The organism is Rhizobium sp. BR 315 (assembly GCF_050577975.1).
GTDB lineage: Bacteria > Pseudomonadota > Alphaproteobacteria > Rhizobiales > Rhizobiaceae > Rhizobium > Rhizobium miluonense.
In genome coordinates this window covers 1-56,326 of record NZ_JARWKZ010000014.1, presented here as the reverse complement: position 1 = coordinate 56,326, position 56,326 = coordinate 1, and the positions used below count along the sequence as shown (strand labels likewise).

Genomic DNA, 56,326 nt, shown 5'->3' with positions numbered 1-56,326 from the left:
CCTGATCGTTGCCGACTTCATCAAATGGGCCAAGCGGCATGATATCCCGGTCGGCCCGGGTCGTGGTTCAGGTGCGGGCTCGCTGGTCGCCTATGCGCTGACCATCACCGACGTCGATCCGCTGCGCTTCTCGCTGCTGTTCGAGCGCTTCCTCAATCCGGAACGCGTCTCGATGCCGGACTTCGATATCGACTTCTGCCAGGATCGGCGCGAAGAGGTGATCCGCTATGTGCAGGCCAAGTATGGCCGCGAGCAGGTGGCGCAGATCATCACCTTCGGTTCGCTGCAGGCGCGCGCCGCCCTGCGCGACGTCGGTCGCGTGCTGGAAATGCCCTATGGCCAGGTCGACAAGATCTGCAAGCTGGTGCCGAACAATCCCGCCAATCCGACTCCGCTCAGCAAGGCAATCGAGGAGGAGCCGCGTCTGCAGGAGGAGGCGGACAAGGAGCCGGTGGTCGCCCGCCTGCTCGATATCGCCCAGAAGATCGAGGGCCTTTATCGCCATGCCTCGACGCATGCCGCCGGTATCGTCATCGGCGACCGGCCGCTTTCGAAGCTGGTGCCGATGTATCGCGATCCGCGCTCCGACATGCCGGTCACCCAGTTCAACATGAAATGGGTGGAGCAGGCCGGCCTCGTGAAGTTCGACTTCCTTGGCCTGAAGACCCTTACGGTTCTGAAGACGGCGGTCGATTTTGTCGCCAAGCGCGGCATCAGCATCGATCTCGCCAGCATCCCGCTCGACGACAAGAAGACCTATGACATGCTCTCGCGCGGCGAGACGGTTGGCGTGTTCCAGGTGGAAAGTGCGGGCATGCGCAAGGCTCTCATCGGCATGCGCCCGGACTGCATTGAGGACATCATCGCGCTTGTGGCGCTCTATCGGCCGGGTCCAATGGAGAACATCCCGGTCTATAACGCCCGCAAGCACGGCGAAGAAGAGATCGAGTCGATCCACCCGAAGATCGACTATCTCCTGAAGGAAACGCAGGGCGTTATCGTCTACCAGGAGCAGGTGATGCAGGTCGCCCAGGTGCTCTCGGGTTATTCGCTCGGTGAAGCCGATCTTCTGCGCCGCGCCATGGGTAAGAAGATCAAGGCGGAGATGGACCAGCAGCGCGAGCGCTTCGTCGATGGTGCCATCAAGAACGAGGTCTCGAAAGGGCAGGCAGACGTCATCTTCGATCTGCTCGCGAAATTCGCCAACTACGGCTTCAACAAGTCGCACGCCGCCGCCTACGCCATCGTCTCCTACCAGACCGCCTATATGAAGGCGCATTACCCGGTGGAGTTCCTGGCAGCGTCGATGACGCTCGATATGTCCAATACCGAAAAGGTCAACGACTTCCGTCAGGATGCCAAGCGCCTGGGCATCGAGGTCATTGCGCCTTCGGTACAGACCTCTTTCCGCCATTTCGAGACCGGCGACAACCGCATCTACTACGCGCTGGCCGCGATCAAGGGCGTCGGCGAATCCGCCGTCGACCATATCGTCGAAGTGCGCGGCGATCAGCCATTTGCCGGCATCGAGGACTTCTGCCTGCGCATCGATCCCAAGCAGATCAACCGCCGCGTTCTGGAAAGCCTGATCTGCGCCGGCGCCTTCGACTGCTTCGAAATCGACCGTGCGCAGCTGATCGCCGGCCTTGATCGCATCATGGGCTATGCCCAGGTGGCGCAGGAAAACAAGCGCAGCGGCCAGCATGACATGTTCGGGAGTGCGGCGTCAGGTCCGGAAAAGATCGTGTTCCCGCCCTATACGCCTTGGCTTGCCTCGGAGCGGCTGCTGCGCGAGTTCCAGGTGCTCGGCTTCTATCTGACGGCGCATCCGCTCGACACTTACAAGAGCGTGCTCGACAAGATGCGCGTGCAGCCCTTCGCCGATTTCTCCGCCGCGGTGAAGCAGGGCGCCAGCAACGGCCGCCTGGCTGGCACGGTGATCTCGAAGCAGGAGCGCAAGACCCGCACCGGTAATAAGATGGGCATCTTCGTCTTCTCCGATGCCTCGGGACAGTTCGAAGCCGTGCTCTTCTCCGAAACGCTCAACCAGTATCGCGACGTTCTCGAAGTCGGCAAATCCTTCGTCATCACCGCCCAGGCGGACGAGCGCCCGGAAGGCATCAGTTTGCGCCTGCAGACGGCGCAGTCGCTGGAGGAGAAATCGCTGCAGATGCAGAAGGCTCTGCGCGTCTATGTCCGCGATTCCGGGCCGCTGAAAGCCGTTGCCGCGCATCTGAATGCCAAGGGCGACGGCCTCGTCTCCTTCATCGTCATCAAGGAGGAAGGCTTGCGCGAGGTCGAGGTAGCACTGCCGGAGAAATATCGGATCACGCCGGAAATCGCAGCCGCGCTGCGTACGGCGCCGGGCGTGATCGACGTGGAGCTGGTCTAGAGCAATTCCAGGAAAAGTGCATGGCGGTTTTCCGTCCGGAATTGCGTAAAAGCGAAAAGGCTTTAGCCCTTCTTCCCGAGCGCGCCGTTATTGGTGATGGTGATGAAATCGGTTTCGTTCCCGGTTTCAGGTCCAACGCCGGTGTCGGAAATCGTCAGCGATGAGCCGGCCGTCAACAGATCCTCGATGCGATGGCGCACCTCGTCGGGAACGCTGATGCGGCTCAGCGCCTGTTCGGCCGCATCAAGCGATTGCGATTGCTCCTCGCTGGAAATGCCGTACCGCTTCTTTGCTTGCTTGCTCAGATCTTCTTCCAGGGTCATGCCGAACCAATCTGCCTTGCCGTTGATGCGGTCGATCGTGTTGGCGGTGAAGAAGTGCACGCCGAGTGCCTCCTGTGGCTCGGCGATGATGGCAGGCCCTTCAAAGAGTGGCTTGAAATTCTGACGGACCATGATTGCGCCGTTCGGTGGTTCGCCCTTGCCGGCGGCGGCATAGACCACCTTCATCAGGGCCGGGCTGACAAGATCGCCCATAGCTTTGATGTCATGTGCCTTCCTGAAGTCTTCGATCGCCTGCACCGTCGAAGGTCCGAGCATGCCGTCGGGCGTTCCGGTGATGAACCCCATTCCGTTCAGGAGGCCCTGGAGGTCGCGCACATTTTCGCGCAGGCCACGCCGGGTGATCAGGATGCTGAGCGGCGCGAGATCGGCAGGCGGCGCAACGATTTCCTGGGCCTTTGGTATCTTGATCGAGGTAACATCGTTCGTCGCAACCTGCAGGGATTGTCCCTGCTGCAGAAAGCTTGCAGTCATGGGGCGAAGTTCAATGCCAGAGAACAATGCCGGCGGTGGCGCGGCTTGCGGCTGGAACAGCATCGCGTTTTCGAAGGGCTGGGGCACCAGCGGCTGATCGGCGATGACGACATGCACGCCGCGCTCGGTCATCTGGTAGAGCATCTTGGCAAAGGCCTTCGGCATGCGCACGCAGCCGTGGGATGCAGGGTAATTCGGAACCGAGTTGGATTCGTGCAGTGCGATGCCCGACCACGTCAGCCTCTGCATGAAGGGCATGGGCGATGCCGAGTAGAGATTGGACTCGTGATAAACCTTCTTTTCCAGAATGGAGAAGATGCCGCTCGGCGTCGTATGGCCGCGCTTGCCGGTCGAGACCTTTGACGTCGCCACCACCTGGTCGCCGTCATAGACCGCAAGCGATTGCCTGTCCTTCGATACAACGATCTGCAGGGTGCGGGCATCCGACGCGGCAAAAGCAGGCTGGGAAAGGGCGGTGGCTGACAAAAGACCAAGCCCAAGCAACAAAAACGGCTTCATAGACACAAACCAAAACGCAATACTCGTAGCGCCCAACGTTAGACTTCGAAGTTTAAGGAAGACTTGCCGAAAAGCAGTGCCCTGTTGCTCCGGTGAAAGCGTCTGGCTGTTTGGTTATAGCCAAATGCGACATCGCCGAAGCGGAGCGGTCAAACTCTGCTTCGGCGATGACTGAAACGTTGATCTCCCGGGATCAGTGAGCGCTGGAGGCCACCCAGTTGTGCCAGTCCTGCTCGCTGCCATGGAAGGCGTTGAGGTCGATCTTGCCGTCGACGCCGTGGGAGACGCCCGAGCCGGAATACTGCCAGAACAGCCATTTGCGGCCGGGATAGACCTTGGACGGATGCGCGGCAACCGCGCGCAGCCAGAAGGGATAGCTGAGCAGCTCGCCGCTCAGATTGTCACGATAGAAATCCGGAGCGGTATAGACGATCGGGCGCTGGCCGTAGTGCCTTTCCAGCTTGTCCAGGAAGACCTGCATCTTGGCAAGCACCTGTTCGCGCGAGGGGCGTCGCTTGCAGCTCGACTCGCCGTTCCATTCCACGTCGATAACAGGCGGCAGCGCCCCGGCTTCCCTCGGAACATTGCGGATGAACCAATCGGCCTGTTCGCCGGCAGTCCGGCACCAATAGAAGAAATGGTAAGCGCCATGTTTCAGACCGGCTTGCTGGGCAGCCCGCCAGTTCTTCTTGAACATCGGATCGAGATGGTCGCCGCCATCCGTGGCCTTGATGTAAACGAAGTTCGCGCCCTGCGTGCGCAGCGTATCCCAGTCGATTTCGCCCTGCCAGCGCGAGACGTCGACGCCATGGACAGCAAGCTTGCGAGGCGACGTCGAGGAGCCGAAGTTGATCGGCTTGGCATCGCGGAAGCGATGGCCATAGATCTGCATCGGCTGCTGCCGCAGAGCGCGGGGGATCGGGTTCGACGGCGCGAGCATGGCGAGCGGCCGTTGCAACGGCACCGGAGCGTCGCCGCCGCCCTGGCTGGACGGCACGAATGCTTCCGGCCGGATGTCGGTCGGCATCGCGACTGCCAGAGCTTGTTGCCGCTCGACGCGTGAAACCGTTTCGCCGATTTCGACCGACGGCACCGCTCGGCCGGTCTTTGTGATCGAGCTGGTCATTTCTTTCGAAGGCAGGCTGGCTTGCGCGGCTTCGCGCTCACCCCGTGCGGTGCAGCCTGAGATCGTCAGACAGGCGAGAAAAATGGTCGATACAGCCGATAGACGCATAGGAACCCGTACGCAAAACACAATCGACGACGAATCCACGCCGCCCGCAAGTTACAGACTCTGAGTCCTAATGGAAATTTACCAAGAAAGTTTGAATCCGAGCTTTTCTCGCGCAAGGAATCGCGCACGTAAGCGGATTATTTCCTGGGCAGCCAAGTGTCACTTGATGGTGATCTACCGATAAGATGTTGTTATTTATGGCGTTTATCGCCGAATGTGTAACCGGTCTCGACCGTCTTGTTGCCGAATTTTTCTCGCAGCTTGTCCATTGCAGCCTCCGCAGCTGCTCGGCGCGTCGCCTGTTCGTCGATAAGATCGGGCGGATCCGCGCGCCCGGCATCGCCAAGATCGGTGACGCCGATGCCAATGAGGCGGAACCTCGTCCCGTCGGTCTCGGCTTCAAGCAGACGCAGACCGGTGCGGAAAATCCGGTCCGCCAGCTGGGTCGGATCCTCCAGGCGGCGATTGCGTGTCCTGCTCTTGAAATCTGAAGTCTTCAGTTTGAGGACGACGGTCTGGCCGGCGATGCCGCTGCGCTTCAGGCGCCGCGAAACCTTTTCGGAGAGATCGCGCAGGATCGGTACGAGATCGTCATGGCGGGAAATATCTTCGAAGAAGGTGGTTTCGGAAGACACGCTCTTTGCTGCTTCGTTCGGATGCACCGTCCGGTCGTCGATGCCGCGCGAGAGGCGGAAAAGCCGCTGCCCGATGATGCCATAGCGGCGCATGAGGTCGCCTTCCTCCATGCCCTGCAATTGGCCGATGGTGCGAATGCCATCGCTCTCGAGCGTTGCGGCAAAGGCTTTGCCGACGCCCCATATGATCGTGACCGGCCGCGGCTCCAGGAAGGAGAGCGCCTCTTCCCGTCCAATGACGGAAAAGCCGCGCGGCTTCTGCAGATCGGAGGCCACCTTGGCGAGGAATTTGCAATAGGAGAGGCCGACGGAGATGGTGATGCCGATTTCCTGTTCCACGCGCCGGGCGAATTTGGCGAGGATGCGGGCCGGCGGATCGTGATGGAGCCGCTGCGTGCCGTCGAGTTCCAGAAAGGCTTCGTCGATCGAAAGCGGCTGCACCAGGGGCGTCAGATCCTGCATCATGCCACGGACTTCCCGGCCGATGCGGACATATTTCTCCATGTTCGGGCGGATGACGACGGCTTGGGGGCAGGCTTCCAGCGCCTTGAACATCGGCATGGCCGATCGGACGCCGTGGATGCGGGCGATATAGCAGGCCGTTGAGACAACGCCGCGCTTGCCGCCGCCGATAATGACGGGCTTGTCGGCCAGCTCCGGATTGTCTCGTTTTTCTATCGACGCGTAGAAGGCGTCGCAGTCGATATGCGCCAACGTCAGGGCATAAAGTTCCCGATGGTAGAGGAGGCGAGGGCTGCCGCATGCCCGGCATCGCGTTCGCGCCGCCGATTGCTCGCTCAAGCAATCGCGACAGAAGCCGGGAGTTTTGTCGGGCGCATTGGTCATCGAATGAGAACAAAAATTGAACATCGCCACTTTATGTTCTAACTTTGCGAGTCTCAAGCTGGAAAGCAACAGGGAGGTAGGCGTGGAGAATTTGAACGTGCAATCGTTGACGCCGGATCGCTGGGACGATTTTGAGGCGCTCTTCGGGCCGAGTGGCGCCTGTTATGGCTGCTGGTGCACCCATTTCAGGGTTCCGACGTCACAGCGCAGGACAATGGATGGAGACGCAAAGAAGCGCTTCATGCAGGAGCGCATCGCCGCCGGACCGCCGCCCGGCCTTCTCGGCTATATCGGCGAGCGCCCGGTCGCATGGGTGCAGGTCGGTCCCCGTTCGGAGCTGCCGCAGTGGAACTCGCAGAAAACGGTATCGCGCCCGCTGGATCCAGCCGATGCAGAGGATAGCTCTGTCTGGGCCGTGAGCTGCTTCTTCATGAATGCGCATGATCGCGGCAGGGGATATAGTCATCGCATGCTCTCTGAAGCCGTGAATTTCGCCAGGGCTTCCGGCGCGCGCCTGCTCGAGGGCTGCCCGATCGAACGCACGAAGCAGTCGAAATCGGTCGGTCTCTATGTCGGTTCGCTGCGCATATTCGAGGCGGCCGGATTTTCCGAGATCGCCAAGCGCAAGGACGGGCGGCCATTGATGCGCCTCGTCCTCTGAAATGGGCGGCTGGTTTCAGCGGATGATATGGGCCCGAAGCAAGGGGGCCGCCTGGCTCCATTCGTTGGCTTCGCTGATACCCGCCGGTGCGGAGGGCGCCATGCGATGAACGATGGAATCCGGCTTCAGATTGATCAGGAGGCAATCCGGAACATGTTCGCTGACCGAATGCAGATTGTGGGCCATGTCGTCGACGAAGGCGACCGGCAAAGCGCGTTCTGCATGCAACGATCGTACGATCGGCCCTTTCGGCTGCAACGACGCGAGCAGGGGATAGGCGAGCCCCAGCCGATCCAGAAGGCGCCGCCGCTGAGCCCAGAATTGCGGCGGCATGGCCGTGAGGAAAACGATATCGGCATCCCTGGAGAAATCGCCAAGCGTATCGACAACCCGATCGAATGGCGTCTGCCACCGCTCTTGTGCTTCGAAGAAAGCGTCGATCAGCCGATGGACGTCTTTCTCCTCCAGCGCCGTTCCATTGAGCTTGGAAACGATGTTGCCGGTCAGCCGGAAGGATCGCGGCAGGAATTCATGACCCTCGCCATCAAGGAAAGTCAGGAAAGGCGCAAAGAAATGCAATACGACGTCATCGACATCGCAGACGATCAGAGGCCGATCCTGGAGGCGGATATGCGATGTATCGAATTCGAGCGCAGCATCCATCGTCAATATTCTCCGGAAGCGAGGCCAGGCGGCGAAAAATGCGCCGACGCGGCAGCAACAGCTTCGGGCGGAATGCCGCTTGCTTCGCAGAAGGCCAGCAATGTCGGCTCGTGGTGCATCAGGAAGTCCAGCATGCCCGCAAGAAAGGCGGGCTCGTTGATCGCGTTGCGCACCTGTGCCGGCTCGACGCCGGTAAGCGCCAGAAAGCGGCTGAACATATCCGGTTCATTGGCCAGCCAGCCGAGTACGGCAATGGCTGTCTCTTGCGGCTCAGCCGCATTCTTCTTCGGGTTCTTGAAGTTACTTTGCATTTTGAAGGGTGAGTTACCTATTTTTCAACCAAATCCCGGTAGTATGCGATTCAAGTATTTGTGGAATCGGTTCCTCGCGACCCTATATTTCGAGAGAATGGATGCAATACCGGATGCAGGGACATTTCTCCATGCCTAAACAGGTAATGATTGTAGAAGACAATGAGCTCAATATGAAGCTCTTTCGCGATCTGATCGAGGCGTCCGGCTATACGACGATCCAGACCCGGAACGGCATGGAAGCGCTTGATCTCGCGCGCAAGCATCGCCCGGACCTGATCCTCATGGATATCCAGCTTCCGGAGGTTTCCGGCCTGGAAGTCACTAAATGGCTCAAGGAAGACGACGATCTGCACGTCATCCCGGTGATCGCGGTCACCGCTTTCGCGATGAAGGGCGACGAGGAACGCATTCGCCAGGGCGGATGTGAAGCCTATGTCTCGAAGCCGATTTCCGTGCCGAAATTTATCGAGACGATCAAGACCTATCTTGGCGACGCCTGAAGATGGGAAGGGAATGATGACAGCGCGCATCCTGGTAGTCGACGATATCCCCGCCAACGTAAAGCTTCTGGAAGCACGGCTGCTGGCCGAATATTTCGAAGTGCTGACGGCCGAAGACGGTCTGAAGGCGCTCGACATCTGTGCGAGCACGCAGGTCGATTTGATCCTTCTGGATATCATGATGCCAGGCATGGATGGCTTTGAGGTGTGCGAGCGCCTGAAATCCGATCCCCGCACCGCCCACATACCCGTGGTCATGGTGACTGCGCTCGATCAGCCCGCCGACCGTGTGCGTGGCCTGAAGGCCGGTGCCGACGATTTCCTGACCAAGCCGGTCAACGACCTGCAGCTCATCTCACGCGTCAAGAGCTTGTTGCGCCTGAAGACGCTGAGCGATGAACTGCATATGCGCAACGAGACCGCGCGCAACTTCGGCATCGACGATCTGCTGCGCGCCGGCGATGGCCGCGCGGAAGAGGTCGGGCAGGTGCTTCTGGTCGACGGCCGCGCCAATTCGCAGGAACGAATCATTCGCACGCTCAAGCCGATTGCCCATGTCGTCGCCATGTCCGACCCGCAGGCGGCCTTGTTCGAAGCGGCGGAGCGGCCATTCGAGCTCGTGATCGTGAATTCGAATTTCGACGACCACGATCCGCTGCGGCTCTGCTCCCAGCTTCGCTCGCTGGAGCGTACGCGCTTTCTCCCCGTTCTGCTGGTGACCGAGCAGGGTGCGGATGAGATGATCATTCGCGCTCTCGATCTGGGCGTCAACGATTACATCGTTCGGCCGCTCGATCCGAACGAGCTGGTGGCTCGCTGCCTGACGCAGATACGCCGCAAACGCTATAATGACCGTTTGCGCGCCAGCGTGCAGCACACCATCGAGCTTGCCGTCACCGATGCGCTCACCGGTCTGAACAACAGGCGGTATCTGGATAACCATCTGAAGATCCTTTTCGATCGGTCGCTGGCGCGGGCACGGCCGCTCTCCGTCCTCATCGCCGATATCGATCGCTTCAAGCTGGTCAACGACACCTATGGCCATGATGCCGGTGACGAAGTGCTCAAGGAGTTCGCCACCCGCATCCGCTCCACCGTACGCGGCGCCGATCTCGCTTGTCGCTACGGCGGCGAAGAGTTCGTCGTTGTCATGCCGGACACACCCGCCGATATTGCTGCCGGCGTCGCCGAACGGCTGCGCGCTGCGGTAGAAAATATGCCGGTGCGGCTGAGGGATAGCGGCGTGGCGCTTAACATTACCGCCTCGTTCGGAATCTCGTGTCGTTTGGAGACAGTGGAGTCGCCGGAGCAGTTGATGAAGCAGGCCGATCGCGCGCTCTATGAGGCGAAAAGAGCAGGGCGCAACCGAGTTGTCGCGTCAGCTGCCTGACCGGAAATGGGCCATTATAGGTAAGTTTCCCAGTGAATATTTGGGGGGATTCCTGAAGTTTTGAACGGGGCCCAAATGTTTTTGAACTTCATATTCTGGCCATAGCAGTTTCGGTCTCGTGAAAAATAACTCTCTTAGTTTTACTTATTGTTAGAGTGACAGTTGGTTGTTGTGGAGGTTGTTTTAACATATGTCGTATAAGTTGTTATAAAAGTCAGATTTATTTTCATTACTTTGATGGTCTTCGTGAAGATTGGCTGATTAATAGTCAAAATTTGCTTGTATGTGCGAATATTCTTAAGTATATGTATTTATAATTTGCCATTTATACGATGGTTTCATTTTTATTATTTGTATATTTTCAAATTTAATTTGTTAATTCTATAGAAAATTCTGCCGCCGAAGATGTGAATTTTAACCATCCGCGCAGACAGGTATTTTTCATCATTAAGAATTTGTTGATTTTCTTCCGATTTCGCGCGAATTTAGTCTCGTACAGAGACAGCCCCTAAGGGTTTCGAGATACCCCATGATGCTCAGGTCCGCCGCATCTCCTGGGTCGTGGGGTCGGTCGGCTGGCAGGCAAGAGATAACGGTTCCTCGTGCCGTTTTGCATGCTAGCCGGCCCCCAACTCAAAACGCCGCTCTTCGTTTTTCGAAGGCGGCGTTTTTCTTTGAGGCAACCAGGCAATCTCTTTTGTAGTGCGTCTCGAATGGAAACGCTCGGCTGAGCTTGGAGCCGGAAAATGGCTGCAAAACAAAAAAGGCGCTAGCCAGCAGGCAGCGCCTTTTCAAAACCCTAGGTTTAGGAAACTTACTTGATCTTCGTTTCCTTGAACTCGACGTGCTTCTTAGCAACCGGGTCGTACTTCGTCTTCGTCATCTTGTCCGTCATCGTACGGCTGTTCTTCGTCGTGACGTAGAAGAAACCGGTGTCGGCCGTCGACAGCAGCTTGATCTTGATGGTGGTAGCCTTGGCCATGGTCGTCCTGCCTTTAATAAAAATGAACGCCGTGGACGGCCAGTGCGGAGGTCCACGGCGAATTCTGGCGCGAAACTACAAATCGCGCCCGAAAAGTCAACCCCTGTTGCCCATGAAAAGCAGCCGTATCCCCGAAAGCAGGACATAAAGGCCAAAGAAAAAGGCAACAGCCCAGGCAAAGCCGCTAGGATTAGCCAAATCCATGGCCGTGCCGATCGTCGGCGGGCCGAGAACCATGCCGATGGCATAGCAGAAGACGAAGGCTGCATTGGCCGCCACAAGGTCTGCGCCAGTCAGCCGCGTGCCCAGATGGCTGAGTCCGACCGTGTACATGCCGGAGACACAGCCACCCCAGAAGAGCAGAATGACGGCGAGAATGATCCAGTTCGAGGAGAGAGACGGCAGCAGCAGCGCGCCCACAAGGCCGATAATGGCCATGATCGACAACAAGGGCCGCTTGTCGCGCATACGGTCTGCAAGCAGCCCAAGCGGGATCTGAAAGACGAAATTGCCGACGCCCATGACGGTCAGCAGCAGCGCTGCTTGTGATTCGTTGAAGCCCAACCGCGTCGCGTAGCTGGTGAACAGGGAGCCGCCACCGACGGTGACGGCGCCGAACACGAAAACCGCAGCCGTCGCCGTCGGGACCAGGAAGATATAGCGTACGAAATGCAGTTCGGGCTTCTCGTCGATGAGCGGGCTTTCATTGCGGGCGATGAAGATCGGAATGGCGGCCGCCAGGATGATGCAGGCGCCGATGACAAAGGGCATGAGCCCTTCGCTGCCGACAAGCGAGAAGAGCAGGGGGCCGGCCGCAAAGCCGAGGGAGAAGACCGTGGAATACAGACCGAGCACGAAGCCGCGCTTGGAAGGCGGCGAGGCGGCATTGATCCAGAATTCCGACAGGATGAACAGCGTCGTCGTCGATCCGTGGAAGACGATGCGCAGCGGGAACCACAGGAGCAGGTTTTCCGCGTAGTAGAAGCCCAGCGAGCTCAGCGCGGAGAGTATGACGGCCCAGATCATCGTCTGTACGACGCCGAAACGATGCGCGAGTTTTGTCGTAATGATCGCGGCAAGCATGGCAGCTACGCCCATCATTGCCGTGTTCAGCCCGATCAGGCTCGAGGGTACGCCGCGTTTTTCCAGAATGATGCTGAGAAGCGGCAGGCCCAGGCCGATGGCAATGCCCACGGCGGACACCGACGCGATGGCTGCGACGAGCGAAGGCCAGTGAATCTCTTCGACATGGCCGGCCTTGTCGTTCGTCGGTTCAAGCATAAACGGATCCTTGGAGCGCATGGCAGGCGAATCGATCGGGACGTGGGAAACAGAAAGGCACGGCTCGGCCAAATTCAGGTGACGGGTCGGCTTTCATAAGATCGGTCATATTCCCGCAATGATCCTTTCGACGCCCGGCATGTTCAGACAAGAAATGGCGCTGATGTCAAGCCGTTGCCGGCAAAGCAATTCTTGCGAATCGCGAATATGCGACGAATCGATACCGGTTCTCGATAGAAAGCTGCGGCAATACGAAATGGCCGCGGCCAGTTGGGCGACCGTTGACACAGGCTGGCCAATATGGTCACGACCGGTTGTTTCCTTGGTCCCGTTCGTCCGGGCTGTCGTCATGGCCGCCGAAGCCATGCATGCGCAACGCCCATTGCAGGCCGATAACGCCGCCCTTGATGGGTTGTATGATGGCAAGTGCCGCGATGACGGTAATGGGAGCCCAGACGGCGAGATGCGCCCACATTGGCAGGCTGAAGGCCATATCCGTCATCATGTAGCCGCCAACGATGAGATGACCGAGAACGAAGATCACGAGGTAGGGCGGCAGGTCGTCTGCACGCTGATGAAAGATCTCTTCGTTGCACACGGCACAATGATCGACCGGCTTCAGGAAGGCGCCGAAGAGCTTACCCGTACCGCAGCGCGGACAGCGATTGAGCATGCCCCGGGAAATCGATCGGCCGAGCGGGCGTTCGTTTTCATCGGAGCCGCCATAGCGGATGGGGGAATCGGATGGACTGCCCGTCATGAATGCTCTTCCTTCTGGCCGGCAGCCGCCCCTTATCTGCGGCCGCGCGGCGGTCTCGTCCCCGGCGCTTTGCGTGCGGGGGTCTTGTTGCGGCGAGTTGCCTTGTGGAAGGAACGCACCGCCGTCGGCATCGGCCGCCCGTCGCTCAGCATTTCGAAGCGCAGCGCCCCGGCAAGCGGCACGGCTTCTGCCAGTTTTACGGTCACATCGTCGCCGAGACGGTAACCGAGCCCGGTCTTCTCGCCGGTCAGCGCCTGATGCGCCTCGTCGTAGATGAAGTAATCGGTGCCGAGCGTAGATATAGGGATGAAACCATCGGCGCCATAGTCGGGCAGGGTGACAAAAAGTCCCGACTTGGTGACGCCGCCAACGCGTGCCTCGAATTCCGCGCCGACACGGCCGGCAAGGTGATGGGCGATCAGCCGGTCCACGGTCTCGCGTTCGGCCGCCATGGCGCGGCGCTCGAAGGTGGAGATTTCAGCCGCGATATCGTCGAGCGATGCCTCTTCGTCCGGGGTGATGCCGCCTTCGCCGAGGCCGAGCGAGCCGACGAGCGCGCGATGCACGATCAGATCCGCATAACGGCGGATCGGCGAAGTGAAGTGCGCGTATTTCATCAGGTTGAGGCCGAAATGCCCGATGTTGTCGGGGCTGTAGATCGCCTGGCTCTGCGAGCGCAGCACCATCTCGTTGACCATGGTCTGATGCGGCGTGCCCTCCGCTTTCGCGAGGATGCCGTTGAAGCTGTTGGCGCGGACGTTGCCGCCCTTGGCGAGCGACATGCCGAGCGTCGCCAGGAATTCGCGCAGCACCTCCTGCTTGGCGAGCGTCGGCCCGTCATGGATGCGGTAGACGAGCACTTGTTTCCGCTTCTCAAGAGTCTCGGCTGCGGCGACGTTCGCCTGGATCATCATCTCTTCGATGAGCTTGTGCGCGTCGAGGCGCGGCGGCACGAAGACGCGATCGACCGTGCCGTCAGGCTTGAGCAGGATCTTGCGCTCGGGCATGTCGAGCTCGAGCGGCTGGCGCCGGTCGCGGCCCTTCTTCAGAATGTTGTAGGCGTGCCAGAGCGGCTTGAGGATCGGCTCCAGCATCGGCCCCGTCTTGTCATCGGGCTGGCCGTCGATCGCCGCCTGTGCCTGCTGGTAGGAAAGCTTGGCGGCGCTCTTCATCATGATGCGATGGAAGGTGTGCCCCGCCTTGCGCCCTTCCTTGGAGAAGACCATCCGCACCGCGAGGGCAGGGCGGTCGACGCCTTCCTTCAGCGAGCAGAGATCGTTGGAGATGCGCTCGGGCAGCATCGGCACGACGCGGTCCGGGAAATAGACCGAATTGCCCCGTTTCAGCGCCTCGCGATCGAGCGGCGAGTTCGGGCGCACATACCAGGAGACATCGGCGATGGCGACGGTGATGATCACGCCGTCCGGATTGTCGGGCGAGGGATCCATTTCGGCATAGACGGCATCGTCATGGTCCTTGGCGTCGGCCGGATCGATTGTTATCAGCGGCAGGCTGCGCCAATCCTCGCGATGGGACATCGTTGCGGGCTTGGCCGCATCGGCCTCCGCAATAACTGCAGCGGGAAAGACATGCGGGATGCCGTGGGCATGAATGGCGATCATCGAGATCGCCTTTTCAGAGGCGACCGAACCGACGACAGACAGTACTTTGGCGCGTTGCAGGCCGAAACGGCCAAGGCGTGCCACTTCGACTTCGACCAGATCGCCGTCCTTGGCGCCCCCGGTATAATCCGGATCGATCACCATTTCCTCGCCGCGCCGTTCGATCGGCATCAGTCGGCCGCCACCGCCGGGCGTCTCGCGGAAGACGCCCATGGAGGCGCCTTGCCGCTTGTCGATGACCTTGATGATGCGGGCCGTATAGGCAGGGCCGCCGCGATCCACCGACGGGAAGATCTTCGCGAGAACGCGGTCGCCCATGCCGGCGACCGGCGCCTTGCCCTTGCCGTTACGGCCGGCAGGCGAGGAGGATTGCTTGATCATCACGGCCGGTGCGACACCGTTTTCGTCAGCCCATTCGGCCGGGCGGCCGATCAAACTGCCATCCTTCTCGCGAGTGGTGATATCGAGAACGGCAATCGGCGGCAGCGCGCCGGGGCGGATGAGCGACTTGCGGCTCTTCTGCACCATGCCTTCTTCTTCGAGTTCGCGCAGCAGTTCCTTCAGCGCGACGCGGCTTTCGCCCTTCAAGCCGAAGGCCTTGGCCAGTTCGCGTTTGGAGGCCTGCTGCGGATGATCGGCGATGAAGCGCAGAATGACCTCGCGCGGCGGCAGGACACCGTGGACGATAGCCATCATGGGCTCGGCATCGCCACCTGCCTTACCGGCGCGGCCGGGTTTGCCGGAACGCCGTTCCGACGATGGAATCCTGCCGCGCGGTTCTCTGCTCACTCTGCACTCTTCTTTTTCGCTGCCGTCTTGGCCGGGGGCTTCTTTGCAGCAGCCTTCGGCTTGGCGGTCGTTTTCGTCGCTTTTGCGCCAGCTGCCGCAGTCTTTGCTTTGGCGGGCGCCTTCTTGGTGGTGCTGCCGCTCTTGCCGGCCTTCGCAGCAATCAGAGCCAAGGCCTCCTCGACCGTGATCGCCTGCGGATCCGTACCCTTCGGCAAGGTGGCGTTGACCTTGCCCCAGTTGACATAGGGGCCATACTTGCCGTCGCGGACCGTGATCGAGCCACCGCCGTCCGGATGCTCGCCGAGATCCTTCAGCGCTGCAGGAGTGCCGCCGCGTGCCCTGCCGCCAGCCGCCTTGTTCTGCCTTTCGGCAATCAGCGTCACGGCACGGTTCAGGCCGACGGTGAAGACGTCTTCCACGCTTTCGAGGTTGGCGTAGCTGCCGTCATGCAGAAGGAAAGGTCCATAGCGGCCGATGCCGGAAGAGATCATCTTGCCGCTTTCCGGGTGCTTGCCAATGTCGCGCGGCAGCGAGATCAAAGCCATCGCCTTTTCGTAGTCGATATCCTCGGGCTTCCAGCCTTTCGGCAGCGAGGCGCGCTTGGCATCCTTGCCATCACCTCGCTGGATATAGGGTCCGAAGCGGCCCGAACGCAGCGTCAGCTCTTCACCGGTGACCGGATCGGCACCGAGCGCCTTCGGCTCGTTCAACCCATTGGATTCGGCTTCAGCGCCGCCTTCGGAAGAAAGCTGGCGAGTGTAGTTGCATTCCGGATAGTTCGAGCAGCCGACGAAGGCGCCGTATTTACCGAGCTTCAGCGACAGGTTGCCCGTGCCGCAGACCTGGCAGATGCGCGGATCGCTGCCGTCTTCGCGCTTGGGGAAGACGAGCGGCGCCAGCGCCTCGTTCAGCGCGTCGAGCACGTTGGTGACGCGCAGTTCCTTGGTGTCTTCGATCTGGGCGAAGAAATCGCGCCAGAAGTCGCGGAGCACGTCCTTCCAGTTCAGTTCGCCGGCCGAGATGCGGTCCAGCTTCTCTTCAAGATCGGCGGTGAAGTCGTATTCGACGTATTTGGTGAAGAAGCTTTCGAGAAAGGCGGTGACAAGCCGGCCCTTGGCCTGCGGCAGCAGCTTGCGCTTGTCGATCGTCACGTAGTCGCGGTCACGCAGTGTCGCGAGCGTTGCGGCATAGGTCGATGGACGGCCGATGCCGAGTTCTTCCATCTTCTTGATCAGCGACGCTTCCGAATAGCGCGGCGGCGGCTCGGTGAAGTGCTGCGTCGAGTTGATCTTCTGCTTGGCGAGGTTTTCGCGAGCATTGATTTCGGGCAGGCGACCATCTTCGTCGTCGGCATCGTCACTCTGTTCGCCGTCTTCCTTCTGGTCGGTATAGGCGGCGATGAAGCCGTCGAAGCGGATGACGGAGCCGACGGCGCGCAGGCCTGCCTTCTTGCCGGCATTGTCGGCAAGGATTTCGACGGTGGTGCGCTCGATCTCGGCCGATGCCATCTGGCTGGCGATGCCGCGCTTCCAGATCAGGTCGTAGAGTCTGAGCTGGTCGGCATCGAGGAACTTGCGGACGCGGTCCGGCGTGCGATCGAAATCGGTCGGACGAATGGCTTCGTGCGCTTCCTGGGCATTCTTCGCCTTGGTCGAGTAGAAGCGTGCCTTCTCCGGTAGGTATCGGTTGCCGAATTGATCGGCAATGGCGTGTCGCGCCGCATCGATCGCTTCCGGCGCCATCTGCACGCCGTCCGTACGCATATAGGTGATGAGACCGACCGTCTCGCCGCCGATATCGACACCTTCATAGAGCTTCTGCGCGACCTGCATGGTGCGCGAGGCCGAGAAGCCGAGCTTGGAGGAGGCAGCCTGCTGCAGCGTGGACGTAGTGAAAGGCGGTGCCGGATTGCGCTTGACCGGCTTTGCCTCGACGCTGTCGACGACATAGGCGGCGCCTTCGAGCAATGCCTTCAGCTTGCCGGCCTCTTCGCCATTGCCGATTGCGCGCGGCTGCAGGCGCTTGCCGTCGGCGGCGACCAGGCGCGCCTCGAATTCATCGCCGCGCGGCGTCTTCAGGATTGCCGAAAGGTTCCAGTATTCTTCGGAAATGAAGCGCTCGATCTCGGATTCTCGGTCGCAGACGAGACGAAGTGCGACTGACTGCACGCGGCCGGCCGAGCGGGCGCCAGGCAGCTTGCGCCACAGGACCGGCGACAGGTTGAAGCCGACGAGATAGTCGAGGGCGCGGCGGGCGAGATAGGCATCGACCAGCGGCACGTCGATATCGCGCGGGTCGGCCATCGCGTCGAGCACGGCCTTCTTGGTGATGGCGTTGAAGACGACGCGCTTCACCGGCTTGCCGTTGATGACGCGCTTCTTGTTGAGCAGGTCGAGCACATGCCAGGAAATAGCTTCACCCTCGCGATCCGGGTCGGTCGCGAGGAACAGGCCGTCGGAGGATTTCATCGCGTCGGCGATGTCCTTCATGCGCTTTTGCGAAGCGCCGTCGACTTCCCACAGCATTTCGAAATCTTGATCCGGCAGCACCGAACCGTCTTTGGCGGGCAGGTCGCGCACATGGCCGAAGGAAGCAAGAACCTTATATCCGGGTCCCAGATATTTGTTGATTGTCTTGGCCTTGGCAGGCGATTCCACCACTACTACATTCATCATTAAGTCTCTGAATATGAGGTCGCGCCGGTATAAGGCGCGGGAGATACCGGTTTTTTCCGTCTTCCCGGCCTTCCGACATGGACAGGGAAATCGTCGCGGTCAAGAGGCGAAGGCGATTTTTGCGCTTGGCGTGACGATGCGATGCTTAGAATTGGTACGCGTGTCACAGTTTTCAATCCAGCATGGAGATCGACACCAGCCCGCCGGGATGGCGATGCAGCCGGCCGGCCATGTCCAATTCGAGAAGGACGGAATGAACAGCCGATATCGGTAGGCCGGTATGGCGGGCGATGTCGTCGATTTCGACCGGCGTCGGCCCGAGCGCCTCGACGATGTGGTCGCGCTCCGCATCATCGGGCGGTGTCGAGAGCGGCTTATGCCTTTCGACGGGCGCTTCGGGAGGGCGCGGATGGAAGAGATCGGGCTCGGCGAGCGGCCGCAGCGCCTCGACGACATCGTTCGGCGTCGTCACGATCATCGCGCCGTCCTTGAGCAGGCCGTTCGTGCCTTCGCAGCGAGGATCGAGCGGCGAGCCGGGAACGGCAAAGACGAGCCTGCCGAATTCGCCGGCAAGCCGCGCCGTAATCAGAGAGCCGGAGCGCGTTGCCGCCTCGACGACCACGACGCCGAGTGAGATGCCGGCGATCAGGCGGTTGCGTCGCGGGAAGTCGCGAGCCCTCGGCTCCCAGCCGAAGGGCATTTCGCTGACGGCAAGTCCGTTGCCGTCCCAGATTTCGTTCAGCAGGCTGATATTCTCGGGCGGGTAGGGCTGGTCGAGCCCGCCCGCCATGGCGGCGATCGTGCCGGTCGCGAGGCTGGCGCGGTGGGCAGCCGTATCGATGCCGCGCGCGAGGCCCGAGACCACGGCATAGCCGGCCTCGCCGCAGAGGCGGGCGATCATGGCGGTGAATTTTGCGCCGCTGATCGAAGAGTTTCGCGAGCCGACCATGCCGATGGCCGGTCTTGTCGCTGTGGGCATGTTACCTTTGACCGCAAGAAGCGGCGGCGCGCCGTCGATCTCCCGAAGAGCAGGAGGATAGTCCGGTTCGCCGATGCCGACGAAGCGTGCGCCAAAGCGATGCGCTGCTTCCAGCTCCCGCAAGGCGTCCCGTTCATCGGCGATGCGGATGGCCCGTGTCGAGCCGCCGCTCTGCGAAAGCTCCTGCAGCATGGCAAGTGCTGCTTCGGCCGAACCGTAGTGATTGATGAGATCGCGAAAGGTGGACGGTCCGACATTGTCGGAGCGGATGAGCCTGAGCCAGGCGATCCTTTGTCTTTCGGTCAGCGCAACTCCGGTCCGTCTTGCGCTGCCTGTGTCCATTACCCCTTCGCTCCGATCTTGCTTTCCGTCCCGGTGGTGAGCCGGGCGATGTTGGCCCTGTGCTTGTACCAGGAGATGATGGTCATCAGCGCCATGGCGGCGGCGATTTTATCGACGCCCAATATCCACAATACAACCGGGATGACAAGAGTTGCAACCAGCGCGGAAAGCGAGGAGTAACGGGTGGTGAAGGCGATGACCAGCCAGATGATGGCGAAAATCAAGGCCATCAGCGGCGCCAGACCAAGCAAGATACCCAGATAGGTCGCGACGCCCTTGCCACCCTTGAAGCCGATCCAGACCGGGAAGATATGACCGATGAAGGCCGCGAAACCAGCGAGCACCGCCGCGTCATTGCCGAAGAAATGCGCGACGATCAACACGGCGACGGTGGCCTTGAAGGCGTCGAGCAGCAGGGTGGCGGCCGCAAGCCCCTTGTTGCCGGTACGCAGCACATTGGTCGCGCCGATATTGCCCGAGCCGATGTTGCGCACGTCTCCTAACCCGGCCATGCGGGTCAGCAAGAGGCCGAAGGGAATGGAGCCGAGCAGGTAGCCGATGACGAGGGCGGCCAGCGCGGTCTGTAGGGAAAGCTGCCAAGTCCAGAAGTCCGCCATCACGTCCTATTCTCCGTAAATTCCGGGCCTGTGCTAGAGGCTGTGAACCAGCTTGCCGGCAACATAGGTTGCAACAGCCCTGCCGCTCATTCTCGCATCTTCGAAGGGTGTATTCTTCGAGCGCGACAGAAGCATGTCTTTTGCGACAAGCCAAGGCTCGTCGAGATCGACAAGCGCAATATCGGCCTTGGCGCCGGGCTTCAGCGTGCCCGCAGCGAGCCCGAAGATCTGTGCCGGCCGTGTCGAGAGCGCATCGACGAGCCGCATCAGGCTGACCTGGCCGCTGTGATAGAGCCGGAGCGCGGCGGGTAGCAGCGTCTCGAGTCCGACGGCACCGTCTTCCGCCTCTCCGAACGGCAGGCGCTTCGTATCCACATCCTGCGGGTCATGCGAGGAGACGATGATGTCGATCGTGCCGTCCGCCAGAGCTTCGATCATGCCCGTGCGGTCGTCCTCGGAGCGCAGCGGCGGATAGAGCTTGAAGAAGGTCCGATATTCGCCGATGTCGTTCTCGTTGAGCGCGAGATTGTTGATCGAGATACCGCAGGTAACCTTGGCCCCGCGCGAGCGGGCGAGGCGAATGGCCTCCGCCGATTCCGGCACCGAAATCATCGCTGCATGATAATGACTGCGCGTCAGCGTCGCGATGCGCAGGTCGCGTTCCAGCGGGATCAGCTCGGCTTCCTTCGGAATGCCTGAGAGCCCGAGCCAGCTTGCGAGCAAGCCTTCGTGCATGACGCCGTTTGCGCCGAGATATTTGTCGCGCGTCTCGCAGGAGATCACCGCGCCGAATTCCCGCGCATAGGTCATCAAACGGCGCAGGACCTGGCTATCGTGGACGCTGGAATGCGCGTCGGTGAAAACCACGGCGCCGGCTTCCCGCAGCAGGCCGATCTCGGTCATTTCCTCGCCGGCGAGCCCTTTGGTGAGGGCTGCGGCCGGGTAAACGTTGACGACGGCCGTATCGCGCGCCGTCTTCCTGACGAACTCAACGAGGGCGATATCGTCGATGACGGGATCCGTGTCCGGCATCATGATGAAGGAGGTGACGCCACCGGCCGCTGCCGCGCGGCTCGCGGAGGCGATGGTTTCGCGATGTTCGCCGCCGGGCTCCCCGACATGCACGCGCGCGTCCACCAGGCCAGGGATGGCAACGAGACCGTTGCAATCGCGAACGGTGGCGCCTTTAGGAACCCCATGGTTCTTCGCATCCTTGCCGGATGCAACGATCACGCCGTTTTCGACAACGATCGTGCCGACCTCGTCGAGATTGCGGGAGGGATCGATGACGCGGACGTTCTGGAGGACGATCGAGTTGCTCATGCGCCGGCTCCCTCGCTGCGAGGTCCTTGGTTCTGTGAAACGAGCAGGGTTTCCATCACGGCCATGCGGACAGCGACGCCCATTTCCACCTGTTCGGCGATGACGCTTTGCGGGCCGTCGGCCACTTCGGAAGCGATTTCCACCCCGCGGTTCATCGGGCCGGGATGCATGACGAGCGCATCCTCCTTGGCGGCCTTGAGGGTTTCCGCGTCAAGCCCGTAGAAGTGATAGTATTCGCGCACCGAGGGCACGAAGGCACCGGACATGCGCTCGCGCTGCAGCCGCAGCATCATCACGACGTCGGCGTCCTTTAGTCCTTCCTTCATCGAATGGAAGACTTCGACGCCCATGTCGGCGATGCCGGCCGGCAGCAGGGTGGCGGGCGCCACGACACGGACGCGCGCGCCCATGGCGTTCAGGAGTAGAATGTTGGAACGGGCCACGCGCGAATGCAGGACGTCGCCGCAGATCGCGACGATGATGCGCGAGAGCTTGCCCTTGGCGCGGCGGATCGTCAGCGCGTCGAGCAGGGCCTGCGTCGGATGCTCATGCTGACCGTCGCCGGCATTGACCACGGAGCAGGAGACCTTCTGCGCCAGCAGCGCCGCGGCACCGGCGCTCGAATGGCGGATGACAAGCACGTCTGGCCGCATTGCGTTCAGCGTCATCGCCGTATCGATCAGCGTCTCGCCCTTTTTGACCGAGGAGTTGCCGACCGACATGTTCATCACATCGGCGCCGAGCCGTTTGCCGGCCAGCTCGAAAGAGGCTTGAGTGCGTGTCGACGCTTCGAAGAAGAGATTGATTTGCGTGAGGCCGCGAAGCGTCGACGTCTTCTTCTCGCGCTGGCGGCTGATCTTGACCGCTTCGTCCGCCTTGTCGAGAAGATAGGTGATATCCTGCTCGGTGAGGCCTTTGATGCCGATGAGGTGGCGGTGGGGAAAGAAGACCATGGACCTGCCCTCTGAATGTCGTCACGGGGTCTATAGAGAGGGAGCGCGAAAGGGGCAAGCGCGTGCATGCGAAGACCCTGCTTGTTCCCCATGCAATTTCGTCCGAATCCCGCTACAGCAGCTATGCTGTTGGGAGACGTAACTTCCAGTTTCCTTTTGCAACCCTCTTGCTCTACAAGCGATTCATGACCCAACCGACCAGGACTGACGACCCATTTACCGACCTGAACCAGCCGAGCCTCTGGACCGGCATCAATGCCTATCGTTCCGATCCGCTGATCGTCGATCTGACCTCTGCATTGCCGCGTTCGATACGGGAAGAGCTGGAGCAGCATGGTCGTTTCGTCACCTCGCACGAGGCGCAGGAACTGGCGCGCATGGCAAACCAGGGCGTGCCGCAACTGCGCACCCATGGTCCGCGCGGCGAACGTCTCGATGTCGTCGAATTCCATCCGGCCTGGCATGCGCTGATGCGCCGCTCCATGGCGACGGGCCTGCATTCTTCGATCTGGGATGCGCAGGCCGATCCGGAGGCCAAGGGCCAGTCCCACAAGGTGCGTGCTGCCCGCTTCTATCTGACGGCGCAGCTCGAATGCGGCCATCTTTGCCCGCTGACGATGACCAGCGCCTCGGTGGCTGCGATGATGGCGTCGCCGGCCGTGCAGAAGGACTGGGCGCCGAGGATTCTCTCGCGCAAGTATGATTCGTCCAACAAGCCTGCCATGCAGAAGTCGGCCGTCACCATCGGCATGGGCATGACGGAGAAGCAGGGCGGCACCGATGTGCGCGCCAACAGGACGACCGCCGACAAGGTGAGCGAGGGCATCTACCGGCTTTCCGGCCATAAATGGTTCATGTCGGCGCCGATGAGCGATGCCTTCATCATGCTCGCCCAGACCAAGGACGGCATGGGCTGCTTCCTTGTGCCGCGGCTGCTGGAGGACGGCTCGGCCAACGGCCTGCATTTCCAGAGGCTCAAGGACAAGCTCGGCAACCGCTCGAATGCTTCCTCGGAAGTCGAGTTTACTGACACGTTCGGCTTTCTGCTCGGGGCGCCGGATGGCGGCATCCGCACGATCCTCGATATGGTGACGCTGACGCGGCTCGACTGCGCGCTGGCCTCCGCCGGCATCATGCGGGCTTCATTGGCCGAAGCCGTGCATCATGCGCGCGGCCGCAGCGTCTTCGGCAAGATGCTCGTCAACCAGCCGATCATGACGCGCGTGCTCGCCGACATGGCGCTCGACGTCGCTGCCGCGACCGCGCTCGCCTTCCGTCTGGCCGAGGCCTTCGATAAGGCGAGCGGCAGCAGCGAAGACGCCGCCTATGCCCGCGTGATGACGCCGGTTGCCAAATATTGGTGCTGCAAGATCGCACCGGCGCTGATCTACGAAGCCATGGAGTGCATCGGCGGCAGCGGCTACATCGAGGAGCGTCCGATTGCCCGTCATTATCGCGAGGCTCCCGTCAACGCGATCTGGGAAGGCTCCGGCAACGTCATGGCGCTCGATGTGCTCCGCGTTTTGAACCGCGGCAGGGACCTGTTCGAGACTGTCTTTGCCGGTCTTGCCCGCGATCTCGGCCCGGCCGGCAAAAAGACGATCGAAGTCCTGCGTGCGGCCATGGCGCTTTGCGAGCAGGATGAGGGCGCGGCGCGCCTGCTGGTCGAGCAGATGGCGCTCGCAGCCGGTGCGGCCGAGCTTTATCGCCTCGGCGCGGGCAAGATCGCCGATGCCTTCATCGAAACCCGCCTGGCCGGCGGCTGGCGCGCGACTTACGGCATGCTCGATGCGCGTTTCGACGCGAGCTATATCGTCGATCTTCTTTATCCGCCGGCTACGTAAGCATGGTTTCCATTCGAACCGTTCGGCTGGAGGATATCGACCAGCTCTACGCCATCTCGCTTTCGACCGGCGATGCCGGCAAGGACGCGGCGCCGCTCCATCGCGACGGCCGCCTGATCGGGCACATCTATTCCGCGCCCTACGCCACACTTCATCCCGAGCTGGTCTTCGTTGCCGAGGATGAGGAGGGTGTCTTCGGCTACATCGCCGGTGTCTTCGATACGATCGCCTTCGAGCAGCGGCTGGAGCGCGAGTGGTGGCCGCACCTACGGGGGCTCTACGCCGATCCCGAGGGCGATCCGGCCCTTTGGGATGCGGATCAGAAACGGATCTCGGCGATCCATCATCCGAAGCAGGCGCCGGCGATCCTTATCGAACAATTCCCCGCACATATTCATATGAACCTGCTGCCGCGAGCCCAGGGCAAAGGCGTGGGTACTGCACTGCTGGATCGCTGGATGGAGAATGCCCGGCTCGGCGGCATCAAGGGCATTCATCTCGGCGCCAATAGCAGCAATCACAGCGGCATCCGCTTCTGGTCGTCGCGCGGCTTCGTCCCCGTGGAACTTCCGCCGGGCCTGGCGTCCGAAACCACTGTATGGTTTGGTCAATCTCTCTAATCTGTGGATTCGCGGGCTTTGATCGGCTCGCACCGGGGCGGCTTTGTTGCTTGGGCTGGTGCAGCTTGCTATTCACCGATCGGTGACAGATTGGAGTCGAGTCGATGGCCGTCGCAAACACTGCCGTTAAAACCCCTTTGGAAATGCCTGTCGTGGAAAAGCGCGTGCGCAACCGCGCCGCAACCGAGCAGGCCATCCTCGATGCCGCCAAGCGGCTCCTGGCGGAGGAGGGGTTCCAGAATTTCGGCATCAATGCGGTCGCCCGCGGCGCCGGCTGCGACAAGCAGCTGATCTACCGCTACTACGGCGGCCTCAATGGCCTGGTAGAGGCCATTGGAACCGACCTTGGCAGCTGGGTGGCGGATCGCATCCCCGACGATACCGGCGGCATGTTCCTCCTCACCTACGGCGATCTGATGGAACGGCTCTCGCTGCTGTTTCTCGACGCCTTGCGCGCCGACCCCTTGATGCGCCGCATCGTCGCCTGGGAAGTGTCCGAAAGCAGCGAACAGGTCCGCCGCCTGTCGGAAGCGCGCTCCAAGGCGCTCGCCGGCTGGATCGAGCGTATGCGCGGCTCGCTGGTGCCGCCCAAGGGCGTCGATGCTCAGGCGGTCAATGCCATGATCTTTGCGGCCATCCAGCACATCGTGCTGGCGTCGGCCGTCAGCGACCAGTGTGCCGGGCTTGCCTTGAAAAACAACAGGGACTGGGAGAAGGCGGCAACCGCTTTGAAGCGGATCGTGCGCGGCGTCTACGGCTGATGCCGACCCTCGAGCATGATGCCGAAAAGTGTTAGCGGTTTTCGGATGACATCATGCTCTACTTATTTGATTCTAGAGCGGATTCAGATTTTAGGTCGAACAGACCTAAAATCATCCGACTCTAGGCGAGGGATATCCACAAACCCGCTCCGCCGTTAACCTTAACAAATGGTTTACGTTGCGCGGCAACGGTTAACTCGTCAGTGTTAGGAGACGATTAGTTAACCATCAAGCGTGCAGCCATGGGGTCGAAACCCGCAAAATTAGTGTTTCTCGTTACGGCGATGATGTTCTTCGCCGTACTCGCACTAGATATAACGCTGCCCGCAATGGTGTTGAGCGCCATGGCGCTGTCGAACTGGCTCGTCCTTTCGGCTGGCACGACGCAATATCCGCGTCGGAGAGGTACCGCATGAAGTGGTTGTTGATTTGCTGGGCCGCCCCGGTCTCGTTCCTCGGGGCATGGTATTATCTGTCGTACTACGACATGAGCTTCGGCATCTTCATGCTGACGCGGCAGATGCACGATCTGGTGTTCGAGATCTACGGCAAAATCCTTGGCATTCCGCCGGAAACCATTCCGCCGCTGGTCGCCCGCGCCATCGCTTTCGACAGCGTATTGGTCTTCGCGATCTACGGCTTTCGCCGCCGCGCTGCCATCATCGAATGGTGGTGCCGCCGTCAGGCGTCGAGATCGGACAAGGTTGCCCTTCCGAGTGCCGACAGCCTGTCCAACGCCCCCTGAAGAATGAAGCTCGCCGCCGCCGAGTCGATGCGCTCGGCGCGCTTGGCACGCGACACGTCCATTTCCAGCAGCGCCCGTTCGGCCGCAACGGTCGAAAGCCGCTCGTCCCAGAAAACGAAGGGCAGGGCGGTCTTTTCCGACATGCTGCGCACGAAGGCGCGCGTTGCCTGCACGCGCGGCCCGGCTGAGCCATCCATATTGATCGGAAGCCCTATGACGAAGGCCGCGACCTTTTCCTTCTCGGCGAAGGCAAGCAATGTTTCGGCGTCCTGCGTGAACTTCACTCGCTTGATGACGGGGCGTGGCGTCGCAAAGCGCCGCCCGAGATCGGACATGGCAAGGCCGATCGTCTTGGTGCCGAGATCGAGGCCGGCGACGGCCTGACCGGGCAGGAGCATCACGGCTAGGTCTTCGATGGTCAGCGTCGTCATCGGGGTCATGCTCCTGTCAAAACAAATTGAAGCCAAGGCCGCTTTTCTTTGCGGTGGTTTGGGATATTTCCTAGACACCAGCACTGTATTTCAAATCAAGTCTTAAGGAGCAATCCAATGAAGATCACCTGGCTCGGCCATGCCGCCTTTCGTATCGAAACGGCCAAGGCGAAAATACTCATCGATCCTTTCTTCACCTATAATCCTTCCTTTGCCGCTGCCGGCCTCAATATGAAGGAGGCGGTCGAAGGCGTGTCCCATATCCTGCTGACGCACGGCCATGCCGACCATGTCGGCGACACGGTCCAGATCGCCAAGGATACGGGCGCCGTCGTGCTCGCCAATGCCGATCTCGCATCCTGGCTCGGCATCAAGGGCGTGGAGAAGCTGGAAATGGGCAATACAGGCGGCACCGTCGGTCTCGGCAGCTTCTCGGCCACCTTCACCAATGCCCTGCATTCCTCTGCTCAGATCACCGAGGATGGCGTTTCCCACGCGCTCGGCAATCCGAACGGCCTGATGTTGCATTTCGACGACGAGCCGACGCTGTTTCATATGGGCGATACCGACATCTTCTCGGATATGGGCCTCGTTAACGAACTGCATCAGCCCGATATCGGCATCGTGCCGATCGGCGACCGCTTCACCATGGGCGGTGCAGTGGCCGCGCTCGCCTGCCAGCGCTTCTTCAACTTCAAGACCGCGATTCCTTGTCACTACGGCACTTTCCCGATCATCGATCAGACCCCGGAAAAGTTCATCGCCGGGCTGGAAGGTTCCAAGACCGCGGTTGCGGCGCCGAAGGCTGGCGAGAGTGTTTCTGCTTAACGATACCCGTTGCGTATGGCGGACATGGTCTTTATAGCGATAGGAAAAATCCTATCCGGAGAATGCCATGTCCGTCGATCTCGCCACCGTCAAACGCGTCGCCCATCTTGCCCGTATCGCCGTCAATGAAGACGAAGCGCAGCGGATGATGGGTGAGCTGAACGGCATTCTGGGCTTTGTCGAGCAGCTCTCCGAAGTGAATGTCGATGGCGTCGAGGCCATGACCTCGGTAACCCCGATGGCGATGAAGAAGCGCACCGATGAGGTGACCGACGGCAGTAAGGCCGCCGACATCGTCGCCAATGCGCCGAATACCGATCAGAATTTCTTCCTGGTGCCCAAAGTCGTCGAATAACGGCTCTCTTCGAGCCTGTTCCGACCCGTTGCCCAATTCCAGATCTGAAGCGAAACAAAATGAGCGAACTGACCAGCCTGACCATTGCCGAAGCCCGCGACAAGCTGCGCGCCAAGCAGATTACCGCCACCGAACTGACTGAAGCCTATATCTCAGCGATCGAGGCGGCCAACGGTCAGATCAATGCCTATGTGAAGGTGACGCCGCAAAAGGCGCTTGCAATGGCCAAGGTGTCGGACGCCCGCCTTGCGGAAGGCAAAGCCGGTGCGTTGGAAGGCATTCCGCTCGGCATCAAGGACCTGTTCGGCACGGAAGGCATTCATACGCAGGCCTGCAGCCACATCCTGGACGGCTTCAAGCCGCGCTATGAATCGACTGTCACGCAGAACCTCTGGAACGACGGCGCCGTCATGCTGGGCAAGCTCAACATGGACGAATTTGCCATGGGCTCTTCCAACGAGACCTCTTACTACGGCCCGGTGATCAACCCCTGGCGTGCCGAGGGCTCCAACCAGCAGCTCGTTCCGGGCGGCTCCTCCGGCGGTTCGGCCGCTGCCGTTGCAGCCCATCTCTGCGCCGGCGCCACCGCGACCGACACCGGCGGCTCCATTCGTCAGCCGGCTGCCTTCACCGGTACCGTCGGCATCAAGCCCACCTATGGCCGTTGCTCGCGCTGGGGCATCGTCGCCTTCGCCTCGTCGCTCGACCAGGCCGGCCCGATCGCCCGCGACGTGCGCGATGCCGCCATTCTCCTGAAGTCGATGGCAAGCATTGATGCGAAGGACACGACCTCTGTCGACCTGCCCGTGCCGGATTACGAAGCCTCGCTCGGCCAGTCGTTGAAGGGCATGAAGATCGGCATTCCCAACGAATATCGTGTTGACGGCATGCCGGAAGAGATCGAAACGCTCTGGCAGCAGGGCATCGCCTGGCTGAAGGATGCCGGCGCCGAGATCGTCAACATCTCCCTGCCGCACACCAAATATGCGCTGCCGGCCTATTACATCGTCGCGCCTGCCGAGGCATCCTCGAACCTCGCCCGCTACGACGGCGTCCGCTACGGCCTGCGCGTCGACGGCAAGGATATCGTCGACATGTACGAGAAGACGCGCGCCGCGGGCTTCGGCCAGGAAGTGAAGCGCCGTATCATGATCGGCACCTATGTTCTGTCTGCCGGCTATTACGACGCTTACTATCTGCGCGCCCAGAAGGTCCGTACGCTGATCAAGCGCGACTTCGAGCTTGCCTTCAACGCCGGCGTCGACGCGATCCTGACGCCCGCCACGCCGTCCTCCGCCTTCGGCGTCGCCGACGAGGACCTCGCTTCCGATCCGGTGAAGATGTATCTCAACGACATCTTCACGGTGACGGTCAACATGGCCGGTCTTCCGGGCATCGCCGTCCCCGCCGGCCTCGACTCAAAGGGCCTGCCGCTCGGCCTGCAGCTCATCGGCAAGCCGTTCGAAGAAGAGACCCTGTTCAAGACCGCCCACGTCATCGAACAGGCGGCCGGCAAGTTCACGCCAGCGAAGTGGTGGTAACGGGTCTAACGATCCGAGCGATGAATGCGGCCGACCATGGCGCTTTTGCCAGTCGAAAAGGTTCATCTCGGGAAAACGTTGGTTTGATTTTACGCTAACGGCGTATCGCGGCGGCAGAAGCCGCCGCGACCGATTGCTATCTATTATTCAATTGCGCTCTCACCAGCCGCAGCCCCTTGTCGCTGATGCGGTAGGGATGGCCGTCGGTGGATTTGATGGCCTTGAGGCGTTTCAGCCTGCGGAAGAGGTCGATGCCGAAATCGGGGTAGAGCCAGCCGTCGCGCGTGAAGCAGTAGACGGTTTCGATCTTCTTATTTTCGCTGCGTTCGGTTTCAATGCGCCCGCCCTGGGCGAGCAGGTGCAGGATGCGCTGTTCTGCGCGAGAGATGTCCATTGTTGTCAGAATCCGTATAGCGCCAAAAGGCGCGCAAAAACGATCCGAAGCTTCCCTCAAGGGAAGTCGGGGCTTCGTTTTTTTCAGGCCCGGCACGCAAGAAGACTTGCGAGCGGGCCTTTACCGGGATTGACCAAAGTTAGACATCAAAACTCCATTGACGCGCCCTGTCTAAAGCAGGTTGTGTTTCGCAGTCAAGCTCAACTCACCCGAGGTGCTTCCTGCCGTCAAACAGGACGGCGAATCTCGCCGCTGGCAAAAGCCTCTGGCCGGTGCTTTACTGCTCACAAATGACGGGGGACCGATGATCCATATTCGCAATGCCCATGAAGGCGAAACCAAGGTGCTGGCAAGTATCGGCCTGCGCTCCTGGCAGAAGGCGATGGGCGCGATCGGTGGGATGGGCGAGCTGCTGGAAAGCGCAAGCGAGGCCTTTTCGAATTTTACCCGCAATCTCTGGCTGACGATCACGGTCATCGAGCTAAACGGCGAGGCGGTCGGGTGGGCCGCGCGCGAAGCGCTGGACGAGGCGATCTCGGATTTCTGGATCGATCCGGATTTCGCGAGGCGAGGCCTCGGCTCAGCGCTTCTGGAGCGCATCGAGCAGGATGTGCGCGAGCAGGGGCTGGAAAAGATTTCGCTACAGAGCCATGCGGGAAACACGGATGCCATCGCCTTCTTCAAGGCGCGCGGCTTTGAAATCCACTGGTTGTCGATCGTCTATTCCCCAAAGCTTGACGGTGATGTGCCGACCGTCGGGCTTTCCAAATCGTTGATCGATGAGAGCGATGGCGCTTACGGACCGGGCATATAGCGCATCCGCGGATGCCGAAAGCCTTGCGCCGCCTCGCCAATTGCTCTACCTCACCAAAGCAGAAAACAGCATCATACAAGAGCTTCCCATGACCATTGTCGACGTCCGTACGCCAGATCCGAAACGCTTCATTCCCGGTGCCACCGGTGACTGGGAAGTCGTTATCGGGATGGAAGTCCACGCCCAGGTGTTGAGCAACTCCAAGCTCTTCTCCGGCGCATCGACGGAGTTCGGCAATCCTCAGAATTCCAATGTCTCGCTCGTCGATGCCGCCATGCCCGGCATGCTGCCCGTCATCAATGAGGAGTGCGTCAAGCAGGCCGTGCGCACGGGTCTCGGCCTGAAGGCTAAGGTCAACAATCGTTCGATCTTCGACCGCAAGAACTATTTCTATCCCGACCTGCCGCAGGGCTATCAGATCTCGCAGTTCAAGGATCCGATCGTCGGCGAGGGCAAGATCGTCATTTCGCTCGGCCCCGATCGCCAAGGCCAGTTCGAGGATATCGAGATCGGCATCGAGCGCCTGCATCTGGAGCAGGATGCAGGCAAGTCGATGCACGACCAGCACGCCACCATGTCCTATGTCGATCTCAACCGCTCCGGTGTGGCGCTGATGGAAATCGTCTCCAAGCCGGACATCCGCTCGTCGGACGAGGCGAAGGCCTATATGACGAAGCTGCGCTCGATCGTGCGCTATCTCGGCACCTGCGACGGCAACATGGACGAAGGCTCGATGCGCGCCGACGTCAACGTCTCCGTGCGCCGTCCAGGCGGCGAATTCGGCACGCGCTGCGAAATCAAGAACGTCAACTCCATCCGCTTCATCGGCCAGGCGATCGAATATGAAGCGCGCCGTCAGATCGGCATTCTGGAAGACGGCGGCAAGATCGATCAGGAAACCCGCCTGTTCGATCCGAACAAGGGCGAGACCCGCTCCCTGCGCACCAAGGAAGATGCGCATGACTACCGCTATTTCCCCGATCCGGATCTGCTGCCGCTCGAATTCGACGATGCCTTTGTCAGGGCGCTCGAAGCGCATCTGCCGGAGCTGCCCGACGACAAGAAGGAGCGCTTCGTCCGCGAACTCGGCCTGTCGATCTACGACGCCTCCGTGCTCGTCTCGGAAAAGGCGATCGCCGATTATTTCGAAGCCGTTGCCGCTGGCCGTGACGGCAAGATGGCTGCCAACTGGGTCATCAACGACCTGCTTGGCGCCTTGAACAAGTCAGGCAAAGGCATTGAAGAGACTCCGGTTTCGCCCGCCCAGCTCGGCGCGATCATCGATCTCATCAAGGCCGAAACCATCTCCGGCAAGATCGCCAAGGATCTGTTCGAAATCGTACTCAACGAGGGCGGCGATCCCGCCGAGATCGTTGAATCGCGCGGCATGAAGCAGGTCACCGACACCGGTGCCATCGAAAAGGCAGTCGACGAGATCATAGCCGCCAACCCGGATCAGGTCGCCAAGGTCAAAGCGAAGCCGACGCTTGCCGGCTGGTTCGTCGGGCAGGTGATGAAGTCGACGGGCGGCAAGGCCAATCCGCAGGCCGTGCAGGCGCTGGTTAAGGCCAAGCTCGGCATCGAAGAGGAATAATCGGTGTTCTTCGTGCGCACCGCCAGCGAGCAGGATCTGGAAAAGGTCCGCTCTCTGCTCGGCGAGACTTGGCATACGACCTACGACCATATTTACGGTCGCGACAAAGTTAGCGAGTTGCATGCCTCCTGGCATTCGCCTGCTTCGCTGAAGGCGCGGTTGGCGAACAAGAACTCCGAATTCCTGGTCGCGGATGACGGCAGGACGATCGGCGGCATGGGCTATGCCGCCATGTCCAAAGAGATGGCCAAGACCGTCATGCTGTACATGCTCTATGTCGGCCCGCGCTACCAGCGCCAGGGCATCGGCCGCGATATTTTCGCCGAGCTGGAAACCTGCTTCCCGGATGCGGAAATCATGCGTCTGGAAGTCGATCCGCAAAACGAGCCCGCGATCTCCTTCTACAAAGCGCATGGCTTTGTCGAAGTCGGCCACGCGGACAACAGCGGGCAGGGGCAGTCGGGCATGCCGACGCTGATATTCGAAAAGCCATTGGCTACGTAGTGGCCGGCAGGCTTTTAGCTGCGTTGCCGGTCTTTTGGGTCACTAGCGCGGCTTTGCTGGCTAGGCCACCTATTCGGTTTTCTCTACTTTTTTATAGCGTGCATGGAATTTGACTATCAACTCGAGAAGCCCTGGCTTTTCGTAGGTCAGATCCGAAACCGCGATACCAACGTGCTGCATATCCCCAGCCACTTGGCGGATACTACGCTTTGCGCCACGTAGCTGCCCTGTAATGCGCCGCCCTGGAGCCAACAGCAGCCAAACATGGTGGTCTGGCCGGCTCCAATCTAGCGTATCGGCAGAGAAAAGCGCACCTTCGGATAGGATTATCGCAATGACAAGCAAGCAAAGGCCCAGAAGTATGATGCCCAACATCATGCCCAGGCTTCGGCGGGGTGCAGGGACGTCAATTTTCTCGATATCGTCCCAAGGGATAAAGTCTGATCCCAATCGCGCATCCTTTATGCCTTCCGGCGATATGATCAAAATTGCCTTTCGCCCCTGAAAAATAAGCTTAAGCAATGCCATGACAGCGACGTACGCGGTCATCAGCGCAAGTGATATCCACGCGATGCTTGTGATGATGTTACTTCTTGAAAGAAAGGCTATAAAAACAAGCACTACCGTAAAAAATATATACGCTGCTGCCTCGGATCCCAACGCAGAATTGGCGTATTCGATCCTATACGTTTCGCTGGTCGACATGATTGCTTTTCAGTTCCTCCACGGAACAAAGACGTAGGTACGATACATTGCCCTCACAAGAACTACTTATCCGCGAGGCGAAAGAATCCGATCTTCCCTCACTGATCGGCCTTTTCGCCGACGACGCCATGGGTGGCCATGGCGATACGACCGCCCCCTCCGCCTATAGCGACTATCTGCGCGCCTTTCGCTCCATCGCGGCATCCTCCGACCAGACGCTCTATGCCGCCGAGCTTGCCGGCGAGATCGTCGGTACATTCCAGACGATCGTGGTCACCTCGCTGCATGGGCGCGGATCGTCGACGATGATCATCGAATCTGTGCAGACCCGAGCCGACCTGCGCGGGCGGGGGATCGGCGCCGCGATGATCAATTTCTGCATCGAGGAGGCAAAAGGCCGCGGCATGAAGATGGTGCAGTTGACCTCGAATGCTATCCGCAAGGATGCGCATCGCTTCTATGAGAGGCTAGGTTTCAAGCCGACACATCTAGGCTTCAAGATGACATTGAAATGAGCCGGTTTGCCTGCTGGAATCACTGGACAAGCCGGTTCCATGGCGGCATAAGCAAACTATCGAATTCTGGTATCGCTCGCCCCTCAGCGGGTATCGAGGAAAAGACATGTGGAATTTCATCGTACAAACCTTCACCTGGTGGAATGGTCAGACAATGGGGACGCGTTTCGCGACCTGGCGTTTTGGCAAGCGCGTCGGCGAAGATGAATTTGGCAATGTCTATTACGAAGGCGGTATGTCCTCCTACGGCCTCCCGAAGCGCTGGGTGATCTACAAAGGCTATGCCGAGGCTTCGGCAATTCCTCCGGGCTGGCACGGGTGGATGCATCACCGCACCGACGTTCCGCCGACCAAGGACAATTACGTCACCAAGGAATGGCAGAAGCAGCATCGCGCCAATCAGACCGGCACGCCGCAGGCCTATCGCCCGCCCGGTTCGCTGGCCGTTGCCGGTGAGCGTCCGCGCGTGACCGGCGACTACGACGCCTGGACCCCGGGCAACTGAGCACGAGAGCCGGCTCGTCCTTTGGCCACAATTGGCCGTTAGGCGCGAGGGATGCCGGCTCTTGCTCGGCACTTTGACCGAGACCAAGCGGAGATTGCCGGATATGACGTTTTTCACGCGGAGCGCTTCTTTGCGTGCAATATCGGGGGCAGGGATCGCTCTCCTGGCTGGCATCATGTCCGCACCCTCTGCCGAAGCGGCCCGCATCGCCAATCCGGTCGCCGTTTTTTCCGGCCTCGACAAGATTACTGGCCGCATCACGACATTCGATGTCTATATCAACGAGACCGTGCAGTTCGGCGCACTGCAGGTAACGCCGCGCACCTGTTATACGCGCGATGAGACCGAGCAGCAGAAGGTGGATGGCTTCGTCGAGGTCGACGAGATTACGCTGGACCGCCGCATCCGTCGTATCTTCACAGGCTGGATGTTTGCAGACAGCCCCGGCCTCAATGCGGTTGAGCACCCGATCTATGACGTCTGGCTGAAAGAGTGCAAGCAGAAGTCCGACGTTCCGCCGCCGGACAACGCCGGCGCAAAATAATCGCTTTCAAGAGTTTCGCTATAGAATTGTACCGCTCGCAGAAGCCTTGCTCCTGCGGGCAGAGTTTTAGTGTCCTTCCGAATGGATAGCTGCATGTCCGATCGCTTGGCGATCAACGGCATCCGATAGGTCGAGAACGATCCTCATCCCGTCTCTGGCCCTGTGGCGCAGAAAGTCGCTGCGGTCCGGATGAACGTTCAAATTGCCTCTGTCGTGGAGAGCCTGGAGCCTCGAACGCGAGATCGCCAGCTCCGACGCCAGCAGCCGGTCAAGGCGGAGGTTCGCCGAGAGTTTTGCTGCTATCTCGATTTCCAGCTTCGCCCAGTCGACTGCCTCCCGCACAGTCTCCTTCGCAACGACCGCATCCGGCGGTTCCTCGATGCGCTTGGCCTTCCGTTTCAGCCCGTCGAGATCGAATTCCTGCGCGCGTACCCAACTCGGGTCACTGTGCTGCAATGCCTCCAGGGTTGCGGGGGCGAGCTCGCGAAGGTTTCGCCGCTCGAAGAGCGTTCTGTTCCATGTCTTGTCGCAATCGACGCATTTGTAGATGAGCCAGGCATCGAGCCTTCTGCCGTTGGCGTTGAGCCTGACCTTGCCGCTTGACCTGAAGGGTTTCAAGCATCCGCAAGTGCTGCAGGCGATCCATGGGCGCGGTGCAGTCTGGGGAGAAATGGTCCAACGGACCTGAAGAATATTGCACATACCGTCTTGGTCTTCCGTCTGGAAGTCCACCAGGCTGGCGGTAAGACAAGCCCGTCAGGGCACGGTATGGCGATGTTGCGGGACGGCTGAAGAGCTGAGACAGCAATGGCTGCGCAAGGCGCGTTGTCACAATGCCAAACCGGTCTCAGGCCACCACCCGATGAACATGAATATGCGTCGAACAGCGGCATGCCGTCCCGATGCACTGGGTGAAACTGGATGAGACCGGTATTTACAAAGGCAAAGCAGAACCTCTATGCGCCAACGCTCTTCGCGCTGAGCGATAGCAAATAACAACCAGAGTTTGAAGCCCAAAAAGCTTCAGGCTGGGATTGTTCAAACGTCTATATTTCCCTTACGGCGAAACAGGCCGAGAATCTTGCGTCCGGCGGTAGCCTCGCCCACCAGGACGACGATCAGCCCCTTCTTCAGCGCAGGGAGGGCGACGCCAAAGCTCTTGAAGAAGCGGAGAACGATCGCAAGGAAGCCAAGCTTTGCCGCAACCTTCACGCCGGCACCGGCTGCGATCATCCCGGCCATACTATAGCGGCGATCTTGTCGCCGTTGACGAAGTCGGCATAGCGATTGCCGCGTGGTTCTTCAAGATTCTCCCCCCGGCTGTTGAGCCGAACTTGGGGCACTCACGATCGGAATCAATTCACTTAGGGAAAATATCAACCGTTTGAGAAGCTGAGATTGGGCGATTCCATCGCCTTTTCGAGCAGTTTCGCATAGTCGTCCTTCGGCACGTCGATCGCGCCGAACGTCTTCAGATGCTCGGTGGTGAACTGGGTGTCGAGCAGGGTAAAGCCGCGTTGCTTCAGACGTTCGACCAGATGAACGAGGCAGATCTTGGAGGCGTCCGTGCGGCGGGAGAACATGCTCTCGCCGAAAAACGCCGAACCCAGCGAGACGCCATAAAGCCCGCCGACCAGTGTATCACCGTCCCACGCCTCGACGGAATGCGCATGGCTGATATGGTGAAGGGTGGCGTAGAGCGAGCGGATCGTGTCGTTGATCCAGGTGCTGGGCCGGCCGCTGGTCTGCTCGGCGCAGGCGGCGATAACAGCCTCGAAATCCGTGTTGAAGCGAATGTCGAAGGGATTTTGGCGGATCTTCTTTGCGAGGCTTTTGGATACGTGGAACGTATCGAGAGGGATGATGCCTCGTATTTCCGGTTCGACCCAGAAGATTTCCGGATCATCGGCCGACTCCGCCATGGGGAAGAGCCCGATGGAATAGGCGCGCAGCAAAATCTCCGGAGTAACGCCGGGATGTCTGCTGCGCGTTCCTGGCACGGCCTAGGCCGAGGTCTTGGCCAGGTAGTCTTCCAGCCAATGGATATCGTAGTCGCCATTGGCGATATCCTGATTGGAAACCAGATCCTGGAACAGCGGCAAAGTGGTCTTGATGCCGTCGACGACGAATTCATCGAGCGCGCGGCGCAGGCGCATCATGCATTCGACGCGGGTCCGGCCATGCACGATCAGCTTGCCGATCAAGCTGTCGTAGTAGGGTGGGATCCGGTAGCCTTGATAGGCGCCCGAATCGATGCGCACGCCAAGGCCGCCGGGCGCATGGAAATGCGTGATCGTGCCGGGCGAGGGGACGAAGGTGCGTGCGTCTTCGGCATTGATGCGGCATTCGATGGCATGGCCATGGAAATGCACTTCATCCTGCGTCACCGAGAGACCGCCGCCGGAGGCGACACGGATCTGCTCGTGCACGAGGTCGATACCGGTGATGGCTTCCGTCACCGGATGCTCCACCTGCAGGCGGGTGTTCATTTCGATGAAATAGAACTCACCATTCTCATAGAGGAACTCGATGGTGCCGGCGCCGCGATACTTCAGCTTCTTCATGGCGTTGGCGCAGATCTGGCCGATCTTCATGCGCTGTTCGACGTTAAGAGCCGGGGAGTTGGCTTCTTCCCATACCTTCTGGTGACGGCGCTGCAGCGAGCAGTCGCGTTCGCCGAGATGGATGGCGTTACCTTCGCCGTCGCCGAACACCTGAACTTCGATATGGCGCGGCGTGCCGAGATATTTTTCCATGTAGACGGATTCGTTACCGAAAGCGGCAGCCGCTTCCGTGCGCGCCGTCGACCACGCTTCGATCAGGTCCTCTTCCGTGCGCGCAACCTTCATGCCGCGGCCGCCGCCGCCGGCGGTTGCCTTGATGAGCACTGGATAGCCGATCTCGCGCGCCGTCTTCAGCGCCTCAGCTTCGGTCTTCACCTCGCCGTCCGAACCGGGAACGACCGGGATACCGAGCTGCTGCGCGGTGGTCTTGGCAGTAATCTTGTCGCCCATGATGCGGATATGCTCCGCCGTCGGCCCGATGAAGGTAATGCCGTGCGCCTCGAGAATATCGGCGAATTTGGCATTTTCCGAAAGGAAACCATAGCCGGGATGCACGGCGTCGGCGCCGGTAATCTCGCAGGCGGCGACGATCTGGTGGATGTTGAGATAGCTTTCGCGCGACGGCGGCGGGCCGATGCAAACGCTCTCATCCGCAAGGCGTACATGCATCGCGTCTGCGTCGGCGGTGGAGTGCACCGCAACGCTCGCAATGCCGAGCTCCTTGCAGGCGCGCAGCACACGCAGGGCGATCTCTCCGCGATTGGCTATGAGAATCTTCGAAATCATGGGCATGGGCTTACTCGATGACCACTAGGGCTTCGCCGTATTCAACCGGGCGTCCATCCTGAACCACGATTTCGGTGACCGTGCCGGACTTGGGCGCCGGGATCTGGTTCATCGTCTTCATTGCTTCGATGATCAGAAGCGTCTGGCCTTCCTTGACGGTCGAGCCGACCTGGACAAAGGCCGCTGAACCCGGCGCCGGTGCCAGATAGGCGGTGCCGACCATCGGTGCGCTGACGACGTTGTCGGGATTGCGGGTCTTGCCTGCAGGAGCAGCAGCCGGTGCTGCGGCAGGAGCGGCAAAAGCAGCCGGGGCGGCGATCGGCGCCTGAACATATTGCATCGTGCCGGCACGCGACACGCGGATACGCATATCTTCCTGCTCGACTTCGATCTCGGTCAGATCCGTCTCGTTGAGAATGTTGGCGAGATCGCGAATCAGCGCCTGGTCGATACCCGATTTCTTTTCAGCCATTGGATTTCTTGCCCTGTATTTTTGTTATTGGGTGATGGATTTCAGCGCATGAAGCGCCAGGATGTAGCTATAAGGTCCGAAACCGCAGATCATGCCCTTTGCAGCTGGCGCGATCATCGATTTGTGCCGGAATTCTTCGCGTGCGTGGATGTTGGAGATATGCACCTCCACGACGGGAATGGAAATGGCGCGGATTGCGTCATGCAACGCGATCGACGTGTGCCCATAGGCGCCGGGGTTGATGGCGACGCCGGCGGCCTTGTCGCCCGCCTCGTGCATCCAGTCGACCAGCACGCCTTCGTGATTGCTCTGGCGGAAATCGACGATAAAGCCCAGGCTTTCGCCCGCGGACTTGCAATCTGCCTCGATATCCTTGAGCGTCTTGCCGCCATAGATGCCCGGCTCGCGCTTGCCGAGAGCGTTCAAATTGGGTCCGTTGAGGACAAAAATAGTTTGCGCCATCAGTGGTTCCGTCAAAGTACAGCGCAACCTATAGACTCCCGAGACCATATAGGAAAGCCCCGGAGCGCAGGTTGCGTATCTCTAGGTGTGGAAACGCCGCGATTTTGGCATTTTTGAGCCCTATTGGAATCCAAGGGATTTCGATGGGGCCTCGAATACAGCGCGCGACGCCGGGTGGTGATCTTAGCAGGCGGTCTTGCCGCAGCTTCGGACGTTGGCGATCTTCTCCTGGATGGCTTCGAGCCCGATAGCGCCCGAAATGGTTTCGTTGCCGATGATATAGGCGGGGGTGCCGGTAACGTTGAGATCGGTGGCGAGCTGATAGGTTGCCTTGATCATGTTATTGTTGGGGCTCTTCGTCATTTCCGTGCGGATAGCCGCTTCGGTGACGCCGAGGGAGCTTGCAACTTCGATCGCGCTGTCTTCCGATGCACGGCCGTCGCTGCCCAGCAGCTTGTGATGGAACTCAGCATATTTTTCTGGCGCTAGCTGGCGGAATGCATTGGAAACCCGCGATGCGGCAACCGAATCCGCTCCGAGGATCGGGAATTCCTTCAGCACGAAGCGAACGTCCTTGTCCTGCTTCAGCAGCTTGTCCATGTCGCCGAGCGCGTGACGGCAATAAGTGCAGTTGTAGTCGAAGAACTCCACCACGGTGATACTGCCCTTCGGATTGCCGATGACAACATCATCTTTGGAATTGAAGATGGCATCCTTGTTCTGGTCGATCACCTGGGAGGCTTGAGCGAGGCGGGCGGCATCCTGCTTCTTTTCCAGTGCTGCCTGTGCATCCAGCAGGACCTCCGGATGCTCGACGAGGTATTCCTTGATGAATTCCCCGATTTCCTTCTTCTGCTGATCGTCCAGTGCGGCGGCGGGCTGGATTGCGGCGAAGGACGCTGCGAGAGCAATCGCCGAAACCGTCAGCAGGCTTTTGAAAGAAAAGGTCATTGGGTCCTCGTTTTGAATTTCTGCAGAGACTTCATTCTCGGATGCGGCATAGCACCGTCGGGTTAACATCCGCAAATATGGATAGGCAATTTACGGCGCATGCCTATTTCCAGAAATAGGAAATTTCACGACAAAGCCGCAATCGCAGGATTGTGAACGGTTCGATATTGCTGCAAATGTCGCTCGGCAATCCGATCCAAGAAAGAGTTGATCTTGTTTTCCTTATCCAAGCGTAGCGATGTCGAACCCTTCCACGCCATGGATGTGCTGGCCGAGGCGACCCGGCGGCGTCAGGCAGGGCATCCGGTGATATCGATGGCCGTCGGCCAGCCGTCTTATCCGGCGCCCCAGGCAGCCCTTGAGGCGGCACGCGCTGCCCTCGGTCACGGACGGATCGGCTATACGGATGCTCTCGGGACGCTGGCGCTGCGCCAGGCGCTCTCCGCGCACTACAAGACGCGTCACGGCCTGTCGATCGACCCCAAGCGTATCGCCATTACCACCGGCTCCTCGGCGGGCTTCAACCTCGCTTTTCTGACCTTGTTCGATGCCGGCGACAGCGTTGCCATCGCTCGCCCCGGATACCCGGCCTATCGCAACATTCTTGGCGCGTTGGGGCTCGATGTCGTCGAAGTGCCTGTAACGGAAGAGACGCAGTTCACGCTGACGCCGGAAAGCCTTGAGGCGGTGCAGGCCGCCAGCGGCAAGCGGCTCAAGGGCGTATTGCTGGCAAGTCCGGCCAATCCGACCGGCACAGTAACGGGCAGGGCGGCGCTGAAGGCACTCGCGGATTATTGCGCCGACCGTTCGATCGCCTTCATCTCCGATGAAATCTATCACGGCCTCACCTTCGTCGGCGAAGAGACGAGCGCCCTGGAGCTGACCGACGAAGCGATCGTCATCAATTCCTTCTCGAAATATTATTGCATGACCGGTTGGCGCATCGGCTGGATGGTCTTGCCGGAGCGGCTGGTGCGCCCGGTCGAGCGTGTTGCCCAGAGCCTTTACATCTCCCCACCGGAATTGTCCCAGATCGCCGCCGAGGCTGCTCTCGGTGCCGGCGCCGAGCTCGATGTCTATCGCGAGAGCTACGGCCGCAACCGCGACTTCCTGATGCGCCGCCTGCCTGAAATCGGCTTCCACATCGCGTCACCAATGGACGGCGCTTTCTACGCCTATGTCGATGTCAGCCGGTTCACCAATGACAGCATGGTCTTTGCCCGCAAGATGCTGGCGGAAATCAATGTTGCCGCGACACCCGGTCTCGATTTCGACCCGGCCGAAGGGCATCGTGTGATGCGGATTTCCTATGCCGGCTCCAATGCCGAGATCGAGGAAGCCACCGAACGCATGGCTGCCTGGCTGAAATAGATCCCCGATCAATGGGTTGCACCAGTCTGCGAAAGTGATTTCGCAGACCGCGAATTCGTTTTGTTGCGCGGCTCCAAAGCCTGCCGACCTGCCGTAACAAAAATCCGGCCGTGTCGCCACGGCCGGATTAAACACTCTGTCTGGATTCACGGCTCTCAGAAGAAGCCGCGGCGCTGCCACCAGCCAGCCTTCTTCGGCTTGGTCGGTTCACCGTCGCCATCGCTGCCTTCATTGGCGCGATTGGAGGTGACCACCGGTGCGGAGGAAGCAACGTTCGACTCGCGATTGGCGCGTGCCGGCTTGGCTGCTTCTTCGGAGGCTTCCGGAGCCGCAGGCTCGCTGGTGCTGTCCAGGGCTTGGGCGATCTCGGCAACCGTCTCGACTTCGGCGTCGGTCACAGGAGCCTTTTCCTCAACTGGCGAGGCTTCGACAGCCTTCGCCTTCCGGCGGCTGCGACCCTTGGCGGGCTTCACCTCTTCGGTGACGACAACTTCGGTCTCGATGGCTGCCATGGCAGGCTGGCCTTCGACAGCGGCTTCGCCCTCGGAGACGGCGATCTCCGCGACTGCTACCGCCACTTCTTCTCCACCATCGGCCGCGGTTTCCGCAGCTTCGTCGGAGCCGGTTTCATCTTCGCCGCTGGCATCCTGTTCGCTGCCTTCGTTTTCACGATTGCGGCGACCGCCACGCTTGCCGCGACGGCGGCGCTTGCGCTTCTGCTGCGCGTCGTCGCCATTGGCGGATGCATCGGCATCGGCGCTGGCGTCATCTTCACCCTCGTCGCCTTCTTCTCCGTCTTCGGCGGCTTCTGCCGCAGACGTATCATCGGAGGCCGCGCCGGTCTGAGCGTCGTTGCCACGGCCGCGACGGCGACGGCGACGCTTGCGCTTGCGGTTACCTTCATTGCTCTCGGAGCGGGCGGCAGGCTGCTCGGTGCTTGCAGCCTTTTCTTCCAGCTCTTCGTCTTCTTCCTCATCGGCTTCGATGACGATATCGTCGTCATCGTCTTCAGGGATCGCTGCGAAGTTGAACAGGCTTTCGATCTTCACCGGATTGGCAACCGGCTCACCACGATCGATCGCGAAATGCTGCGTGCCGACGGCAGTGTCAGCATCGATGACGATGGCGACACCGAAACGATTTTCGTAGTCGATGATCGTCTGACGCTTGTGATTGAGCAGATAGAGGGCAATGTCCGGCGTCGTGCGCACAGTGATGTCGTGCGTCGTATTCTTGAGCAGATACTCTTCAATGCCGCGCAGCACGTGCAGCGCAACCGAGGACTGCGAGCGCACATGGCCGGTTCCGCCGCAATGCGAGCAGATCTGCGTCGTGCTTTCGAGAACCGAAGCGCGGATGCGCTGGCGTGACATTTCCAGAAGGCCGAAATGCGAGATGCGGCCGACCTGGATGCGGGCGCGATCGTTTTTGAGGCATTCCTTCAGCTTCTTTTCGACAGCGCGGTTGTTGCGCTTTTCTTCCATGTCGATGAAGTCGATGACGATCAGGCCGGCAAGGTCGCGCAGGCGCAGTTGCCGCGCAATTTCCTCGGCAGCTTCCAGGTTCGTCTGAAGCGCGGTGTCTTCGATCGAATGCTCGCGGGTCGAACGGCCGGAGTTGACGTCGATCGAGACCAGCGCTTCCGTCTGGTTCATGATCAGGTAGCCGCCCGAACGCAGTGTCACCTGCGGCTGCAGCATACGGTCGAGCTGCGCCTCGATGCCGGAGCGCGAGAAGATCGGGTGAATGTCGCGATAGGGCTGAACCACCTTGGCGTGGCTCGGCATCAGCATCTTCATGAAGTCTTTCGCTTCACGATAGCCTTCTTCACCGGCAACGATGATCTCGCCGATATCCTTGTTGTAGAGGTCGCGGATCGAGCGCTTGATCAGGCTGCCTTCTTCATAGACCAGGCAGGGGGCGGTCGAAGCGAGCGTGAGCGTGCGGACGTTTTCCCACAGGCGCATCAGATATTCGAAGTCGCGCTTGACCTCGACCTTGGTGCGGTTGGCGCCGGCGGTACGCAGGATGACGCCCATGCCTTGCGGCACTTCGAGCATCTTGGCGATTTCCTTGAGACGCTTGCGGTCCTGCGGATTGGTGATCTTGCGGGAGATGCCGCCGCCGCGTGCCGTGTTCGGCATCAGGACCGAGTAACGGCCTGCTAGCGACAGGTAGGTAGTCAGCGCCGCACCCTTGTTGCCGCGCTCTTCCTTGGCGACCTGCACCAGCAGAATCTGCCGGCGCTTGATGACTTCCTGGATGCGATACTGCTTGCGCGGCTTGCGCTGCACGCGGTCCGGAACCTCTTCCATCGCGTCTTCTGCGCCGACGGATTCGATCACTTCCTCTTCATGGTCGTGATCGTCATCATCGTCGTCATCGTGGCGGCGCTTGGAAGCTACGACATCCTCGGAGATCGAATCGCTTTCGACCATCGCAGCCATTGAGCCGGACGAACCTTCTTCGTCTTCGCTCGGCGCATCGACGGCAGCCGTTGCTTCCGGAGAGGGCGTCTCTTCGGCCGGAGCTTCTGCTACCACCTTCTTGCGGCTGCGGCGCGGCTTGGCCGCCTTCTTGGCGGGCGCCGCTTCCGGAGCGAGGGCCTCTTCCGCGATCGCGGCCGGTGCTGCGGCTTCTTCGCTCTCCTTGGGAACGATGCCGACATCGGGCTGTTCCTGCTGCGAAAGGTCGAGTGCCGTCTCCACATGCTCGACATCGTCGTCGCGGCGATGCTCTTCGGCTTCAGCCTTCAGCAGCGCCTGACGGTCGGCGAGCGGGATCTGGTAATAATCGGGGTGAATTTCGGCAAAGGCCAGGAAGCCGTGCCGGTTGCCGCCGTAATCGACGAAAGCCGCCTGAAGCGAGGGTTCGACCCTCGTTACTTTTGCGAGATAGATGTTGCCGCGGATTTGCTTCTTGTGCTGCGACTCGAAGTCAAATTCTTCTATGCGGTTCCCGCGAACGACAACGACGCGCGTCTCTTCCTCGTGAGACGCATCGATAAGCATTTTGTCTGCCATGAAAGCTGTGCTCCTCGGCGCCGGCAAGCGGAAGGGGGCCTGCCTGTCACTGGGACAAGCCGGATGTGTTCCGCAGTTGCTGCACCGGATAATGAAAGTCGCGATGGGTTATTCGGAGATGACAGCATCCAGACGGCAGCCGGGGCATTACTTCCCTGGGGTCTGTTCACTTTTTGAAAAAGCTGCTGCGGTGACATCCGTAACCAAGCGAGATCGACTATGCTTTAGACCCACAAAGCTGGGTCCGATGAATGTGCTCTAAAGAGCGTTTGGTGGCTCTCCACCGATGAACTTCCTGTTTGAAACCGGAAATTCAGATATCCACTGTTTGGAGCAGAAGTACTGCAGACGTCGGATGAATGCCGCTTATGGCGCCTGGTACTCGAGGCGGCTGCCGTTGCGACGACTCTATCCCGTCAACACTTCTACCCTAATATGCGTTGTATGTTTTATCTGTCACAATAGCAAGGGAAAAGCCAAGTATGCCATAATATTGATGGATTCCTCGGATGAGGAGGACGAGGAAGGGTTTGTTGCGATTCTCTTCCTGGCGCATCGTCGGGTGACGTCCATCACGTCAGACCTGGTTCCCGCTATTGGGACTTCAAAAACAACGCCAAAACCAATATGGGGCGCGTTGGGGACACTTGTTAAAGGGATTGCGGCATGTGGCGGAGAGTGGCGTGAAGGCTTTGCGATTTGCGACGGCGGCCTTCGCCCTGACAATGCTGGTGGCGTTTGCACCATTCGGGCCGGCCGCAGCCGCCGATCCCTTGCTCGCCTATGGTGCGCGTATAGCCGGCGACGATGCCCGCACGCGCATCGTCATAGACATGGATCGCGAGCCGACCTTTACTGTGCACTATCTCAACAATCCCGTCCGCGTCATGGTCGACCTTCCCGCGACCGCATTCGGCTTTCCTGCCGCCGATCTCAAGCCGACCGGTCTATTCAAGGATATCCGCTACGGCACGATGGACGCCAACAGTGCCCGTATCGTCCTGACGGCCAAGAAGCCGGTGAAGCTGGTGGTGGCCAAGGCCCAGGCCGATGAGGGCGGGAAAGGCCATCGCCTCGTGCTCGATGCCGAGATGCTGCCGGCCGAGCAGTTTGCCGAACTGGTCAAGCAGCAGAGCTGGACATCAGCCGATACCGCAAAGGACGTCGGCCCGGTCGAGCCGACGCAAAAGGCCGATCCGAATACCTTCCTCGTCGCGGTCGATGCCGGTCACGGCGGCATCGATGCCGGTGCGACCGGTACCGACGGCGTTACGCAGGAAAAGGACATCACGCTCGCCTTCGCCAAGATCTTCGCCGACAAGCTAAACGCCCAGCCCGGCATCAAGGCTTTCCTGACACGCGACAAGGATCAGTATCTCTCTCTGTCAGAGCGCGTGACTATAGCACGGCAGAATCACGCCTCTCTATTCATTTCCCTGCATGCCGACACGCTCAAGCAGAAGGATATTCGCGGCTCGACCGTCTATACGATCTCGGACAAGGCTTCGGACCGGCTCGCCGGTGAAGTGGCCGATCGTGAAAACAACTCCGATCAGATCGCCGGGGCCGAGGCCCAGGCGCAGCCGGCAGCCGTTACCGACATTCTTATGGATCTGACCCGCCGCGAGACGCAGGCCTTCTCCATTTCGCTGGCGCAGGATGTATTGTCCTCGTTCAACGGCCAGATCTCCATGATCAACAATCCGCATCGCCACGCCGGCTTCCAGGTCTTGCAGGCGCCGGATGTGCCCTCGATCCTGCTTGAGCTCGGTTTTCTTTCCAATAAGGAAGACGAAAAGCTTCTGCTCGATCCCTATTGGCGGCAGAAGGTGGCCGATCGGCTGACGGAGGCCGTGAAGCAATACCGCGTCTCGATCATCGCAAATGGCGGTTAGAAGCGCCAGTCGTGGCTTCCGTGTAACAGCGGCGAACTTTAGAATCGAATGAAGTTGGGAATAGAGGAGCCAAGCCCTATTTTCCTCACATTCCCGCCTTTACAGCAAAGTATCATTCGCTCACGAGTGACGCGCGGCTTTGTCTCATTGCCGTCTTGCATTAACACCGTGAGCGTGCAAAACGCCCGTCGTTATGCGATTAGCTCGCATACATGGCGCATGAAGAACAAGCACCGGTAGTATCACATGATCAGACTGATTGGATATTTCTTTGGGCTAGGCTGCCTCCTGTTTCTGGGTGTGGCTGCGGCTGCGGCGATCTATCTGAGCGTCGTCTCCAAGGAGCTTCCAGACTACGAGGTGCTGGCGAAATACGCGCCGCCCGTGACGACGCGCATCCATGCCGGTAACGGCGCGCTGATGAAGGAATATTCGCGCGAGAACCGGCTTTTCGTGCCGATCCAGGCCATTCCCGATCGCGTGAAGGCAGCTTTCCTTTCCGCCGAAGACAAGAATTTCTACAACCACCCCGGCGTCGATGTCGGCGGCCTCATTCGCGCCGTGGCCGTAAACCTTCAGAATATCGGGTCAGGTCGCCGCTTCGTCGGTGCATCCACCATCACGCAGCAGGTCGCCAAAAACTTCCTGCTTTCCGCCGACCAGACCTTCGACCGTAAGATCAAGGAAGCGATTCTGTCGTTCCGCATCGAGCAGGCCTACAGCAAGGACAAGATCCTTGAGCTCTATCTCAACGAGATTTATTTCGGCCTCAATTCCTACGGTATCGCCGGCGCAGCGCTCACCTATTTCGACAAGTCGGTCAACGAGCTGACCATCGCCGAATCGGCGTATCTGGCGTCGCTCCCGAAGGGCCCTGCGAACTACAACCCCTTCCGCCGCGCCGAAGCAGCGCTTACCCGCCGTAATTGGGTGATCGACCGCATGGTGGAGAATGGCTATGTCGGCCAGAGCGACGGCGAAGAGGCAAAGAAGCAGCCGCTTGGCGTTGTGCCGCCCAAGAGCGGCCCGTCGCTCTTCGCTTCGGATTATTTTGCCGAAGAAGTCCGCCGGCAGCTGATCGACCAGTATGGCGAAAAGACTTTGTATGAGGGGGGGCTCTCCGTCCGTACCTCGCTTGACCCGCAGATGCAGCTCGAAGCTCGAAAGGCATTGCAGGACGGTTTGATCGACTATGACCAGCGTCGCGGCTATCGCGGCCCGATCAAGCAGATCGCCACATCGCAGGACTGGGGTGTAGAGCTCGCCAAGGTTCCCGGGCTGAGCGACGTGCCGGAATGGCAGGTGGCCGTTGTCCTTTCTGTATCCGACCAGGAAGTCGATATCGGATTGCAGCCGCGGGTCGACGCCGGCGGCAAGGTCTCGACGGACCGCAAGCGCGGGATGATTGCTGCTGCCGACATGCGCTGGGCTTTCCGCGCGGCCAGCGGCAAGGTTGCCAAGTCTCCGAGCGGCGTGCTGAGCGCTGGCGACGTCGTTTTCGTGCAGAAGACAGGCAATGCCGATTCGAGCAGCTATCGTCTGCGTCAGCCGCCGAAAGTGCAGGGTGGTCTGGTCGTTATGGATCCGCATACCGGCCGCGTGCTCGCCATGGTCGGCGGCTTCTCCTATGCGCAATCCGAGTTCAATCGCGCGACGCAGGCCAAGCGTCAGCCGGGTTCGTCGTTCAAGCCTTTCGTCTACGCGGCTGCAATGGACAACGGCTATACGCCGGCCTCGGTCATTCTCGACGATCCGCTGCAGATCACGCTCAGCAATGGCGATGTCTGGAAGCCTACCAACTATGAAGGTGAGGGCGGCGGCGTCCATACGCTGCGCTTCGCCATCGAGCACTCGCGCAACCTGATGACGGTTCGTCTCGCTTCCGACATGGGCATGCCTCTGGTCGCCGAATATGCCGAGCGCTTCGGGATCTACGACCATATGAACCCGGTTCTTGCCATGTCGCTCGGTGCCGGCGAAACGACGGTGCTGCGCATGGTCTCGGCCTATTCGGTCATCGCCAATGGCGGCAAGCAGATCAAGCCGACGCTGATCGACCGCATCCAGGACCGCTACGGCAAGACCATCTTCAAGCATGAGGAGCGTGTCTGCGACAGCTGCAATGTCAGCGGGTGGCAAAATCAGGATGAGCCTGTTATCGCCGACAACCGCGAGCAGGTTCTCGATCCGATGACCGCTTATCAGGTCACGTCGATGATGCAGGGCGTTATCATCCGCGGCACGGCCGCAGGCAAGATCAAGCTCAACACCGATGTCGCCGGTAAGACCGGCACCACCAACGACGAGAAGGACGCCTGGTTCGTCGGCTTCACGCCGAGCCTCGTCGCTGGCCTTTACGTCGGATACGACACGCCGACCCCGCTTGGTCGTGGCGGTACCGGTAGTGGCGTTGCTGCACCGGTCTTCAACGAGTTCATGCAGGCCGCCACCAAGGATCAGCCGTCCGAGAAGTTCCAGGTTCCAGCTGGGATGACGATGGTTGCCGTCAATCGCGCGACCGGCATGGCGGCGCAGCCGGGCGATCAGGGTGCCATCATGGAAGCGTTCAAGCCCGGTACCGGCCCGGCCACGAGCCTGCAGGTCATCGGCGGCGGCGAGGCTGCAGCACAGGTCGCGCCGGAGGAAATTCTCAGGACCTCGCCGCAGGCAAACCAGGCGGTCACGTCGGGATCGGGCGGTCTCTTCTGAGTCCATCCTATTTGACCGATGATCATGCCGCGGGGCTTTACACCAGCGGCATGTATATTTATGTCACCAGCACTCTTTGAATTGGATGGCCGTTCGCATCGAGCGGCGAGATGAAGAAGCAGGACCATGAGAGCCGAAATCGAGAAAATAGTCGACGAAACCAAGCAGGCTATCACCCTGCTGAGGAGGCATCTTTGACTGGGACCAGGCCGTAAGACGACTGGACTGGTTGAATAACAAGGCGGAAGATCCGACCTTGTGGAACGATGCTTCCGAAGCGCAGAAGCTGATGCGCGAACGCCAGCAGCTTGATGACGGTATCAACGGTGTGCGCGCTCTCGAGCAGCAGCTTGCCGACAATATCGAGCTGATCGAGCTTGGCGAGGAAGAGGGCGATGCTGACATCGTGCGCGACGCCGAAGATGCGCTGAAGGCCCTGAAGGCCGAGGCGGCACGGCGGCAGGTGGAAGCCATGCTGTCGGGCGAGGCTGACTCCAACGATACCTACCTCGAAGTTCACTCCGGCGCCGGCGGCACCGAGAGCCAGGACTGGGCGAACATGCTTTTGCGCATGTATACCCGCTGGGCCGAACGCCAGCGCTTCAAGGTGGAGCTGCTGGAAGTTCATGATGGCGAAGAAGCCGGCATCAAGTCCGCGACGCTGCTCGTCAAAGGACACAATGCCTATGGCTGGCTGAAGACCGAATCGGGCGTGCACCGCCTCGTTCGCATCTCGCCCTATGACAGCAATGCGCGCCGTCATACGTCGTTCTCGTCGATCTGGGTCTACCCGGTTGTCGACGACTCGATCCAGATCGAGATCAACGAAAGCGATTGCCGCATCGATACCTATCGTTCGTCCGGCGCCGGCGGCCAGCACGTCAACACGACCGATTCGGCGGTGCGTATCACGCATATCCCGACCGGCATCGTCGTGCAGTGCCAGCAGGAGCGCTCGCAGCACAAGAACCGCGCCAAGGCGTGGGACATGCTGCGCGCCCGCATGTACGAGGCGGAGTTGATGAAGCGGGAAGAGGCTGCCAATGCCGAAGCAGCTTCCAAGACCGATATCGGCTGGGGTCACCAGATCCGGTCCTACGTCCTGCAGCCCTATCAGCTGGTCAAGGATCTGCGGACCGGCGTTGCCAGCACCGCTCCCGGTGACGTGCTCGACGGCGATCTCAACGAATTCATGGAAGCTGCCCTCGCGCACCGCATCAGCGGCGCGGCCGACGCTGCTGTGGATGACGTCGAGTGAGCTTGGATAAAGCGGATTAAGAAAAAAGCCTCGGAAACGGGGCTTTTTTTATTGGCGAGCGCAATTCCGGAAACAGTGTGCTGCGATTTTCCAGCCGGAGTTGCGCGAAGACACACGGTCAGGGTGCCCATCGCTCCGGCGTGATGCCTCCCCGCAGCGGGAGGTCCCATTCAATCCGAAAATTGCTCTGCCAGAATCCTGTCCGACCATGACCCGTCCGGATCGGACAGGATGCGCGCCGTCGTATCCTCGCTCTGCATGATCCGGACGCCGACCACCGATTTGACCTCGGTATTGTCGGCCGCGGCATTGACCGGACGCTTCTCCGCTTCGAGCACAGTGATATCGACCGTCACCTTGTTCGGAAGCAGGGCGCCGCGCCAGCGGCGAGGGCGGAAGGCGCTGACCGGCGTCATGGCAAGCAGGGGCGCTTCGAGCGGCAGGATAGGGCCATGGGCGGAAAGATTGTAGGCGGTGGAGCCGGCCGGCGTCGTCACCATCAATCCATCGCAAATGAGTTCAGGCAGGCGGACGCGGCCGTCGATCTCGACCTTCAGCTTTGCCGTCTGGTAGGACTGGCGAAACAGCGACACCTCGTTGATGGCGAGTGCAATGCAGGTGCTGCCGTCGGCATTGCGCGCGGTCATCTGCAATGGATGAAAGGCGTTCTCGACAGCGGCGTCGATGCGCTCCGCCAGGCCATCCGTACGATAGTCGTTCATCAGGAAGCCGATGGAGCCGCGATTCATGCCATAGACGCGCTTGCCGGTATTCATCGTCTTGTGCAGCGTCTGGAGCATGAAACCGTCGCCGCCGAGCGCTACGACGATATCGGCCTCATCCTGCGGCGTCTGACCGTAGAGGCGAATCAGCTCTTCCTGGGCCGCCTGTGCTTCTGGAGCAGGCGAGGCGACAAAACAGACGGATTGAAAATGACGCGACATGCAATGCCCTTCTGATGATTGTACTAGGTAATGGTATTCCCCCCATGCGACAAGACGTTTTGCAAAGACTGGTAAATCCGGTCCGGCTTCTGAGCGGGGATACTGAGGGAGGCGGCGGATTTTCTCTTTACACGAGATCAAAATCTGCTACTTGGCATGCCGATGTGCCCTTGTAGCTCAGTTGGTAGAGCACCTGATTTGTAATCAGGGGGTCGCGGGTTCGAACCCTGCCGGGGGCACCATCTTTTTCCGGGAACTTTGCCATCTCGCTGTCCTCGCTATGGAAAATAGGCGATGGCAGACTAATATGTGAGTGCCGACGCCTTCGGGATGTCCAATCGATCTTCAACATAAATCCTGTCCTTGGAAAAACATGACCAGCAAGCCTAAGAAGCCCAAACTCGAACACTCCGAGCTCTCTGGCGAGTTCACCGATGACGGCGTGACCGTTTTGGTCGATATCTTTCGTCCGGCCGGCACAAATGCCGACTGGCGGATGGAAGTCATCACGCCGGAAGAGGACCTGATCGAGTGGGAAGAGCCTTTCGCAACCGACCGCGAGGCCTTCGACGAGTTCCTGGCAACGGTTGCCCGCGATGGCATCAGGTCATTCTTCGACGAGGCTGATCCGGCGATTCATTGAGCCAGTCTCTTAGTTCGCTGGATCCGCTTGCCGCCTCGGATTCACACGCTCGCGCGCTCGATGCAGGCTCATTTACAATGGACGAAATAGGCATACACTTCTGTCGCTAATGGCGAGTGAGGATATGCTCATGCACGCGACGTCGAGGCATGCCGTGTTGGGATTGCCGCTTATCGTGATCACGGTGATCGCAAGCGTGTCGGCGCTGGCCGGCGAGAATTGCTATTGCAAAAATACGGATGGAAAACAGCATGCGGTCGGCGAGGTCGCATGCATGACCGTGGGCGGCAAGAGCTATCTTGCGCAATGTGAGATGAATCTCAACGTCACTTCATGGTCGAAGCTGCAAGAGGGATGCCCGGTCACCGAGAGGTCGCTCTGGCAGCAATCGGCGTGGCATAGGCCGCCGATTGCGGTCCAATGAACATTGCCAGCCCTATTTGCGGACCAGCAGAAGCGGCTCGCCTTCCTCTTCTTCGGATTTCTGGAAAGTGCCGTCCGGCTTCATGTCGAAGGAAAGCGAGGAGCCGTCGCTGCCCAGCATCACCAGCCCAAAACCTTCCGCCGCCCAGAGAGAAAGCTTGAGGTCGCCGATCTCGCTGGCGCAGTCGCCATTCGGCGACATCTTGGCGGTGCCGTCCGGATCCTTGTCGGTGGTCAAGGTGATATCGCAGACCGGCCTGCCATCCGGACGCTGGATGCGCCACGCGCCCGCAAGGCTTGCGGCGGTCGGTACGTGATCGACGTCGCCGAGCGCCGGCAACAGCCATGTGGGATTACCGCCCTCGCTCTGCCAGGGCGAGCCTTCTTCCTGCTGGAAACGCATGAGCAGCTTGCCTGTGGCATCGGCGATAGCAAGCGAACCGTCGTCGGTGAAATTCCACATGGTGGCCTTGGCGAGAGCGGGTAGGGGTGTTGCGCAGGCGTCCGCGCCCGTGATTTCGTAGCCGCTGGAGACCGCATTCGTTCCGAAGGTGAGGCGGCAGCCCTTGGCGCCGCTTTCAGGCGCGACCAGCCAGGTTCCAGCCTGACCCTGGATGAGTTCGCTGTCGGCCGCGCGGGCCGGTTGAACCACTGTGAAAGCAAGGGCGGCGGAAACCGCCGCGAGACCGAGAACACGGATCAATGCAAATTCTCCCAACGTGCCGCAGCGGCCAATGCACCGCTATGATTTGAGATAGGATCGCGTCGCATATAGCGCGATCGCAGCTGCGTTCGAGACATTGAGCGATTTGATGGCGCCCGGCATGTCGAGCCGCGCCAATGCATTCACCGTCTCCCGGGTCTTCTGGCGCAAACCCTTGCCCTCCGAGCCGAGCACGAGGGCGATCTTGTCGCCGCTGAACGTACCTTCCAGCGGCGCCGGACCTTCCGAATCAAGGCCGATCGTCGTGAAGCCGAGCCGATGCAGCTCGCTGAGCGCATCCGCGAGATTGGTGATCTGTATATAAGGGATGAGTTCGAGCGCGCCCGAAGCGGATTTCGCCAGCACACCCGATTCGGTCGGACTGTGGCGCTGCGTGGTAATCACCGCGCCGGCATCGAAGGCCACGGCCGAGCGCATAATCGCGCCGACATTGTGCGGATCCGTCACCTGATCGAGAACGAGCAGCAGCGGGCTGCCCTTCAGCGCTTCGAGACGGCGAACGGGCAGGGGACGCGTTTCCAGCATCACGCCCTGGTGGATTGCTTCAGGCCCCAGCACCTTGTCGATATCCTGCGGCGAGACGATCTCGACGGGGACGCCGAGGGAATCGACCGGGCCTATTTCCAGCCGCACCAGCGCGTTCTGCGTCGTCGACAGCTTGATATTCTTGCGCTCGGGATTGCCAAGGGCGGCGCGGACCGTGTGCAGGCCATAAAGGAGGACCTGGTCGGGCGCGAGCGCCGGTGGCTTCCAATCGTCCGTGCTCGCCCGCTTGCGCTTCTGCGGCGCCGGCGTCGGAATTTCACCACGCTCGCGTTTTGCGTCGCGATGCGCGCGGCGCAGGGTGGCGTAATGGGTGTCCTTGGCGGACTTGTCGCCGGCGGTATTGTCTGGGCCGGAGCGGCCGGGTGTTTTATCTTTGCTCATGCGGCTTTATAACCAGCGCCTTCCTGGGCGCATAGTCCTCTTTCGGCCGCAGACTTTTCCCACAGGCTGAAATTTTTTCGTCATTTTTGCCAATTCCTTGTGTTGACAGAAGGAAATCGTCCGGTCATATACGCGGCGCAGATGACGGCGGCGACGCCAACATCTAGCAAGCTTGGTCGCAAGATCCAGTCGGAATACTGGAGGGATGCCCGAGTGGTTAAAGGGGACGGACTGTAAATCCGTTGGCTCAGCCTACGTTGGTTCAAATCCAACTCCCTCCACCATTCCGCGCCGGATCTTGACCACCCGCGGGTATAGCTCAATGGTAGAGCAGCAGCCTTCCAAGCTGAATACGCGGGTTCGATTCCCGCTACCCGCTCCAAGCCTCTCAATCACCTAGCTATATTTCGTTTCCGTCGGCGTTGTCGGCCGAGTTTGCATCGGCGTTTCCGCTATATGGCAACTGGCTGCCGTGGCTATGCCGGCGAGGGGCCTTTGCCGGGTTAAGCGGTGCAGGATCGCGGACATTCTCTCCCCCTGTCGCATCGACAGTTTTGGTACCATATTGGAGTTTGCCGGTAGGCACCGCGTAGAGGTATTTGGCTGCTTACGTGACGCACAGCTCCGCCGTGCCGATCGAGGGCCGTTCTCTTCCTCAACTTGCCGATCGATCTCAGGCGGCGTTCAGATCGGCAATCTCACCATGCTTTGCCAGCAGGCGAGGCGACGACATATCGCCAGTTTCGTCATCGACCATCACAGCATAGGCCGCGACGCCGACGAATCGCGCTGCCATGGACGCTGCGATCTTCTCTGCAGATGGGATGCTTGAAGCCTGTCGCATCTCGCCTGGAACAAGGTTCCCGCGGTTCTTCCGATAGGGCAGGATGATAAATTTCTCAGCGGTGCTCATGACGTCTTCCTTATTTTGTTCACAAAATGTTCCGGTCTTGAGGAAGAGTCAAGCGCGTGGAAAATGCTGGAGAGCCCTTTTTGCAACCTGCCTCGTCTCAGATTGCATATTTGACACGAAGGGTTGCTTATATCTGCGCGAGCGATAGGTATTGCTCAGGCAACCGAAACGGGAGAGCGCAAATGGGTATCTTCGACAAGATCAAGGGTGCAATCTGGGGCGAGGCAAAGGCTGCCGAGGCTGCTCCGGCTCCAGCACAGACCACGGCAGCGACCGCGAATCCGGAGGCTGCGCCGACGCCGGCTCCTTCGGCGACCACGGCAGCAACATCGCCCGCGACCAGCGCGCCTGCCGCTCCGGTCGATATCGCCTCGATCCTCGATGCCGCCGTCAAGAAGAGCGGTCAGAAGCTGGATTGGAAGCATTCCATCGTCGATCTGATGAAGGCGCTCGGCATGGATGCGAGCCTTTCCGAGCGCAAGGAGCTGGCGCAGGAGCTCGGCTATACCGGCGACGCCGGCGATTCCGCCAAGATGAACATGTTCCTTCACAAAGCGCTGCTGAAGAAGCTCGCCGACAACGGCGGCAAGGTCCCGGCCGATCTTCTCGACTGATAAGCGTCATGCCGCGGTGAACTGCATTCGCTGGCGGCATCGGATAATGCGATCACGATTGCGGTCGTTCGACAGCTCTGCGCCCTTTCCTTTTGGGAGAGGGCGCTCTGCGTTGGTGGGTATCCCTGTTCGGATGGATGCCGCATTCCTGCGTCAGGCACTGGAATTGCCGACGACAGGTTCCTATCTAAGCACTTGAACCGGCAAATGCTTTTATGTCTTTCCGGATCGGCCGGCAAAGCTTGCGCGGCGAAGGAATGTCGAAGGCCGGGGATCATCCGCCATCGGCCAGGCTTCGCCCGGAATAGGCCCTGCAATTAAGTCTTGCGCAAACGCGACGAAAGCCTTAAACGGCGGCACTAAACCGGTTCGCCGGGGTCACTCATTACGTTCATAGGAAGCATTCAAATGGCAAAGAGTAAGTTTGAGCGCAATAAGCCGCACGTCAACATTGGTACGATTGGGCACGTTGACCACGGCAAGACGTCATTGACGGCAGCGATCACGAAGTACTTCGGCGAGTTCAAGGCGTACGACCAGATCGACGCAGCACCGGAAGAGAAGGCACGTGGTATCACGATCTCGACGGCGCACGTTGAGTATGAGACGCCTGCTCGTCACTACGCTCACGTCGACTGCCCCGGCCACGCTGACT

54 protein-coding genes and 3 tRNA genes (1 of these 57 cut by a window edge) are annotated in these 56,326 nt (G+C 60.1%); 28 read left to right on the top strand and 29 right to left on the bottom strand.

What is annotated here, in order from left to right; translation table 11 throughout:
* Nucleotides 1-2,392 carry the 3' portion of a DNA polymerase III subunit alpha gene (gene dnaE, locus QD409_RS16130; RefSeq protein WP_430763089.1) on the top strand. It extends 1,103 nt beyond the left edge of the window, so only the last 2,392 of its 3,495 coding nucleotides appear in the window; its start codon lies beyond the left edge, outside the window; the stop codon is at nt 2,390-2,392.
* A 62-nt stretch (nt 2,393-2,454) separates the two neighbouring features.
* Here dnaE and QD409_RS16125 read toward each other — a convergent pair whose 3' ends face one another.
* From QD409_RS16125 to QD409_RS16115, 3 genes are all read right to left on the bottom strand, one after another.
* Nucleotides 2,455-3,726 carry a L,D-transpeptidase family protein gene (locus tag QD409_RS16125; RefSeq protein ID WP_430763088.1) on the bottom strand — a complete coding sequence of 424 codons (1,272 nt, stop codon included), beginning with the start codon at nt 3,724-3,726 and terminating at the stop codon, nt 2,455-2,457.
* 193 nt (nt 3,727-3,919) lie between these two features.
* A complete protein-coding gene (locus QD409_RS16120) occupies nt 3,920-4,960 on the bottom strand; it encodes a glycoside hydrolase family 25 protein (RefSeq protein WP_092844848.1) in 1,041 nt (346 codons plus the stop codon).
* Nucleotides 4,961-5,151: 191 nt separating this feature from the next.
* Nucleotides 5,152-6,441, bottom strand: a complete 1,290-nt coding sequence (locus QD409_RS16115) for a DNA polymerase IV (RefSeq protein WP_430763087.1) — start codon at nt 6,439-6,441, stop codon at nt 5,152-5,154.
* An 82-nt stretch (nt 6,442-6,523) separates the two neighbouring features.
* Between QD409_RS16115 and QD409_RS16110 the strand changes: the two genes are divergently transcribed.
* Complete coding sequence (locus tag QD409_RS16110) at nt 6,524-7,102, top strand: GNAT family N-acetyltransferase (protein WP_430763086.1); 579 nt, start codon at nt 6,524-6,526, stop codon at nt 7,100-7,102.
* A 15-nt stretch (nt 7,103-7,117) separates the two neighbouring features.
* Here the strand turns inward: QD409_RS16110 and QD409_RS16105 are convergent, their stop codons facing one another.
* Both QD409_RS16105 and QD409_RS16100 read right to left on the bottom strand, forming a co-directional pair.
* A complete protein-coding gene (locus tag QD409_RS16105; protein ID WP_430763085.1) occupies nt 7,118-7,765 on the bottom strand; it encodes a hypothetical protein in 648 nt (215 codons plus the stop codon).
* Between the two features lie 2 nt (nt 7,766-7,767).
* On the bottom strand, nt 7,768-8,076 hold the full coding sequence (locus QD409_RS16100) for a DUF3572 domain-containing protein (RefSeq protein ID WP_092844854.1): 309 nt from the start codon (nt 8,074-8,076) through the stop codon (nt 7,768-7,770).
* Between the two features lie 131 nt (nt 8,077-8,207).
* Here QD409_RS16100 and QD409_RS16095 point away from each other — a divergent pair, with 131 nt between their 5' ends.
* Together QD409_RS16095 and QD409_RS16090 are read left to right on the top strand one after the other, a co-directional pair.
* Nucleotides 8,208-8,579, top strand: a complete 372-nt coding sequence (locus tag QD409_RS16095) for a response regulator (RefSeq protein ID WP_028754034.1) — start codon at nt 8,208-8,210, stop codon at nt 8,577-8,579.
* 16 nt (nt 8,580-8,595) lie between these two features.
* A complete protein-coding gene (locus QD409_RS16090; protein WP_092845257.1) occupies nt 8,596-9,969 on the top strand; it encodes a PleD family two-component system response regulator in 1,374 nt (457 codons plus the stop codon).
* An 814-nt stretch (nt 9,970-10,783) separates the two neighbouring features.
* Here QD409_RS16090 and rpmG read toward each other — a convergent pair.
* The 9 genes from rpmG to QD409_RS16045 all read right to left on the bottom strand — a co-directional run bounded on the left by rpmG (nt 10,784) and on the right by QD409_RS16045 (nt 22,292).
* Nucleotides 10,784-10,951, bottom strand: a complete 168-nt coding sequence (rpmG, locus tag QD409_RS16085; protein ID WP_003547442.1) for a 50S ribosomal protein L33 — start codon at nt 10,949-10,951, stop codon at nt 10,784-10,786.
* Nucleotides 10,952-11,047: 96 nt separating this feature from the next.
* Complete coding sequence (locus QD409_RS16080) at nt 11,048-12,232, bottom strand: MFS transporter (RefSeq protein ID WP_092845259.1); 1,185 nt, start codon at nt 12,230-12,232, stop codon at nt 11,048-11,050.
* Between the two features lie 304 nt (nt 12,233-12,536).
* Nucleotides 12,537-12,992, bottom strand: coding sequence for a DUF983 domain-containing protein (locus QD409_RS16075; RefSeq protein WP_092844856.1), 456 nt, complete (start codon nt 12,990-12,992; stop codon nt 12,537-12,539).
* A gap of 32 nt (nt 12,993-13,024) precedes the next feature.
* A complete protein-coding gene (gene rnr, locus QD409_RS16070; protein ID WP_430763084.1) occupies nt 13,025-15,403 on the bottom strand; it encodes a ribonuclease R in 2,379 nt (792 codons plus the stop codon).
* Entirely contained in the window at nt 15,400-18,075 is a 2,676-nt protein-coding gene (gene topA, locus QD409_RS16065; RefSeq protein ID WP_092845261.1) for a type I DNA topoisomerase, read from the bottom strand. The genes rnr and topA overlap by 4 nt, the downstream gene beginning before the upstream one ends.
* Before the next feature lie 175 nt (nt 18,076-18,250).
* Nucleotides 18,251-19,399: a DNA-processing protein DprA gene (dprA, locus tag QD409_RS16060; RefSeq protein ID WP_430763083.1), complete on the bottom strand. Its 1,149-nt coding sequence runs from the start codon at nt 19,397-19,399 to the stop codon at nt 18,251-18,253.
* Nucleotides 19,399-20,016 carry a glycerol-3-phosphate 1-O-acyltransferase PlsY gene (gene plsY, locus QD409_RS16055; RefSeq protein ID WP_430763082.1) on the bottom strand — a complete coding sequence of 206 codons (618 nt, stop codon included), beginning with the start codon at nt 20,014-20,016 and terminating at the stop codon, nt 19,399-19,401. Before plsY ends, dprA begins: the two co-directional genes overlap by 1 nt.
* A 33-nt stretch (nt 20,017-20,049) precedes the next feature.
* A complete protein-coding gene (locus tag QD409_RS16050) occupies nt 20,050-21,339 on the bottom strand; it encodes a dihydroorotase (protein WP_430763081.1) in 1,290 nt (429 codons plus the stop codon).
* A complete protein-coding gene (locus QD409_RS16045; RefSeq protein ID WP_430763080.1) occupies nt 21,336-22,292 on the bottom strand; it encodes an aspartate carbamoyltransferase catalytic subunit in 957 nt (318 codons plus the stop codon). Before QD409_RS16045 ends, QD409_RS16050 begins: the two co-directional genes overlap by 4 nt.
* 185 nt (nt 22,293-22,477) lie before the next feature.
* On the opposite strand from QD409_RS16045, the gene QD409_RS16040 reads away from it, so the two are divergent.
* The 4 genes from QD409_RS16040 to QD409_RS16025 all read left to right on the top strand — a co-directional run bounded on the left by QD409_RS16040 (nt 22,478) and on the right by QD409_RS16025 (nt 26,262).
* The gene (locus QD409_RS16040) at nt 22,478-24,136 is read left to right on the top strand and encodes an acyl-CoA dehydrogenase family protein (RefSeq protein ID WP_430763079.1); all 1,659 of its coding nucleotides are present in this window, start codon (nt 22,478-22,480) and stop codon (nt 24,134-24,136) included.
* A gap of 2 nt (nt 24,137-24,138) precedes the next feature.
* Complete coding sequence (locus QD409_RS16035; RefSeq protein WP_430763078.1) at nt 24,139-24,756, top strand: GNAT family N-acetyltransferase; 618 nt, start codon at nt 24,139-24,141, stop codon at nt 24,754-24,756.
* 104 nt (nt 24,757-24,860) lie between these two features.
* Nucleotides 24,861-25,517: a TetR/AcrR family transcriptional regulator gene (locus tag QD409_RS16030; protein WP_430763077.1), complete on the top strand. Its 657-nt coding sequence runs from the start codon at nt 24,861-24,863 to the stop codon at nt 25,515-25,517.
* Nucleotides 25,518-25,929: 412 nt separating this feature from the next.
* A complete protein-coding gene (locus tag QD409_RS16025; RefSeq protein ID WP_092844872.1) occupies nt 25,930-26,262 on the top strand; it encodes a DUF6105 family protein in 333 nt (110 codons plus the stop codon).
* Here QD409_RS16025 and ruvX read toward each other — a convergent pair.
* Entirely contained in the window at nt 26,199-26,693 is a 495-nt protein-coding gene (gene ruvX / locus QD409_RS16020; protein ID WP_092844874.1) for a Holliday junction resolvase RuvX, read from the bottom strand. The two genes, QD409_RS16025 and ruvX, sit on opposite strands and share 64 nt — an antisense overlap.
* Before the next feature lie 117 nt (nt 26,694-26,810).
* On the opposite strand from ruvX, the gene QD409_RS16015 reads away from it, so the two are divergent.
* From QD409_RS16015 to gatA, 3 genes are all read left to right on the top strand, one after another.
* A complete protein-coding gene (locus QD409_RS16015) occupies nt 26,811-27,521 on the top strand; it encodes a metal-dependent hydrolase (protein ID WP_430763076.1) in 711 nt (236 codons plus the stop codon).
* A 67-nt stretch (nt 27,522-27,588) separates the two neighbouring features.
* Nucleotides 27,589-27,876, top strand: a complete 288-nt coding sequence (gene gatC, locus QD409_RS16010) for an Asp-tRNA(Asn)/Glu-tRNA(Gln) amidotransferase subunit GatC (RefSeq protein WP_368513087.1) — start codon at nt 27,589-27,591, stop codon at nt 27,874-27,876.
* A gap of 59 nt (nt 27,877-27,935) precedes the next feature.
* Nucleotides 27,936-29,417, top strand: coding sequence for an Asp-tRNA(Asn)/Glu-tRNA(Gln) amidotransferase subunit GatA (gene gatA / locus QD409_RS16005; protein WP_430763075.1), 1,482 nt, complete (start codon nt 27,936-27,938; stop codon nt 29,415-29,417).
* 136 nt (nt 29,418-29,553) lie between these two features.
* On the opposite strand, the gene QD409_RS16000 is transcribed toward gatA, so the two are convergent.
* Nucleotides 29,554-29,811, bottom strand: a complete 258-nt coding sequence (locus tag QD409_RS16000; RefSeq protein ID WP_430763074.1) for a YjhX family toxin — start codon at nt 29,809-29,811, stop codon at nt 29,554-29,556.
* Between the two features lie 304 nt (nt 29,812-30,115).
* Here QD409_RS16000 and QD409_RS15995 point away from each other — a divergent pair, with 304 nt between their 5' ends.
* The 3 genes from QD409_RS15995 to QD409_RS15985 all read left to right on the top strand — a co-directional run bounded on the left by QD409_RS15995 (nt 30,116) and on the right by QD409_RS15985 (nt 32,723).
* On the top strand, nt 30,116-30,625 hold the full coding sequence (locus QD409_RS15995; protein WP_430763073.1) for a GNAT family N-acetyltransferase: 510 nt from the start codon (nt 30,116-30,118) through the stop codon (nt 30,623-30,625).
* 88 nt (nt 30,626-30,713) lie between these two features.
* On the top strand, nt 30,714-32,219 hold the full coding sequence (gene gatB, locus QD409_RS15990; protein WP_430763072.1) for an Asp-tRNA(Asn)/Glu-tRNA(Gln) amidotransferase subunit GatB: 1,506 nt from the start codon (nt 30,714-30,716) through the stop codon (nt 32,217-32,219).
* Between the two features lie 3 nt (nt 32,220-32,222).
* Entirely contained in the window at nt 32,223-32,723 is a 501-nt protein-coding gene (locus tag QD409_RS15985; protein ID WP_092844884.1) for a GNAT family N-acetyltransferase, read from the top strand.
* 69 nt (nt 32,724-32,792) lie between these two features.
* Here QD409_RS15985 and QD409_RS15980 read toward each other — a convergent pair whose 3' ends face one another.
* Nucleotides 32,793-33,428, bottom strand: coding sequence for a hypothetical protein (locus tag QD409_RS15980; RefSeq protein WP_092844886.1), 636 nt, complete (start codon nt 33,426-33,428; stop codon nt 32,793-32,795).
* A 47-nt stretch (nt 33,429-33,475) separates the two neighbouring features.
* Between QD409_RS15980 and QD409_RS15975 the strand changes: the two genes are divergently transcribed.
* The 3 genes from QD409_RS15975 (at nt 33,476) to QD409_RS15965 (ending at nt 34,992) form a co-directional block, all read left to right on the top strand.
* The gene (locus QD409_RS15975) at nt 33,476-33,943 is read left to right on the top strand and encodes a GNAT family N-acetyltransferase (protein WP_245297932.1); all 468 of its coding nucleotides are present in this window, start codon (nt 33,476-33,478) and stop codon (nt 33,941-33,943) included.
* A 106-nt stretch (nt 33,944-34,049) separates the two neighbouring features.
* Entirely contained in the window at nt 34,050-34,448 is a 399-nt protein-coding gene (locus QD409_RS15970) for an NADH:ubiquinone oxidoreductase subunit NDUFA12 (protein ID WP_092844891.1), read from the top strand.
* A 103-nt stretch (nt 34,449-34,551) separates the two neighbouring features.
* Complete coding sequence (locus QD409_RS15965; RefSeq protein ID WP_430763071.1) at nt 34,552-34,992, top strand: DUF2155 domain-containing protein; 441 nt, start codon at nt 34,552-34,554, stop codon at nt 34,990-34,992.
* A gap of 66 nt (nt 34,993-35,058) precedes the next feature.
* On the opposite strand, the gene QD409_RS15960 is transcribed toward QD409_RS15965, so the two are convergent.
* From QD409_RS15960 to QD409_RS15930, 7 genes are all read right to left on the bottom strand, one after another.
* On the bottom strand, nt 35,059-35,610 hold the full coding sequence (locus QD409_RS15960; protein ID WP_430763070.1) for a DUF1062 domain-containing protein: 552 nt from the start codon (nt 35,608-35,610) through the stop codon (nt 35,059-35,061).
* 420 nt (nt 35,611-36,030) lie between these two features.
* Nucleotides 36,031-36,234: a hypothetical protein gene (locus tag QD409_RS15955; protein ID WP_430763069.1), complete on the bottom strand. Its 204-nt coding sequence runs from the start codon at nt 36,232-36,234 to the stop codon at nt 36,031-36,033.
* A gap of 134 nt (nt 36,235-36,368) precedes the next feature.
* Nucleotides 36,369-36,992 carry a leucyl/phenylalanyl-tRNA--protein transferase gene (gene aat, locus QD409_RS15950; protein ID WP_092844897.1) on the bottom strand — a complete coding sequence of 208 codons (624 nt, stop codon included), beginning with the start codon at nt 36,990-36,992 and terminating at the stop codon, nt 36,369-36,371.
* A 3-nt stretch (nt 36,993-36,995) separates the two neighbouring features.
* Entirely contained in the window at nt 36,996-38,348 is a 1,353-nt protein-coding gene (accC, locus tag QD409_RS15945) for an acetyl-CoA carboxylase biotin carboxylase subunit (protein WP_208858612.1), read from the bottom strand.
* Between the two features lie 4 nt (nt 38,349-38,352).
* Complete coding sequence (gene accB, locus QD409_RS15940) at nt 38,353-38,814, bottom strand: acetyl-CoA carboxylase biotin carboxyl carrier protein (RefSeq protein WP_430763068.1); 462 nt, start codon at nt 38,812-38,814, stop codon at nt 38,353-38,355.
* A gap of 24 nt (nt 38,815-38,838) precedes the next feature.
* Complete coding sequence (gene aroQ / locus QD409_RS15935; RefSeq protein WP_092711062.1) at nt 38,839-39,276, bottom strand: type II 3-dehydroquinate dehydratase; 438 nt, start codon at nt 39,274-39,276, stop codon at nt 38,839-38,841.
* A 183-nt stretch (nt 39,277-39,459) separates the two neighbouring features.
* A complete protein-coding gene (locus QD409_RS15930) occupies nt 39,460-40,227 on the bottom strand; it encodes a DsbA family protein (RefSeq protein WP_430763067.1) in 768 nt (255 codons plus the stop codon).
* Between the two features lie 213 nt (nt 40,228-40,440).
* Between QD409_RS15930 and QD409_RS15925 the strand changes: the two genes are divergently transcribed.
* Nucleotides 40,441-41,598: a pyridoxal phosphate-dependent aminotransferase gene (locus tag QD409_RS15925; protein ID WP_430763066.1), complete on the top strand. Its 1,158-nt coding sequence runs from the start codon at nt 40,441-40,443 to the stop codon at nt 41,596-41,598.
* Between the two features lie 155 nt (nt 41,599-41,753).
* Here QD409_RS15925 and QD409_RS15920 read toward each other — a convergent pair whose 3' ends face one another.
* Entirely contained in the window at nt 41,754-44,621 is a 2,868-nt protein-coding gene (locus QD409_RS15920; protein ID WP_430763065.1) for an Rne/Rng family ribonuclease, read from the bottom strand.
* Nucleotides 44,622-45,346: 725 nt separating this feature from the next.
* On the opposite strand from QD409_RS15920, the gene QD409_RS15915 reads away from it, so the two are divergent.
* The 3 genes from QD409_RS15915 to prfB all read left to right on the top strand — a co-directional run bounded on the left by QD409_RS15915 (nt 45,347) and on the right by prfB (nt 50,483).
* Nucleotides 45,347-46,516 (top strand): N-acetylmuramoyl-L-alanine amidase, encoded by a 1,170-nt coding sequence (locus QD409_RS15915; protein WP_430763113.1) that lies wholly within the window; start codon nt 45,347-45,349, stop codon nt 46,514-46,516.
* 246 nt (nt 46,517-46,762) lie between these two features.
* Nucleotides 46,763-49,225, top strand: coding sequence for a penicillin-binding protein 1A (locus tag QD409_RS15910; RefSeq protein WP_092844907.1), 2,463 nt, complete (start codon nt 46,763-46,765; stop codon nt 49,223-49,225).
* A 126-nt stretch (nt 49,226-49,351) separates the two neighbouring features.
* Nucleotides 49,352-50,483, top strand: a protein-coding gene (prfB, locus tag QD409_RS15905) for a peptide chain release factor 2 (RefSeq protein ID WP_430763064.1) whose coding sequence is annotated in 2 segments (ribosomal slippage) — nt 49,352-49,420 and nt 49,422-50,483 — 1,131 coding nt in all. Because the reading frame shifts where the segments join, the coding sequence is not laid out codon by codon here.
* A gap of 170 nt (nt 50,484-50,653) precedes the next feature.
* Here the strand turns inward: prfB and QD409_RS15900 are convergent.
* Complete coding sequence (locus QD409_RS15900; protein WP_430763063.1) at nt 50,654-51,427, bottom strand: NAD kinase; 774 nt, start codon at nt 51,425-51,427, stop codon at nt 50,654-50,656.
* 166 nt (nt 51,428-51,593) lie between these two features.
* On the opposite strand from QD409_RS15900, the gene QD409_RS15895 reads away from it, so the two are divergent.
* The 3 genes from QD409_RS15895 to QD409_RS15885 all read left to right on the top strand — a co-directional run bounded on the left by QD409_RS15895 (nt 51,594) and on the right by QD409_RS15885 (nt 52,494).
* Nucleotides 51,594-51,669 (top strand) — tRNA-Thr (locus QD409_RS15895).
* A gap of 131 nt (nt 51,670-51,800) precedes the next feature.
* Nucleotides 51,801-52,070, top strand: a complete 270-nt coding sequence (locus QD409_RS15890; RefSeq protein ID WP_092844913.1) for a hypothetical protein — start codon at nt 51,801-51,803, stop codon at nt 52,068-52,070.
* Nucleotides 52,071-52,200: 130 nt separating this feature from the next.
* Nucleotides 52,201-52,494 carry a hypothetical protein gene (locus tag QD409_RS15885; protein WP_092844915.1) on the top strand — a complete coding sequence of 98 codons (294 nt, stop codon included), beginning with the start codon at nt 52,201-52,203 and terminating at the stop codon, nt 52,492-52,494.
* 12 nt (nt 52,495-52,506) lie between these two features.
* Here QD409_RS15885 and QD409_RS15880 read toward each other — a convergent pair whose 3' ends face one another.
* Entirely contained in the window at nt 52,507-53,196 is a 690-nt protein-coding gene (locus QD409_RS15880) for an AprI/Inh family metalloprotease inhibitor (protein ID WP_092844917.1), read from the bottom strand.
* Between the two features lie 39 nt (nt 53,197-53,235).
* Nucleotides 53,236-54,144, bottom strand: coding sequence for a 23S rRNA (guanosine(2251)-2'-O)-methyltransferase RlmB (gene rlmB, locus QD409_RS15875; protein ID WP_092844919.1), 909 nt, complete (start codon nt 54,142-54,144; stop codon nt 53,236-53,238).
* Between the two features lie 199 nt (nt 54,145-54,343).
* Here rlmB and QD409_RS15870 point away from each other — a divergent pair.
* Both QD409_RS15870 and QD409_RS15865 read left to right on the top strand, forming a co-directional pair.
* Nucleotides 54,344-54,428: transfer RNA gene (locus QD409_RS15870), tRNA-Tyr, on the top strand.
* A 24-nt stretch (nt 54,429-54,452) separates the two neighbouring features.
* A tRNA-Gly gene (locus tag QD409_RS15865) sits at nt 54,453-54,526 on the top strand.
* Nucleotides 54,527-54,817: 291 nt separating this feature from the next.
* On the opposite strand, the gene QD409_RS15860 is transcribed toward QD409_RS15865, so the two are convergent.
* The gene (locus QD409_RS15860) at nt 54,818-55,057 is read right to left on the bottom strand and encodes a hypothetical protein (RefSeq protein ID WP_004122649.1); all 240 of its coding nucleotides are present in this window, start codon (nt 55,055-55,057) and stop codon (nt 54,818-54,820) included.
* Nucleotides 55,058-55,239: 182 nt separating this feature from the next.
* Here QD409_RS15860 and QD409_RS15855 point away from each other — a divergent pair, with 182 nt between their 5' ends.
* Both QD409_RS15855 and QD409_RS15850 read left to right on the top strand, forming a co-directional pair.
* The gene (locus tag QD409_RS15855) at nt 55,240-55,671 is read left to right on the top strand and encodes a DUF3597 domain-containing protein (protein WP_092844921.1); all 432 of its coding nucleotides are present in this window, start codon (nt 55,240-55,242) and stop codon (nt 55,669-55,671) included.
* A 408-nt stretch (nt 55,672-56,079) separates the two neighbouring features.
* On the top strand, nt 56,080-56,326 hold a 247-nt coding region (locus QD409_RS15850; protein WP_430763062.1), incomplete at its 3' end, for a GTP-binding protein.

Bases quoted from the DNA above. Each gene is read 5' to 3' on its own strand.
- QD409_RS16100 (WP_092844854.1), bottom strand. From the start codon at position 8,076: ATGCAAAGTAACTTCAAGAACCCGAAGAAGAATGCGGCTGAGCCGCAA.
- QD409_RS16050 (WP_430763081.1), bottom strand. From the start codon at position 21,339: ATGAGCAACTCGATCGTCCTCCAGAACGTCCGCGTCATCGATCCCTCC.
- QD409_RS16120 (WP_092844848.1), bottom strand. From the start codon at position 4,960: ATGCGTCTATCGGCTGTATCGACCATTTTTCTCGCCTGTCTGACGATC.
- topA (WP_092845261.1), bottom strand. From the start codon at position 18,075: ATGAATGTAGTAGTGGTGGAATCGCCTGCCAAGGCCAAGACAATCAAC.
- QD409_RS15910 (WP_092844907.1), top strand. From the start codon at position 46,763: ATGATCAGACTGATTGGATATTTCTTTGGGCTAGGCTGCCTCCTGTTT.
- QD409_RS16125 (WP_430763088.1), bottom strand. From the start codon at position 3,726: ATGAAGCCGTTTTTGTTGCTTGGGCTTGGTCTTTTGTCAGCCACCGCC.
- QD409_RS15995 (WP_430763073.1), top strand. From the start codon at position 30,116: ATGATCCATATTCGCAATGCCCATGAAGGCGAAACCAAGGTGCTGGCA.
- QD409_RS15860 (WP_004122649.1), bottom strand. From the start codon at position 55,057: ATGAGCACCGCTGAGAAATTTATCATCCTGCCCTATCGGAAGAACCGC.
- QD409_RS16080 (WP_092845259.1), bottom strand. From the start codon at position 12,232: ATGCTTGAACCGACGAACGACAAGGCCGGCCATGTCGAAGAGATTCAC.
- QD409_RS16105 (WP_430763085.1), bottom strand. From the start codon at position 7,765: ATGGATGCTGCGCTCGAATTCGATACATCGCATATCCGCCTCCAGGAT.
- gatC (WP_368513087.1), top strand. From the start codon at position 27,589: ATGTCCGTCGATCTCGCCACCGTCAAACGCGTCGCCCATCTTGCCCGT.
- QD409_RS16090 (WP_092845257.1), top strand. From the start codon at position 8,596: ATGACAGCGCGCATCCTGGTAGTCGACGATATCCCCGCCAACGTAAAG.
- QD409_RS16040 (WP_430763079.1), top strand. From the start codon at position 22,478: ATGACCCAACCGACCAGGACTGACGACCCATTTACCGACCTGAACCAG.
- QD409_RS16015 (WP_430763076.1), top strand. From the start codon at position 26,811: ATGAAGATCACCTGGCTCGGCCATGCCGCCTTTCGTATCGAAACGGCC.
- rlmB (WP_092844919.1), bottom strand. From the start codon at position 54,144: ATGAGCAAAGATAAAACACCCGGCCGCTCCGGCCCAGACAATACCGCC.
- QD409_RS15890 (WP_092844913.1), top strand. From the start codon at position 51,801: ATGACCAGCAAGCCTAAGAAGCCCAAACTCGAACACTCCGAGCTCTCT.
- QD409_RS16075 (WP_092844856.1), bottom strand. From the start codon at position 12,992: ATGACGGGCAGTCCATCCGATTCCCCCATCCGCTATGGCGGCTCCGAT.
- QD409_RS16000 (WP_430763074.1), bottom strand. From the start codon at position 29,811: ATGGACATCTCTCGCGCAGAACAGCGCATCCTGCACCTGCTCGCCCAG.
- QD409_RS15920 (WP_430763065.1), bottom strand. From the start codon at position 44,621: ATGGCAGACAAAATGCTTATCGATGCGTCTCACGAGGAAGAGACGCGC.
- QD409_RS16045 (WP_430763080.1), bottom strand. From the start codon at position 22,292: ATGGTCTTCTTTCCCCACCGCCACCTCATCGGCATCAAAGGCCTCACC.
- QD409_RS16025 (WP_092844872.1), top strand. From the start codon at position 25,930: ATGAAGTGGTTGTTGATTTGCTGGGCCGCCCCGGTCTCGTTCCTCGGG.
- ruvX (WP_092844874.1), bottom strand. From the start codon at position 26,693: ATGACGACGCTGACCATCGAAGACCTAGCCGTGATGCTCCTGCCCGGT.
- QD409_RS16030 (WP_430763077.1), top strand. From the start codon at position 24,861: ATGGCCGTCGCAAACACTGCCGTTAAAACCCCTTTGGAAATGCCTGTC.
- QD409_RS16035 (WP_430763078.1), top strand. From the start codon at position 24,139: ATGGTTTCCATTCGAACCGTTCGGCTGGAGGATATCGACCAGCTCTAC.
- QD409_RS15885 (WP_092844915.1), top strand. From the start codon at position 52,201: ATGCACGCGACGTCGAGGCATGCCGTGTTGGGATTGCCGCTTATCGTG.
- dprA (WP_430763083.1), bottom strand. From the start codon at position 19,399: ATGGACACAGGCAGCGCAAGACGGACCGGAGTTGCGCTGACCGAAAGA.
- QD409_RS15955 (WP_430763069.1), bottom strand. From the start codon at position 36,234: ATGGCCGGGATGATCGCAGCCGGTGCCGGCGTGAAGGTTGCGGCAAAG.
- QD409_RS16095 (WP_028754034.1), top strand. From the start codon at position 8,208: ATGCCTAAACAGGTAATGATTGTAGAAGACAATGAGCTCAATATGAAG.
- rpmG (WP_003547442.1), bottom strand. From the start codon at position 10,951: ATGGCCAAGGCTACCACCATCAAGATCAAGCTGCTGTCGACGGCCGAC.
- QD409_RS15970 (WP_092844891.1), top strand. From the start codon at position 34,050: ATGTGGAATTTCATCGTACAAACCTTCACCTGGTGGAATGGTCAGACA.
- gatB (WP_430763072.1), top strand. From the start codon at position 30,714: ATGACCATTGTCGACGTCCGTACGCCAGATCCGAAACGCTTCATTCCC.
- plsY (WP_430763082.1), bottom strand. From the start codon at position 20,016: ATGGCGGACTTCTGGACTTGGCAGCTTTCCCTACAGACCGCGCTGGCC.
- QD409_RS16115 (WP_430763087.1), bottom strand. From the start codon at position 6,441: ATGACCAATGCGCCCGACAAAACTCCCGGCTTCTGTCGCGATTGCTTG.
- QD409_RS15965 (WP_430763071.1), top strand. From the start codon at position 34,552: ATGACGTTTTTCACGCGGAGCGCTTCTTTGCGTGCAATATCGGGGGCA.
- QD409_RS15930 (WP_430763067.1), bottom strand. From the start codon at position 40,227: ATGACCTTTTCTTTCAAAAGCCTGCTGACGGTTTCGGCGATTGCTCTC.
- QD409_RS15900 (WP_430763063.1), bottom strand. From the start codon at position 51,427: ATGTCGCGTCATTTTCAATCCGTCTGTTTTGTCGCCTCGCCTGCTCCA.
- QD409_RS15855 (WP_092844921.1), top strand. From the start codon at position 55,240: ATGGGTATCTTCGACAAGATCAAGGGTGCAATCTGGGGCGAGGCAAAG.
- accB (WP_430763068.1), bottom strand. From the start codon at position 38,814: ATGGCTGAAAAGAAATCGGGTATCGACCAGGCGCTGATTCGCGATCTC.
- QD409_RS15915 (WP_430763113.1), top strand. From the start codon at position 45,347: ATGCTGGTGGCGTTTGCACCATTCGGGCCGGCCGCAGCCGCCGATCCC.
- gatA (WP_430763075.1), top strand. From the start codon at position 27,936: ATGAGCGAACTGACCAGCCTGACCATTGCCGAAGCCCGCGACAAGCTG.
- accC (WP_208858612.1), bottom strand. From the start codon at position 38,348: ATGCCCATGATTTCGAAGATTCTCATAGCCAATCGCGGAGAGATCGCC.
- QD409_RS15980 (WP_092844886.1), bottom strand. From the start codon at position 33,428: ATGTCGACCAGCGAAACGTATAGGATCGAATACGCCAATTCTGCGTTG.
- aroQ (WP_092711062.1), bottom strand. From the start codon at position 39,276: ATGGCGCAAACTATTTTTGTCCTCAACGGACCCAATTTGAACGCTCTC.